Genomic DNA, 57671 nt, shown 5'->3' on the forward strand with positions numbered 1-57671 from the left:
CGAGGCTGTCCTTCGAGTGAATGTACACACTGCCGAGCTCGCCGCGCATAAGGGCTTTGGCCAGCTTTTTTGAATCCACCGGGTCTGACTTCGAGACCTTTTCCTTCTGGGTGGTCGGAACGTCAGCAGCATGTACCACGGTGCATTTTATACCAAGCTCAGTCAGGGCATAATAGGTCGAGAAGCCAGAAAACCCCGTCTCGTAGGCTGCATGGTAGCTACCGTTAGGATAATGCTTGTTCAAATGTTCAAAGAGCTCTTTGGCCGAAGCCTTTTGAGTATGAGTGCGCATAAACCCAGAGGGGGTGAGCACCGTGACACTCCATGTTCTCAGATGGACGTCAATACCAATAGAGATATTTTGTCCGCTGAAATCTTTTTTGTTACTTTGTACCATAGACGTATCGGTTTTGCTGTTAATGTATTTTGCTTTTACAAATTTACATGCAATTGCCCTTACGTCTATCTTTTCTCCTCACTCCTCTCGGGGGAAAGCCTTAGCGGCAAGGGGGCAGACAGCCCCCGTTGAGCGCCCCGTCAGCTAATCTGATGCAAACATAGTGACTTTCTATTATGGTCGATAATGATATATCCATAAGGCTTGTCCTTTCGCCCGAAGAAAACAAGGTCGATGCCAAAGTTCTTCTTCAAGTCTGCCTGTAGTCCCTTTACATCGGTATTGACGTTACGATACTTCAACAGTAGAGCCTTTATCTCCCACTGTCGCTGACGGTTTCGTCTGCGCTCCGGGAAGGAATCTTCAATCTCAGAGACAGCAACCTTCATCTGGACGGTTCCCTGCCTCTTTATATATAATGTGTCGTCCTTGACATAGCTCTCATACCCGAGGGAGGAGAGGAGAGCCTTGAACTGTGCCATCGAGGTGTAGCAGTAACCCTTGGCTTTTTCCAAATCCTTCTCTGTTTTCTTCCGTGCGTCCTGGCCGAGAATCCTGTCGATTGCCCTTTGAGAGCGTATCCGCTCCTGACTGTCGTTAATCTTGGTTCCGTCCGGCGCGACCCTTGATGTGACGATGTGAATGTGATTGTTTTCCGTATCGCGGTGGGCATATACGAGCAACGGCTGACCCTCCTGACCATACCCCATCTCTTTGAGATAGGCGTGGGCGAAGTCGAGCAACTCGTCTTCTGTCATTTCCTTCCCTTTGCAGGATATTGCAAGATGAAATTGGGTCTGACGGATCCGCCCGTTCCGTTCTGAATAGGTCTGGAGATAAGAGCGCAGCTCTTCAGGAGCAGGCTTACCGAAGCTGTCTATGTCTTCGAGAATCCCGAAGTTCTTTATCTCGATAAGACGAGCCGTGCCTTTGGCAACCTTGCGCTCGTTGTAAAGAACGGCATGGAAGTTGGGACTGCCGGGAAGGATTGTTGCAATCATGGTTCGTGAAATGTTGTACTTTGATTTATTACCCTTTGAATTATGGGGTATGAATCATATATTTCTTCATTACGACTGATGTGTTTTGGTTCCACGTCTTGTGGCGATATGGCTCTATGGGCTATAACTCATAAAATCATGTTGCACGATTTTTCAAGCATGAAGCCTGAATTTATAAATGAATATCTCTTGTGCCATGAAGTTTATACCCTTGAATAATACTTCATGCAATGCAGCGACAAGAATCATATTTCACAAAATTCTACATCACGTCCCGGAACATCATAATTTATGGACTATGGTGCGATATTATTTGCCCCGATGAAGTAATGTGGCTTGTTTCGTTACGTCAAGAAGTGCGCTTCTGATGGCTGAAACTGTGCCCTCGATACCGCGTACCGCAGGAATGACTGTTTTCTCCAGATACGACTTACTCAGCAGACCTGCAACGGCAAGTTCGTTGGCTCTCTTGACCACCTGATTGAGATTGGCGGACAGATGGAACAGCTCGTTGTGATACTCGCGATATAGCTTGCCAAGCTCATTGATCAGCTCCAGCCGTCGTTTGGCATCTGTGTCTGAAAACTCTGCTACGGCATCCCGTATATACTGACTGACAGAGCGGTAGCCCTTTGATTTCTCCCTGATAAACTGCGCCTCGGCTTCCGTAAGGCGTAGTTCGATTCTCTTGATTCTACGGTTCATTTTGACTGTGATTGCTGTTTACAGTGGGCCATATCCATCGGATTCTCGCCGGAGGCGAAACAGAGGCGGCAGCCTCCACCGCCGCGTAGCGGTCGGCAAGTGGCTTTTCAGAGGGCGAAATCCGGCAGGATTTTGTACGGCGAAAAGCACAACTTGCTTCCCAAAAACTGTAGAAAACGGCATATGCCCACAAGGTTCTCAGGAGCAAATCTACCGATTCCGGCCTGCTCCCATGGAAATGCACAACACTTTTCTCAAAAGACCGCGAGGCATGATTTATACTTCATACATAATGCCTTGTCGCAATATGAACATTCACATAATGTTTCAAGTGTCACCGGGATATAACCCAATACCACGAAACTTTATGCGATATGATACGATGGACTTTGAATCATATCCCATAGGATAATACATCATTTTGCATATATCAAAATCTCACATATTATCGTATGGAATTTAGCGATGCGCAAAATCACGTTTCATGGAACATGAGTTAATGTGGTAATGTCGCATGAGCCTTGATTCGATGATTTATAACTTAAATGACGGGGATTTGAAAATCATAATCTTTAAAGCATGGTGTTTTATGTATCAATTCATGGCATTTGTTTTGACGGTGCATAAGGGAATAAAAGAGCTTTCGTAAGCCTCTAAATTCACTCAATAGGATGCAATATCATTGTTGAAACGAGAATGTCAGCGCCAATAAATTAATCACTTGATTTCGTGTGATTTATTGACTTGAAAATTTGTTCAACTCGCTGATTTTTAGTATATTTGCATGAGGGATACTCCCTCGGAAACCATAAAGAATACGATTATGCCCGAGCTTCTATTATTCATATATCTCACTCTTTTCAACCTGCTGTTCAAGGGTGTCTGCTGGATAGTATTGACGCTGTTCCGCATTGCGCTCTTCATATTCCGTTGGACGATAGAAATTATAATCTATGCCATCCGCTTCCTTTATCGTCAGCTTTCCAAGGTGGCTGCATGGGGATGGAGAAAGGGATTTACGCACTATCGCACCCGGTATTCTCGGCAGTTGACACCGTAAGACTACGACTTTAGGGAAATAAAAAAACCATGCCAGTCAATACGACCGGCACGGCAGGCAAGGAGATGTTTTGGGTCTGTTCCCTAATGTGGAGTTTTGAAGCTCGCTCTCACTCGGGCTTGGCAGGTTCAGAAGCCTTTTCCTTTGGTTCGCTCGTAAACCACCTCTTTCTGTGAATCGCAGTTGGTGATTCGGAACTGTACGGCGCAGCCTTCCGGAATATCGTCAGGGAACTGGGCTGCGAGAGCCTTGATTATTGAATCGACTGTGCCGAAGCCTATGTCTGTAAGTTCAGCGATGACTTTGCCTTTGAAGTAGGCACGTCCATATATCATCATCTTCTTTGATATACGGAAGAGCTTGTCTTCTGTTTCCTCAAAGTCCTTGGCTTTTCCCTGCTTGCTCTTTTGGTCACTGAAGAAAACGAACTCGATGACCTTGGCGTTGAGCCGCCATGCAGGAGAATAGTCGAGTTTGACGTAGCCTCGGGTCACTCTGAAACCGTGGCTATGGTTCATGCCGAACGCTACCTCGAACAGATTCGCGTCACAGTCGTTCTGGGCTATGGTAGCCCATGTGTGACGGAACGTATAGCCGCTGTATTTCTTGTCCTTGTCGGTTATGCCCATATCCGTACAAATCTTCTTTATTCCGGAATTGACGTTGGCATTGAAGCTGTCGGAATCGCAGTATCGCTGATGGAAGATGAAGAGATATTCGTCATCTTCTCCGGCGAGATACTTGTCGAATATAGGCTGGATGAACGGTTCGACGCGCATTTCCATATACGCCTCGTCGGAACGACTGTGGCGGGTCTTTGCTCGCTTGTAATGAAGGATGCCGTTGTAGTAGTCGACCTTCTTCATGTTGTAGAGATCAACTGTGTTGATGCCGCCGAGGCAAAGTACAAGTTTCGCCACGTCACGTCCGAACTCCGGCAGAGGGGACAGCATTTTTGATTTTGGCAGAGGACGGTTGAAGAACTCTCGACATTCCTCGGCACTGATTGCCTTTTGTTCAGCCTTGTCAGCCTTTGGGATGGAGACTTTCAACCATGGATTGAACTTGATACGGATTATCCCTTTCTCCTCATCGTTCAGTTCAAGGATAGCCGCCTTGAATATTTGACGGATGCAGACGGGGTACATTTCCTTGCAACGCGCCTTGTTCATGAGCGACTTTATCCACTTCTGGAGTACTGTTGAAGAAAGGAACGAAAACATGATTTGGTTGGTGCCGAGGTATCGTTCCAGACTCTGCACAGCCATCTTGTAGTTCTTGGCGTTGCGCTCGTGACCTGAATTGATCATTCGGTTGATGTGGAGCTTCGCGTAGTCTGTGAAACTCGCATCGCTCTCTTTCGTCTGTAGGAATGACACAACTTCCTGAACAGTCCAGATAGACGTATCCTGAAGATTGAGACGACGTGTATAGTCGGAGATGAGCTGAGTACAGTAGCGTAGTACTTCGTTGTCGCGAATTTCCTTGGTCTTGGTCACCGAGGAGGGTGCGACTAGTTTGTCGGTTTTGATATACCCGGGTTTTCTGTTTTGTATGACCCGGATGTAGACGGGATAGTACCCGTCTGAGCGTTGCTTCTGAACGCATGGTCTTAGGGTTGCCATAACTCTCTTGTTTGATATATGATTAATATTTGATGCCTGTGGGCTTTTTTTTATTAATCAGAGATTTACGGCTGATTAAACGCTCTAAACACCGCTCTAAACACGCTCTAAGCAGAGGGGGTAAAAAGTCTAAGCAATTTCTAAACATTTACGTTCAAACTGCTCGGAAAGCGTGTCGGAATGAGCTGGAGGTCTAAGAGTAAATTAGGCCGTAACCCCTGCAAAGCAAGGTGTTACGACCTAATTGTCTGGTTTCAGTTACTAAGGATTAATCCTCGATAGCAGCCTGCGCCGCAGCTACGCGGGCGATGGGCACGCGGAAGGGCGAGCAGCTGACGTAGTCCATGCCGAGCTTGGCACAGAACTTCACCGAAGAGGGTTCGCCACCATGCTCTCCGCAAATACCTACCTTGAGCTCGGGCTTCACCGAACGGCCTTTCTCTACGCCCATGCGGACGAGCTGTCCTACGCCTTCCTGATCGAGCACTTCGAAGGGATCGGTCTTGATGATGCCGTGCTCTTTGTAGAATTTGAGGAACTTGGGAGCGTCGTCGCGCGAGAATCCGAATGTCATCTGAGTGAGGTCGTTGGTACCGAACGAGAAGAAGTCGGCCACTGTGGCGATGTCGTTTGCGCACAGAGCTGCGCGGGGCACCTCGATCATTGTTCCTACCTTGTAGGGAACGCTCTGACCTTTTTCTTCAAACACCTTGGCTGCGGTGATGTTGATCACGTCGGCCTGATTCTGGATCTCCTTGAGCGAGCCTACCAGCGGGATCATGATTTCAGGATGAACGTCGATACCACGTGCCTTCACGGCGAGAGCGGCCTCTATGATGGCGCGGGTCTGCATTTCGGTGATCTCGGGATAGGTGATACCCAGACGGCAGCCGCGGTGACCGAGCATGGGGTTGAATTCCTCAAGCGAATCTACCTTGGCCTTGACCTCTTCGAGAGTCAGACCCATCTCTTCGGCCATGACTTTCTGGGTAGCGGTCTGATGAGGTACGAACTCGTGCAGCGGTGGATCAAGCAGACGGATGGTGACTCCATATCCGTCCATGGCTTCGAAGATACCCTCGAAGTCGCCACGCTGCATCGGGAGCAGCTTTGCGAGAGCCTGACGGCGTCCTTCGACATCGCTCGAAAGGATCATTTCGCGCACAGCCTTGATGCGGTCGCCTTCGAAGAACATGTGCTCCGTACGGCAGAGACCGATGCCCTGAGCGCCGAAGTGGCGTGCCTGCTTGGCATCGCGGGGCGAGTCGGCGTTGGTGCGCACGAGAGTCTTGGTATATTTAGCCGCGAGATTCATGATAGCGCCGAAGTCACCGTCGAGTTCGGGATCGGTGGTGGGCACCTGACCGTCATAGACGTCACCGGTCGATCCGTTGAGCGAGATCCAGTCGCCCTCGGCATAGGTCTTGCCGCCCATTTCCACAGTTTTTGCCTTATAGTCTATGCGGATCTCACCGGCACCGCTGACGCAGCACTTGCCCATGCCGCGTGCAACTACGGCCGCGTGCGATGTCATGCCGCCGCGCATGGTGAGAATGCCCTGAGCCACGGCCATGCCGCGGAGGTCTTCGGGCGATGTCTCGATACGCACGAGCACCACTTTCTTTTTCTTTTCAGCCCATGCCTCGGCATCGTCGGCAGAGAATACGATCTGGCCGGTAGCGGCACCCGGAGAAGCGGGCAGACCCTTTGCGGCCACTTTGGCTTTCTTAAGCGAAGTCTTGTCGAAGACGGGGTGGAGAAGCTCGTCGAGCTTCTGCGGCTCCATGCGGTTCAGCACGGTCTTTTCGTCGATCTCGCCTGCGCGGAGCAGATCCATGGCTATCTTCACCATGGCGGCGCCGGTGCGCTTGCCGTTGCGGGTCTGGAGCATCCAGAGCTTGCCGTCCTGAATGGTAAACTCCATGTCCTGCATGTCCTTGTAGTGGTCTTCGAGCTTATGTGCTATGTTGATGAGCTCGGCAGCGCATGCGGGCATCGACTCTTCGAGCGAAGGATATTTGGATGCGCGCTCCTCCTCGGATATGCCCTGCAGGGCAGCCCAGCGGCGCGAACCCTCGACGGTGATCTGCTGGGGAGTGCGTATGCCGGCGACGACATCCTCGCCCTGTGCGTTGATCAGATATTCGCCGTTGAACATATTCTCGCCGGTGGCTGCGTCGCGCGAGAATGCAACGCCAGTAGCCGAGTTGTTGCCCATATTGCCGTAGACCATAGCCTGTACGTTGACGGCTGTGCCCCACTCTTCGGGGATCTGGTTCATGCGGCGGTAGAGAATAGCACGCTCGTTCATCCAGCTGTCGAACACGGCGCAGATGCCGCCCCAGAGCTGATCCCACGCGCTATCGGGGAAGTCCTTGCCGGTGAATTCCTTCACCGCGCCCTTGAAGAGCTTTACCAGGCGCTGCAGATCGGCCACGTCGAGATCCGTGTCGAGCTTCACGCCCTTCTCTTCCTTCACCTTGTCCATGATCTCCTCGAAGGGATCGATATCGTTCTTGCTCTTGGGCTTCATGCCGAGCACCACGTCGCCGTACATCTGCACGAAACGACGGTAGCTGTCCCATGCGAAACGAGGGTTGCCGCTACGGGTGGCGAGCGACTCCACTGTCGCGTCGTTCATGCCCAGATTGAGCACGGTGTCCATCATACCGGGCATCGAGGCGCGTGCGCCCGAGCGTACCGACACGAGGAGAGGGTTGGAGGGATCGTCGAATTTCTTTCCTGTCAGCGTTTCGACATGTGCTATGGCGTCGCGTACTTCCTTGTCAAGGCGCTTCACCACTTCAGCCTTTCCATACTGAGTGTATTCGGTGCAGACTTCCGTCGTGATGGTGAAGCCCGGAGGCACGGGCATACCCAGCAGATTCATTTCGGCCAGATTGGCGCCTTTGCCGCCCAGGAGATTGCGCATCGAGGCTTCGCCTTCAGCTTTGCCGTCTCCAAACGTGTAGACTCTTTTCATTGGGTTGGGTTTTAAGATTAAATTGTTATTTTGCAATTTGAATTTTGATATTCTATCCGGTTTACAGACGACCCCGACATACTTCGGCGCCGTCCTGTGTTTGACATGGGAGAGTATGCAAATTTAGGAAAATTCCTTTATCCACGAAATATTTTTTTTGTCTTTTTATGGAAATATCCCTCTCCATCGGCCGCAGAGTCTGTTTTTTAGAGAATTTATGAGTAGCTTTGCAGAAATTTTAATTTATAATGGGACGCAAGAAAAAAGACCTGCCTCTGCTTGAGGGGGTGGAGATAACCGATGTGGCCGCCGAAGGCAATGCCTTGGCACGCATCGACGAGATGGTGGTTTTTGTGCCGTTCGGCGCTCCGGGCGATATCGCCGACATCAAGATCGACCGACGTAAACGCCACTATGCCGAAGGCCATATAGAACGCATAGTCAAGCCATCTCCCATACGTGAGGAGCCGCGATGCGAGCACTTCGGCGTGTGCGGGGGATGCCGTTGGCAACATCTGCCCTATTCCTATCAGCTCGAATGCAAACAGCGGCAGGTCAGTGACGCTCTGCAGCGTATCGCCAAAGTGAAACTGCCTGAGATCTCCCCGATACTCGGATCGGCGTGCCGCTGGGAATACCGCAACAAGATGGAATACACTTTTTCCAACCGCAAATGGCTGACATTCGACCAGCTGCGCAGCGGCGAAGAGGTACCCGACCGCGACGCGGCCGGATTCCACATACCGGGAGCGTTCGACAAGGTGCTCGACATCAACCGGTGTCATCTGCAGGACGATTTCACCAACCGACTTCGACTTTTTGTCAAGGACTACGGCAAACGCCATTCACTCCCCTTCTACGACCTCAGGGCACAGAACGGACTGCTGCGTACACTGATGGTGCGCATCGCATCCACAGGCCAGATCATGGCCGTGATGGTGACCGGAGCCGACGATCCGGAGCCGACGGCCGCGCTGATGGATGCCATTGCCGCGGAATTCCCTGAAATCACGTCGCTGATGCTCTGCGTCAACACCAAGCTCAACGACTCCATTGCCGACCAGGAGATACGCCTGTGGCGCGGCACTCCGTATATAGAGGAAGAGATGGAAGGACTGCGGTTCAGAGTCGGCCCCAAATCATTCTATCAGACCAACTCGCTTCAGGCCTACGAACTTTACAAAGTGGCCCGTGATTTTGCAGGGCTGACCGGCAGCGAGCTGGTTTATGATCTGTACACCGGCACCGGCACCATTGCCAACTTCGTCGCCCGACAGGCATCGAAAGTGGTAGGAATAGAATACGTGGCCGACGCAATAGCCGATGCCCAGCTCAACTCGCAGGTCAACGGCATAGACAACACGCTATTCTTCGCCGGCGACATGAAAGATGTGCTCACCGACACCTTCATCGCCGAGCACGGGCGTCCCGACGTGATGATAGTGGATCCGCCCCGCGCCGGAATGCACGCCGATGTGGTCGACGTCATACTGCGGGCCGAACCACGACGCATCGTCTATGTCAGCTGCAATCCTGCCACACAGGCCCGCGATCTGGCTCTGCTCGACACCAAATACGAGGTCACAGCCGTTCAGCCGGTCGACATGTTCCCCCACACGCATCACGTGGAGAACGTTGTGCGCCTCGATCTGCGTCAATCGATCGGGTCGACCTTGCCAAGCGAAGCTGCGAGCGAGGAATTGTAATAATACGGATCGCCCGTCACTTCGCGTCCGATGAAAGCGGGCAGATCCACCTCCTCGTCCACGCTGTCGAGTTCTATCTCGGCCACCGTCAGCGGAGCAAGCGCCCCATGATACTCGTCGATCTCCCATCGGCCCACACGCCAGCGGGTCTTCTGCAGAGGCACAGTCAGCGCACAACACTCTATCATGGCCTCGGCATCGGCCACCGGCACCTGGTATTCCCATTCATCGCGCTCCGCGCCATGATTGATACCCTTGACCGTCAGCCACGCACGATCGCCCGCCGTCCGGACTCTCACTGTCGATTCAGGCCTGACCGACAGATAAGCCTGCGAGATCAGTTCGCTCGAATCGGCCAAAACCTTGTAGTCATCCGACACCACCAGAAATTTCCGCTCTATTTCCTTCGCCATAATCTGAATATTTATGGTTTATAAACAACGACAAAATTATATAAAATGATCAACATAGGAAAAACCAATACCCTAAAGGTGAGCCGCCTTGTAGAGTTCGGCGCATATCTCACCGACGACACGGCTGCCGATACGGAAATTCTGCTGCCACGGCGTTACGTCGACGAAAATCTACGCCCCGGCGACGAGATAGAGGTGTTTGTCTACAATGATTCGGAGGACCGCCCTGTGGCCACCACCGAGCGCCCTATAGCTCAGGTCGGAGAAGTGGCTGTGCTTGAAGTGGTGGGCACATGCCGCTATGGTGCGTTTCTCGACTGGGGGCTTCCGAAGGATCTGCTTGTGCCGTTCGGCGAACAGCGGGCACGCATGAAGATTGGCGGACATTATCCGGTGTTCATATATCTCGATGACGCATCCAAACGAATCGTCGCCTCAGCCCGTCTGGGCAAATTCTTAGGCAACCTGCTCCCCTCTTTTTCTCCCGGACAGGAAGTGGACGCGGTAGTCTACGAACGCACCGAGATCGGCTTCCGTTGTGCGGTCGACTCGCTTCATCAGGGAATGCTTTATTCCGACGAACTGTTCCGTCCGGTCAGCGTTGGCCAGAAACTTAAGGCTTACGTGAAGAATGTGCGTCCCGACGGACGCATCGATCTTTCGGCCGCACCCGATGCCAAGCATCGCACACGCCAGCTTGCCGACCGCATTGCAGCCACGATAGAGGCAGCCGGAGGACATATCGCTATCTCCGACGCATCATCGCCTGAATCGATACAAGCCGCATTCGAATGCAGCAAAAAAGATTTCAAGAAAGCTGTAGGCCATCTTCTGAAAACAGGCCGGGTCACCCGAGACATGTTCGGCGAATAAACCGGTCAGAAAGGCTTACGGTATTTGTCAGGGGCGGAGTCAGCCAAAATGCTCAGATATGAAGCATAACGGCTCTGGGATATAGTGCTATCTTCGAGAGCTTCCCTGACCGCGCAACCTGGTTCATGGGTATGGGTACAGTCGCCATATCTGCACCCCGACGAAGCCTTGAACATCTCGGGGAAATAATGCCCCACCTCGGCAGCGTCGAAATCAATAGTTCCGAAACCTTTGACCCCCGGAGTATCGATAATCGCACCGCCTCCAGGCAATGCGAACATTTCCGAGAAAGTGGTGGTGTGCATGCCGGTGTCATGCGTGGTCGAAATCTCCGCCGTCCGTAATTCCATGCCGGGAATCAGACAATTGATCAGCGAACTCTTGCCTACGCCTGAATTGCCCGAAAATAGCGAAGTCTTTCCGGCCATTGCCTCACGCAAGGCGTCAACACCCTCTCCCGTCAGAGTGGATGTATGCATCACCCTGTAGCCTATCGACCTGTACAGATAGCTCACGGCTTCGAGATACTCCTCGCGCTCAGCGTCATAGTGACACAGGTCGACTTTATTGATGACAAGAGTGGCCGGCACGGCATAAGCCTCGGCTGTGGCCAGAAATCGATCGATAAATGTTGTAGATGTGACTGGATGATACAATGTGGCCACCAGAAACGCCTCATCGACATTGGCCGCGATGATATGAGCCTCCTTCGAAAGGTTGCTCGCACGCCTTATTATGTAATTTTTCCGAGGCATGATAGCCGTGATAAACGGCATTGCGCCCGCATCGCCGTCAAGCTCCACGCGGTCACCGACAGCCACAGGATTTGTGGTGCGAATCCCCTTGAGCCTGAAATTGCCCTTTATCTTCGCCTGCACCTCGCAACCATCGTCGGTAGCCACGGTATAGAAGCTTCCCGTATTTCGTATTACGGTTCCTGTCATAATCAAAACATCTACAAAGAAGCTGCAGCGCCGGGCTTCAGTATGAGAAGACAGCGCTGCAGCCTCTTGTGTGGTTGATATCAATCACTCTGTCGATATAGCTCAATGAGCCAGAGTGATCAGAATCTCTTTATTGTCTTCGCTCTCCTCGAATTTGATTTTGTCCTCGCGGGCGAGCCATCCGAGAGCCGCGCAGATCTCCTTCTCCTTCAGTTTGGTGATCTTTTTGATCTGCTTGATGTCGAGTATGTCGGCCTCATTGAGTGCATTCCAGACCAGACCGGCCCAACATCCGATGGTTTCAGTGTTCATCTTTCTTAAATTTTTGTTATGGTAAAAAGTGCATCATAAGCAGTTATGCGCTGCAAAGTTACAAAAAATGTCTGAAATATTGTCTTTTACACACAACAAATATGCATTGCGAAAGGTTCGCACGCCATTCGCACGCCATTCCGGCTGTCGATTGTTCCGTCTATGGAACTTACCTATCCGGTCAACACCACTGCTCTGCCTGTCAGCTGCCATCCTACATCAGAGGCTCGGCTCTGCGCATCGGAATGCCAAGGCTGACGGCACGGCGCGCATCAGCTCTGGCATCTTCCGGCCTGTAACGCAGTCTGTTGAGCAGCGCCCGATAGAGATACAGCTCTCCATAGGCCGGATCAATCTCCAGCCCCTGCGCAATATCGTCGGCCGCCTCCAACAGGCTGCCGCTCATCATGTGGGCTATAGCCAGCGACGCATAATGCTCGGCTCGCGGACTCGCCTCCACTACCTTGCGCAGAGGGCTTACCGCCTGAGCGTAAAGCCCTCTGCTGGTCAGAAACGTCGCCTTGGCAAAATTGGTGCGGACATCATCCGGCGCCAGCAGTTCCAGACGCTGCAGTTCCGCAACAGAAGCCACCGAATCGCCAGCGCCTATCGTTGCCAGCACATGAAAATACAACGCGTCAACGTTCAAAGAATCAATCTCCAGCACACGTTCCCAGTCAGCAAGAGCATCGCTCTGACGTCCCATGGCCGAAAGCACTTTGGCACGGTTGGATATCAGCACCGTGGCATTCGGAGCCATCCGCAACGCGTCGTCGAGCGTCGACAGAGCCATAGAGTCATTGCCCTGATAAAACCTCACCATGCCGAGATTTGACATAAGCAGCACGTTGGACACATTGGCGGGTTCGAGTCTCATGGCTTTGAGAAACAGACTCTCGGCCAACGGCCAATCGGCCTTCGCGCAGGCGCTGTCGGCCTGCTCTACAATACGCAGATATGGTCCGTGGATATCGGCTGCGCCCTGAGCCAGAGCACCCATGACCATACAACCCGCGACGACAATAAAACATAACAGACGTTTCATGACGCGAATATAGCCACTCGTTGCATAACTACACACCGATACATCCGTAAAGATTGTTAAGAGCCGGACAATAAAAGGCGCTGTGCCAAATTCTAGGATTTGACACAGCGCCTGATTATGCGGATTGATACCTCCGGAAGGCGATTATTCTGCCTTGTAGAGGTCGATCTGTGCGGGATTGAAAGCGGCTATGAAGTCGGCGTGGCGAGCCACCTCGCTCTGCGCGAGCTTGCAGTAAACACCTGCCGAACGGCTGAAACCTTCGTTGCGGTTGGCATCGGAGAGCATCAGGTATCCCATGATGATATTGCCGGCCATCTCCACCATGCGGCGAGCCATGAAATCAGTATAAGTCGTATCGTTGACCGCTGTCACGGCAGACACAGCAGTTTCATACTGCGCTGTCAGACCGATCAGCACATCCTTGATCCACTGCAGATCCTCGCGCACGGCCTGAGCCTCATATTCGCGGATCATGGCAAGATAGTTGCCGGTGGTGACGTGGCGGATAGCTGCCACGACCTGAAGCTGCGTGGTGCCTTCGTAAATGGATGTGATGCGTGCGTCGCGATATACGCGCTCACAGGCATAGTCCTTCATGAAGCCCGAGCCGCCATGTATCTGGATGCAGTCGTAGGCATTCTGGTTGCAATACTCGCTGCCCATACCCTTCACAAGCGGAGTGCATGCGTCGGCAAGCTTGCTGTAATGCTTCATTTCCTTGCGCTCGTCGGCTGTGAGCGAACGCTCTTTTGCGATATCCTCATAGATCTTGTAGATATCCACGAAGCGGGCTGTCTCGTAAAGCAGCGCGCGCGACGCATCGAGCTTGGCCTTCATCACCGAAAGCATCTCTGCCACAGCGGGGAACTCGATGATAGCCTTGCCGAACTGCTTGCGGTCCTTGGCATACGCCAGAGCCTCGCGATAGGCACGTTCGCTGACGCCCACCGACTGAGCGGCGATACCCAGACGGGCGCCGTTCATCAGAGCCATCACATATTTGATCAGACCCATACGGCGTGAGCCAACGAGCTCGGCCGGAGCGTTCTTATAGGTAAGCTCGCATGTCGGCGAACCCTTGATACCCATCTTGTTCTCGATACGGCGCACATCCACGCCACCGTTGCGCTTGTCGTAGATAAACATCGACAGGCCGCGGCCGTCGCGGGTGCCCTCTTCCGAACGGGCAAGCACGAGGTGTATATCGCTGTCGCCATTGGTGATGAAACGCTTAACACCATTGAGCACCCAGCTGCCGTCGGGCTTCTGCGTGGCCTTGAGCATCACCGACTGGAGGTCGGATCCGGCATCAGGCTCGGTGAGGTCCATCGACATGGTTTCGCCCTGACATACGCGCGGTATATAGCGCTGCTTCTGATCCTCATCGGCAAATTCATAGATTGTTTCGGCGCAGTCCTGCAGTCCCCAGAGATTCTCGAAGCCTGTATCGGCACGGCTTACAATGTCAGCGGCCATGATATACGGAGTGATCGGGAAATTGAGTCCGCCCAGACGACGGGGCATAGCCATGCCCATCAGGCCGGCCTTGCGGCAGAGATCAAGATTCTCCTGTGTGCCGGGCGCATATATCACTCGTCCGTTCTCCACTTTCGGTCCGTCGTGATCCACTCCCTCGGCGTTGTCGGCGATAGTGCCGCCACAGATGTCGCCCACGATTTCCAGCACCTTGTCGTATGAATCCATCGCATCGGCGAAGTCCATCGGCGCATAGTCATATTTGGCGGCATCGGAATAGTTGCGTTCCTTGAGTTCGACGATCTTCTCCATCAACGGATGGTTGAGATGATGTCTGAGATCAGGATTATCGGTATAAAAATTAGCCATTTTGTTTACTTCGAGTTCTTTTTGTAGTACTTGATGAGTTTGGGCACGATCTCCTCGGCGTTGCCGGTTATCACATAGTCGGCGATAGTGTTGATGGGAGCCTCCGGATCGTTATTGATGGAGATGACCATAGCACTGTCCTGCATGCCGGCTATATGCTGTATCTGTCCGGATATACCGCAGGCGATATAGAGTTTCGGACGGACGGTGACACCGGTCTGTCCGATCTGACGGTCGTGGTCGACAAAGCCGGCGTCGACAGCCGCACGCGATGCACCGACCTCTCCGCCGAGAGTGTTGGCGAGATCGAAGAGAAGATCGAAGTTTTCCTTCGAACCCATGCCGTAACCTCCGGCAACGATGATGGGCGAATTCTTGATGTTGACCTTCGACTTTTCGATATGACGGTCGATGATCTCCACCACGTAGTCCTCGGGGCGGACATATTTCTTCACGTCGAGATTAACCACCTTGCCCCTATGGTTCTCATCATGGATCTGCTTCTTCATGACGCCCTCGCGCACTGTGGCCATCTGCGGACGGCAATCAGGATTGACGATCGTTGCCACGATGTTGCCGCCGAATGCCGGACGTATCTGGTATAGCAGGTTTTCGTAAGCCTTTCCGGTCTTGGGATCGGTGTGCGGGCCGATCTCAAGCGCTGTGCAGTCGGCGGTCAGACCGCTGTGGAGGCACGAGCTCACACGCGGACCCAGATCGCGGCCTATACAGGTGGCGCCCATGAGGCATACCTGAGGCTTGATCTCCTTGAACAGGTTGATGAGAGCCGAAGCGTGAGGATTGGAGGTATAGGGATAAAGCTTCTTATCCTCGAACTTATAGACCGTGTCGGCGCCATATTTGAAGATCTCTTTCTCCACATCGTGAAGCTTGTCGCCGATTACCACTGCCTCAAGCTTCACGCCGAGGTTGTTGGCGAGCTGTCGTCCCTTGGTCAGCAGCTCAAGGCTGACGTCGGCCACCTTGCCGTCGTCGTACTCGCAATATACTATGAGATTGTTGGTGTCTGCCATATTGTTTTCTTTGACATTTAGAGGTTAACGACCGGCATCAGCCTATCGTGTGATTGGCTAAAAGTTCCTTTATCAGACCTTCGAGCGACTCGTCGTCGTTGTCGAGCTTGCGGCTCTCCTTGGCTGTGAACACCACGTTGACGATATTCTTCACCTTGGTCGGAGAGCCGGGCATACCGATCTGCTCCGGATCAGCGTCGACGTCGGCTGCACTCCACTCGCGGATGGTCAGTTCCGGACGTTTGGCCACTATCTCCTTTATCTGTTCGGGCAGTTTGGACTGCTCCGACTGCGATGTAGCATATTTGAACCGCATCAGACGCATGGCGTTGCGCGGACGGCAGTCGGGCGCCGATCCGTTGACAGTCACCACGCATGGCAGCGGAGCCTTGACGGTTTCAACGCCGTTTTCCAGACGTCGCTTTACTATGATATGGCCATTGGCCACTTCGAGAATATCCTCGGCATATGTCACCTGAGGCAGACCGAGCTTCTCGGCTATCTGGGGGCCAACCTGAGCGGTGTCGCCGTCGATTGCCTGACGGCCGCCGAGGATCAGGTCGTAATTGCCGATCTTTTTCACAGCCTGGGCGAGCGAATAGGATGTGGCTAGAGTATCGGCGCCACCAAGCACACGGTCGGTCAGAACAATGCCGCCGTCGGCTCCGCGCATCATGGCCTCGCGGATTATCTCCGAGGCACGGGGAAGACCCATGGTAAGAAGAGTGACTGTGGTCCCGGGGTTGGCGTCCTTTATGCGGAGCGCCTGCTCAAGCGCGTTGAGATCCTCAGGGTTGAAGATGGCGGGGAGAGCGGCGCGGTTGATGGTGCCGTCCTCCTTCATTGCATCTTTGCCCACGTTGCGGGTGTCAGGCACCTGCTTTGCGAGCACAACGATGTTAAGGCTCATACTTTTTCTTATTATTGATAATTTCTAATTCAGGCTACAAAGATACTAATTTCAGCCGACAACGGCAAACCGCCGGAGCGTATCGGCTCAGTCGTGGCTGCTGCCGTCGAAACAATGGGTACAGATCTTGCACTTTGGCAATCCGATCGAGCTGACCACATTCTCTATCGAACTGAACTGAAGAGAATCTATGCCGAGCTGCTCGCGGATTGTCTCCACCATGCGACGGTATTTCTCGCTGCCGGTGGCTGCATATTCTTCGAGGTTACGATCGTGATCCCCCTCAAGCTCCTTGATCACACGACGGGTGATCAGCTCCAGTTCGCTTTTCGACGCAGTGAAGTTGAGGAAGCGGCAGGGATATATCAGGGGCGGACAGCTGATGCGCATGTGCACCTCGCGGGCGCCCGACTCATATAGATCGCTGACGTTGTCGCGGAGCTGCGTTCCCCTGACGATCGAGTCGTCGCAGAATATCACTTTGCGGTCGCGCAAAAGCGATTTGTTGGGGATAAGCTTCATCTTGGCCACCAGCTCGCGGCGCTCCTGTGTGCTCGGAGTGAAACTGCGTGGCCAGGTCGGAGTGTACTTGACGATACCGCGCTTGTAAGGCACCTTCTTGCCCTCGGCATAACCGAGAGCCATTCCTATGCCGGAGTCGGGAATAGCGCTGACGAAATCGGCATCGGTGTCATCGTCGCTGCCCATATTCTTGCCGCATTCGTAGCGCATTTCGTCTACGTTGCGTCCCTCATACTGGCACACCGGATAACCGTAATAGGTCCAGAGAAAGGCGCACACCTGCATCTCTTCTCCAGGAGCTTTGAGCTGCCGCATGCCTTCGGAGTCGAACTCCACGATCTCGCCTGGGCCGAGATCGCGCTCTATCCGGAAACCGAGATTGGGGAACGCGCAGCTTTCGGATGTAGCGGCAAAAGCCCCGTCCTTACGGCCGATGATTATAGGAGTACGGCCAAGACGGTCGCGGGCCGCTATTATACGGTCCTCAAGCAGCAGAAGCATGCTGCACGATCCCTTGACGCGGTTATATACGTTTTCTATACCGCTCACATAGTCGCTGCCCTCGCTTATGAGAGCCGCGATCATCTCAGTGGGATTGATTATATCGTAGCTGTGCTCGCAGAAGTGATGGCCTTTTTCAAGCAGTTCGCTCTCAAGCTCGCGGATATTGTTGATGCGGCCTACGGTCACGATGGCGAACTTGCCCAGATGACAGTTGACGATTATAGGCTGTGCATCCGTATCGCTTATCACGCCGATACCCTGACGGCCAGAAAATTCGTGCAGATCGCCTTCGAACTTCGTGCGGAAATATGAATTCTCTATATTGTGTATGGAGCGGCTGAACACACCATTGTTCACCGTCGCCATGCCGGCACGTTTGGTGCCCATGTGACTGTTGTAGTCAACGCCGTAAAAAAGCTCGCTGACACAGTCCGAACGTTTTGAGATTCCGAAAAAACCTCCCATATTCAATTTTTTAAGCAGGTGGTCCTGTGATCGGAATGATCATCGTATGGACTCACCTGCTGTAGGTTGTGATTCGATAATTTATTTATGGTTTTCAATCCACTTGCGCGCATTGACGAAGGCATCGATCCAGGGCGTCACTTCGTCCGACCGTCGCGCGGCGGGATAGTAGCCACACTGCCACGGGAATATCGCTCTTTCGAGGTGAGGCATCATGGCCAGATGACGTCCGTCGGCCGAGCAGATTCCTGCCACAGCGCCACGCGAGCCGTTGGGATTGCCCGGATATGAGGCATAGCTGTAGCGGGCCACGACATTATAGTTTTCAAGCGGCATCGGCAAGACAAATTTTCCTTCGCCATGAGCCACCCATATACCGGTCTTCATGCCTGACAGCGGACCGAACATCACGGAGTTGTTTTCGGGCACTGTCACTCCCAGGAACTGCGATTCGAACTTGTGGCTGTCGTTGTGTTCCATCCTCGCGCGCTTCGGATGCTCCGGGTTTATGAGGTTGAGTTCGACCATCAGCTGACATCCGTTACAGATGCCGAGGCTAAGTGTGTCGGAGCGCTTGTAGAAGCGTTCGAGAGCTGTGCGGGCGTTGTCATTCCACAGGAAGCCGCCGGCCCATCCTTTGGCCGAACCGAGCACATCGGAATTGGAGAAGCCTCCGCAGAACACGATCATGTTGACATCCTCAAGCGTTTCACGTCCGCTCATCAGGTCGGTCATGTGCACGTCTTTCACATCGAATCCGGCCAGATAGAGCGAATAAGCCATCTCGCGATCGCCATTGACGCCCTTCTCCCTTATTATTGCAGCGCGCACGCCCGACTTGGCATGGCGTCCGAGCGTCAGGCCACGCGAGGCAAGCTTGCCGTCGAAGCCTTTGGGCAGACGATAGCGGATAGGCTGCTTCTTGTAGTTCTCAAAACGGCTTGCAGCCTGCTTTTCGCCGCTCTGGCAGCGGTCAAGCAGATACGACGGACGCATCCACACGTCGCGCAGCCAATCGATGCCGAGCATCGTTTCCTCTCCGCGATGATTTATCATAAGCATGCGCTCCTCGGCAGGACGGCCGATGACGATGTGCTTCACACCTGCCTTGTCAAGAAGTTCCATAGCCTTGTCGGCTTTGTCGTCGGCCACCTGGAGCACTACGGCCGGATTCTCTGCAAACAATATCTTGACGAGATCGTCCTCGCCGGCGGCGACAAAGCCATCGGTCGACATCTCGATACCACCCTTGGTGTTGGCGAAAGCCATTTCGAGGAGCGTAGTCACCAGACCGCCGGCCGAGACATCGTGGGCGGCCATCACCGAACCACGCGCCACAAGCCGCTGCACGGCATTGAACGCCGCCGCAAACCGTCCGGCATCGGCTACTGTCGGAGCCTCAGCGCCAAGACGGTTCATGGTCTGTCCCAGAGCCGAACCGCCGAGCTTGAGCGAATCGGACGAGAAGTCGACATATATAAACTGCGACTTCTTGGGCTGCATCACCGGGCTTACCGTACGTTTCACGTCGGTCACCTCACCGGCAGCCGAAATGATCACAGTGCCGGGAGCGAACACCTTGTCATCGCCATATTTCTGAGTCATCGAAAGACTGTCCTTGCCGGTTGGGATATTGATACCGAGAGCGCAGGCAAAGTCACTGCAGGCCTCCACTGCACGGTAGAGCGCCGCATCCTCGCCCTCGTTACGGCAGGGCCACATCCAGTTGGCCGACAGCGACACCGCTTTGAGCCCACCCTTCAGAGGCGCGCCGACGATATTGGTCAGCGACTCGGCCACAGCCATCACCGAACCACGGGCGGCATCAACCAGAGCCACCTGGGGAGCATGGCCGATAGAAGTGGCTATGCCCTCCTTGCCGCGGTAGTCGAGAGCCACTACTCCACAGTCGCTGAGCGGGAGCTGTATCTCGCCCTGACACTGCTGACGGGCCACCTTGCCGGTCACCGAACGGTCAACCTTGTTTGTGAGCCAGTCCTTGGATGCCACAGCCTCCAGGCTGAGCACATCGCGCACATAATCCTCGATCTTATCGGACGAATATTCAAGGTCGGCATACGTATTCACCACAGTGTTGTCGGTCATGACAGTCTTGGGCGAATTGCCAAACATGTCGGCCATAGCAAGATCGATCGGCTTTACGCCGTCGGCCTGCTCGAACACGAAGCGGTCGTCGGCAGTGGTCTCACCCACCACATACAGCGGGCTGCGTTCGCGCTCTGCGATGCGTGCCACCCGCTCTATATCGTCGGCGTGGAGCACCATGCCCATGCGTTCCTGACTCTCATTACCAACGATCTCCTTGGCCGACAGAGTCTTGTCACCTACAGGAAGAGCATTGAGATCGATATGGCCGCCGGTAGCCTCAACCAGTTCCGACAAAGCGTTGAGATGTCCGCCTGCGCCGTGGTCGTGGATCGACACGATCGGATTGCTGTCGCTCTCGGCAAGAGCACGTATGACATTGCTGACGCGCTTCTGCATCTCAGGATTGGCTCGCTGCACAGCGTTCAGCTCGATAGCGTTGGCATACTGGCCTGTCGCCACCGACGAAACGGCGCCGCCACCCATACCGATACGGTAGTTGTCGCCACCCATCACCACTACTTTCTCACCCGGCTCTGGAGTGCCTTTGATAGCGTCGCGCGCTGCGGCGAAGCCTACGCCTCCGGCAAGCATGATCACCTTGTCATAAGCATAGAGCTTGCCGTTCTCATCGTGTTCAAACGTAAGCAGCGATCCGCAGATCAGCGGCTGACCGAATTTATTTCCGAAATCCGACGCTCCGTTAGAAGCCTTGATGAGTATGTCGCATGGTGTCTGATAAAGCCACACACGCGGATTCATCATCAGCTCCCAGCGATGCCCGGGACTCATGCGCGGATATGATGTCATATACACAGCCGTACCGGCTATGGGCAGACTGGCGCGGCCTCCTCCGAGTCGGTCGCGGATCTCGCCGCCCGAACCGGTAGCCGCACCGTTGAAAGGCTCTACGGTTGTGGGGAAATTGTGAGTTTCGGCTTTAAGCGATATCACGGTCGGTATCTCCTTGACGTCGAAATAATCAGGCTGTTCGGGATTGACCGGATAGAACTGCTCTACTTTCGGGCCCTTGACAAAGGCCACATTGTCCTTGTAAGCCGACACAAGAGCGTTGGGATTGGTCTGGGATGTCTTTTTGATCAGCTTGAACAGCGACATAGGTTTCTCCTGACCATCGATCACGAATGTGCCGTTGAATATCTTGTGACGGCAATGCTCGGAATTGACCTGCGAGAATCCGAACACCTCGCTGTCGGTCAGCGGACGGCCGAGCCTCCGCGACAGATCGCACAGATAGTTCTCCTCATCGGCGCTGAGCGCCAGACCCTCCGCACGGTTGTATTCGGCTATATCCTCGATATAAACTATCGGTTCGGGCTTGCGGTCGGTGGTGAACACCCGTGAGTTGAGTCCCTCGTAGACACGTTCGAGCATCTTGTCGAACTTTGGCGGATTCTCACGCGCCACCACAAACTGCTCTATGCGCGTGATTCCTGTCAGTCCCATGTTCTGGGTTATCTCTACGGCATTTGTGCTCCACGGGGTTATCATCTCCTTGCGGGGACCCACAAATGTGCCTTTCACTGAAGTTGACGAGAGAGGTTTGGCACCTCCGAACAGCCACGTGAGTTTCTCCTTCTCCTGATCAGAGAAACGGTGGTCAGTTTCCACAGCTGTCACTGTGTCGGCGCCTTTCTTGAAGAATACGACCATGCTTGGTTTATTGTTGGTGATGTTTATGGGTGCAAATTTAAGCATTATTGGCGAAAATTCAACCCCTCCGCATCGATTTTGACACATACTATTAACACACCGGCCGCTCTGCCCTCACCAGCCCCTGACCGACCCGGATGTCAGCCGTACACCACATTACAACACTGTTCTACGACGCAACACTTGGCAGTTTGACGCATTTTTCTTAAATTTGCGCCCGGAAAATCAAATCATCATAATTATATGATCAACGCTCAAGACATCAAAAACGGCACCTGCATACGCATGGACGGCCGCCTCTACTTCTGTGTAGAATTCCTTCACGTGAAGCCCGGCAAAGGCAACACCTTTATGCGCACCAAGCTCAAGGACGTTGTCGACGGCCGCGTACTCGAGCGCCGCTTCAACATCGGCGAGAAGCTTGAGGACGTGAGAGTCGAGCGCCGCCCGTTCCAGTACCTCTACACCGATGGCGACGACGATATCTTCATGAACAACGAGACATTCGAGCAGATTCCCATCAACAAAGAACTCGTCACCGGCGCGGCATACATGAAAGAGGGCGACACAGTGGAAGTCGTGACTGACGCATCCACCGAAACCGTGCTCTTCGCCGAGATGCCCATCAAGACCGTACTCAAAATCACATATACCGAACCGGGACTTAAAGGCGACACAGCCACCAACACCCTCAAACCCGCCACAGTCGAAACCGGCGCGGAAGTACGAGTGCCGCTCTTCATCAACGAAGGCGAGCTCATCGAGGTTGACACCCGCGACGGATCCTACATCGGCCGCGTAAAGGCATAACCCCCGGCCGCACGACAAACAACATTGAGAAATGCACCCTCCAAAGGGGTGCATTTTTTCTTTATACCAAGCGAGAAATAAACGTCTATCCGCTGCAAAAAGCTATACTTGAGGCAAAATTTCGAAAAAAGTGGACTTAATACACTATTTTTCACCAAAAAATTTGCCCGACCCGACTATTGATATTATATTTGCGCCCAAACAACCGATTAACGTAATAATGAAAACCGTATTTCCCCGAATTCTGCTTGCTTTGGCCGCCCTCGGAGCATGGGCTGCGTATGAAAGCACACAAAAAAGCAACACTATCCAGACACCGCAGGTCGAAACTGCCGAACGGTGGACCGATAGCGAGGCTATGCTCAACGCGCATATTAACGCAGAAAATGACACGCAGCAAGTCAGACACCTCTCGCAAGCAAGAGTCAGAATCGTCAGAAACCACTGACACAAGGTCTGGCTCTGCGATTTCAGCACCCACATCCTCACTCCCCATAGAAGAGCACCCCTGGGAACCGTTTATTCCCGAGGGCGCACGACTCATATTCATGGGAACCTTTCCGCCACAGCCCAAAAGGTGGCAGATGCCGTTTTTCTACCCCAACCGCATCAATGACTTCTGGCGCATAATGGGAATCGCCGTCTACGGCGACCGGCAGCATCTGATCGATCCAGCCACAGAAACATTCCGGCTCGACGACATACGGCGTATGCTCAAGGATCTGCATATAGCCATGTGGGATACCGCAGCTAAAGTGCGCCGGCTGCGCGAAAACGCATCCGACAAATACCTTGACATCGTAGAACCAGTCGACCTTCAGTCATTACTCGTCCGCATGCCTGACTGTACCGAAATAGCCACTACAGGACAGAAAGCCGCAGAAGTCATCGCTACGCTTACATCATCAGCAGTGCCACAGATGGGGCATTTTGTCGAAACGGACTTCGCCGGACGCAAGATCCGCCACTGGCGCATGCCTTCTACCTCACGGGCCTACCCTATGTCGATCACCTCTAAAGCCGCCTACTACTCCGACATGCTGCACACCATCGGACTTATATGACCGGACACGCCGGCCAGCCGACCGCGCATATCACACGACAACAAATTCTTCCACATAAGCCTGCCCTTCAATACCCCACCCCACCACGACAGAAGCTATCTATATACACTTGCCGACAGCGTGCCACGACAACACCGACACGAGTCAGCCCAAGAAACAAAAAAAACGAAGACGCATCAGAGATATCTCCAATGCGTCTTATTGTTTTTTACGCCTCTGGACGTCAGAGCGTCATGAACACGCCGCCATACAGCGACACGTCACCCCACACATCACTCTGCGGCGGGAGCTTCTGCAGCAGGTGCCTCCTCAGCGGGAGCAGCCTCTTCGGCGGGAGCCTCGGCAGCAGCGGCAGCGGCTTCAGCCTCAGCCTTTGCAGCAGCGATCTCAGCCTTTTTCTTGGCTACGATCTCAGCCTTTGCCTTGTTCTTGGCCTGCTCGGCTTCGAAACGCTCTTTGGCGGCGAGTTCTTTCTTGTCGGCCATGGATGCGACAAGAGCGTCGGTCTGACCCTGCTTCATCTTTTTCCATGCCTCGAAACGACGCTGTGCTTCAGCCTCGTCGAAAGCGCCTTTCTTCACACCGCCCTGAAGGTGCTTCATAAGCATCACACCCTCTGAAGAGAGGATCGTGCGCACGGTGTCGGTAGGCTCTGCGCCTACATTTACCCAATACAAAGCCCGTTCGAAGTTCAATGTTATTGTAGCAGGATTAGTGTTCGGATTATAAGAACCTATCCTTTCAATAAATTTACCATCTCGTGGTGCCCTGCTATCGGCGATAACAATAGGATAGAACGCATAGTTCTTACGACCATGACGTTGCAGTCTGATTTTGGTTGCCATTAGAAAATGTCGGTTAAAATTTGGTTTTGTATTGATTGCAGGTGCAAAGTTACACATAATTTCGCACACGGCAATGCCCTTGCACGTTTTATTCAGGACTTTTATTTGGCTTTCCTCATCTTTTGAGGAATTTTGGGAAAGTTCGTGGAATAGTCAACCGAAATCCACATATAACATCAGCGAGCGTCACACCTGACGGCGAAGCTGTCTGCGCCATTTCAGAAGACGGCCGCTACGGTCAAGCATGAACAGCACCGCCAACACTGCAAGCACTACGAGAGTGATCTGCCACAGCCGCGCCACCCCTTCAAGAGCCAGGCTGTCGAGCACTGTGTCGTCTGCCTCCGATGCCTCTACATAATCAGCATCGATTGACGCCGCCGTGCGCTTCCACTGTATCACGCCGTCGCGCAGCCACACGAGCGATATCGCGCCACGCACAAGTACCTTCAGCTGAGTCGGATCGGCCGAATACACCGGATAATCAGCCATTGAAAGATCAGTCCATTCGGCAGCTTGACGACCGCCGGCACCAATTATGGCGACAACCGAGCCACCGCTGTTCTTCACCCTGTCGGCAAGTTCATTGACAAGATAGGTAAACGACACATCGGCACGGTCATACTCCGGAATCACAACGAGGAGCGTACCGCCTTCAGGCTCTACGACATATGCGCTCACATCCTCATCATGATCAGTCACCACCAGCTCCGGACGGTTATCGACCTTACCGGCGACCACCCGACGCTCAACAAACGTCCATGTAGAGTCGGGCAAAGAACCGATATCATACGCATGTCGGACACCATCCTTTTCATACACGAATTCAAATTCAGCGACAGCCTCATCCTCCTCAGCAAGCAGACCGCCCAGATCTGTTCCGACAGGAAACGGCCGGAAATCCACCATCGGCTGCACGGTATAGCCAATAAAAGCCACCACCGACACATAGACCGACACAACCAGCAGCACAAGCCACTGTATATACGGTCCGAACAGACACCCCACACGGCGATTATATATCAGTAACACGACAAGAGCCGCCATCAGCGCCACATTCTTGAAAAAAGTGGCGGCATTAGACAGCCGAAGCATCTCACCGAAGCATCCGCAGTCGCTCACCGGATCGGCAGCCCATATATACGCCGTGAGAGGAAGCATCACTCCCATCATAAGAGTCAGAAGCCACACCACCGTGCGTCGATAACAACCGGCAGCAAGCATCACTCCTGCGATAAATTCAAAAGAAGCGATAAACATCGCAGCTGCAATCACAAGCGAGCGCGGCTGCACGATCCCCCACACTTGCAGATACTCCTCTATCTTGAATACGAATCCCCATAAATCATCGGCTTTGGCAAACCCAGAAAGCACAAATACCGCACCGACCGTCAGCCGAAGCGCCCACACACCCGCCTGCGACAGCGGTGACAACTGTTTCAGTCCACTCATTCGGTTAGCTTTATTATGCCGAACACGGCATAATTGACCATATCCATATAATTGGCATCGATTCCTTCCGACACCTCAGTCATTCCGCTATGATCCTCGATCTGCTTGGTGCGCTGCAGTTTGGTCAGAATCAGGTCTGTGTACGAATTGATCCGCATACCGCGCCAAGCCTCGTCATAATCATGATTCTTGGCCTTCATCAGTCGGCGCGCCTGATCGGCATACTTGTCGTAAAGCTCCAGAGCGCGCTCCGCGGTGATATCAATATCGTCGGCAAATCCACAGTCGAGCTGTATCAGCCCCACCAGACCATAATTGACAATAGCGATGAATTCCGGCAGAATGCCCTCGTCTACCATCGCCTCCTTCTTTATCTCCAAAGAACGTATGCGCTTAGCCTTGATATATATCTGGTCAGTTATTGATTCCGGCCTCATCATGCGCCATGACGGCCCGTAATCGTTGAGCTTACGGGCGAAAATATCGCGACAGAGCGCCATTGCTCCGTCAAACTGCCGGTTGGTTTCGTCGTATCTGGTCATATATTACCATACCTGTTAGCCCGACGGGCACCATGCCGCGTCGCTCTGCAAAATTAAGCCAAATATTCATAACGTGCAATACGCAAGCACGGCGGCCCGCCTCTTCAGACATAGCCGCCGCACGATAGCGTGTCCGACAGACGGCTGGCATCGCATCATGCCGCGCCGACTCTGCCGTGAATGTCATTTCACTGCCTTGTTGGCATATCCGACCAACACCAGTATAAATGCTGCGAGAGCAAGACCGCCTCCTATCGAAAGAAGCACCAGAGCATTGCCCGAAGTGAACAGGGTTGCGATCATAAACCCCACACCTACCAGAGCAAAAATAATAGCGAGAGCAATCAGACCTTTCATAATAGTATGTGTTTTTAACGTTAGTTTTACTCTATAACACTCACTATGACCAAAAAGTAGATACGGTTAATGTTTTTTAATACACCACACACCACAACCATGGCATATCCACGACCGGCTCCCCTATCAGCCCACGGCGACAGTCAGTCTTCGCGTATAATGAGTAACACATCGGACGGCTGCAGACGACGACGTCCGTTCGGGACGATATACCGCCCGCCTCTGCGTATCATTATCACCAGCGACCCCTGCGGCAATTCGAGATCACGCAGAAGATCACTGTTTGCGAGATGAGCCTCCGTAAGTGTCAGCGTGTGGAGCGATGTAGGCAGTTCGTCGGGGATCTCGACTCCAAAATGATCGTCGGACACCTCCTGACGCTCCACCAGGCCAAGACGACGGGCTGCAGCCATGACAGTGGTCCCCTGCACGAGCAGCGAAAGGATCGTGACGAAAAACACTATATTGAAAATCTGCGAAGCACCCTCCACATGAGCCGCCACAGGATAAGTGGCAAATATTATCGGCACCGCCCCGCGCAGTCCCACCCACGACACAAACAGCTTCGAACGTCGCCCTACGCTCCTGAAAGGCATTAGCGAACAGAACACACTGAGCGGGCGTCCGACCACGATCATAAACACACCGATGAGCAGCGACACGGCCGCTACCGACAGCATCTCATGCGGATTGACAAGCAGGCCGAGCATGAGAAACACCACAATCTGCGCAAGCCACGTGATGCCGTCGATAAACTTCGCTATGCCCCGATGCCCGACCACACGTCCGTTACCCACCGTTATGCCGCAAAGATATACCGCCAGATAACCATTGCCGCCGAGCGCCGTAGTGGCAGCAAACGAGAAAAAGACGCAACCCACAATCAGAATGGCCGTCATGGCCACCGCCTGGGCAGGATCTTCGCTATCTGACGCCGCACCGCCCAAACGCCGATAGACCGACGCAAGCCATACCGTCAGCCGCCCGGTCAGAAAACCTCCGGCAATTCCCACACCAAACTGCATCAACAACTCGCCGACAACGTGCCCCACCGACAGCGACGTATCGGTCGTGGCCGCTTCGATCAGCACTATCGTCAGCATATAAGCCATAGGATCATTGGATCCGCTCTCAAGCTCAAGCATCGGCCGTAGATGATGACGAAGACCTGTCTTATGCGCTCCGAGAATGCCGAACACCGACGCCGAATCAGTCGACGACATAGTGGCGGCCAACAACAGCGAAACGACAAGAGGAAAATGAATATTGGTCCAGCTCATCCCCGACAGCCACCAGATGAAAAGTCCGGTAAAAAGCGCTGTAAGCAACACTCCCACAGTCGACAGCACCAACCCCGGAGCCACAACAAGCCTTATCGACGAAATCTTCGTGCCCATGCCTCCCGAGAACAGAATGACACACAGCGCCACCATACCGATAGACTGGGCCGTATGTATGTCGCTGAACTGCATTCCCAGACCATCCGTACCAAACGCCATACCTGTCAGCAGAAAGATCAGCAGCAGCGGCAGACCGACACGATGGCTCGACTTGCCCGCGAGCACACCGGCCACGAGCAACGTCGATCCCGCGAGCAAAAGATTTTCAGTCGACACCTGTTCCATATCACCTGCAAAGTTAACACTATTTTTTTAATAATATATTAGGTGAAACAGACTCGCTTTCATGTAAATTTCGTAACTTTGCACCTCTGAAACTAAAAACCGTATCACATATTATGTCAGACGTAAGGAAAATCAAGACAGCACTCATTTCCGTCTACCACAAGGACGGCCTCGACGATATTTTGTCAATGCTCCATGCCCAGGGCGTGAAGTTTCTCTCGACAGGCGGCACCCAGACCTTCATCGAACAGCTCGGCTACCCCTGCTCGGCCGTAGAGGATCTGACTTCGTACCCGTCGATCCTTGGCGGACGCGTAAAGACACTTCACCCCAAAGTGTTCGGCGGCATTCTCAACCGTCGCGACAACGAGGGTGACCGTCAGCAGATCGCGCAATATGAGATTCCTGAAATCGACCTCGTGATAGTCGACCTCTATCCTTTCGCCGACACCGTATGCAGCGGAGCAGACCATGCCGCCATCATCGAGAAGATCGACATAGGCGGCATATCGCTCATCCGCGCCGGAGCGAAAAACTACAAGGATGTCGTGATCGTGGCATCCAAAGCACAGTACGCCCCTCTGGCCGAGATGATCGGCCGCAACGGCGCACAGTCGACACTCGAAGAACGTGAGTTCTTCGCCGCCGAAGCATTCGCCGTCTCATCGGGCTACGACACCGACATCTACAACTATTTCGCAGGCCGCAGCAGCCAGAATTATCTGCGCATAGCTGTCGACGGAGAGAAACACATGCGCTACGGCGAAAACCCCCACCAGAACGGCACATTCTACGGCCGTCTCAGCGAAGTTTTCGATCAGGTTCACGGCAAAGAGATCTCCTACAACAACCTGCTTGACATCGACGCGGCGATCAACCTCATGGCCGAATTCACCGAACCGACATTCGCCATCCTCAAACACAACAACGCCTGCGGACTGGCCACCCGTTCCACCATGCTCGAAGCATGGGAAGCAGCCCTCGCGGGAGATCCCGTATCGGCATTCGGAGGCGTGCTTATCGCTAACCGCATCATAGATCTGGCCACAGCCGAGGCCATCAACAAGATATTCTTTGAGGTAGTCATCGCACCCGCCTACGACGACGCCGCGCTCGAAGTGCTCTGCCAGAAGAAGAACCGCATTGTGCTCAAGCAGCACTCACAGCTCAAGGCCACCCGCCAGTATCGCTCGATACTCAACGGCGCTCTCGTGCAAGACAAAGATCTCAAGGTCGAGACGCCCGACGATCTCCGTCAGGCCACAGAGAAAGCCGTCACCCCTTCGCAGATCGACGACCTGCTGTTTGCCAACAAGATCGTCAAGCACAGCAAGAGCAACGCCATCGTACTGGCCAAGAACCGCCAGCTGCTTGCAAGCGGCATCGGACAGACATCGCGCGTCGACGCCCTCAAGCAGGCCATCGCCAAAGCAGGCTCGTTCGGCTTCGACCTTCACGGAGCTGTCATGGCCTCCGACGCCTTCTTCCCCTTCGCCGACTGCGTCGAGATAGCCCATCAGGCCGGAGTAGACGCCGTGATACAGCCAGGAGGATCCATCCGCGACCAGGACACCATTGACTACTGCAACGCCAACGGCATAGCCATGGTCATCACCGGCATCCGCCACTTCAAGCACTAATCACCACCATCTTTTCTCACCACACAATTTCACAGAATTCAATCTCTCATGGGTATATTCTCACTCACTAAAGAAATAGCCATCGACCTCGGCACGGCCAATACCATCATCATCCACAACGACAAGATTGTGGTCGACGAGCCGTCGATCGTAGCCATTGAAGTGTCTACCGGCAAGATGATCACCGTGGGCAAGGAAGCTCAGATGATGCAGGGACGCGAGCCCGAAGGGATCCGCACCATACGCCCGCTGCGCAAAGGCGTCATAGCCGACTTCCGGGCGGCCGAAATGATGATTCGCGGACTCGTCGAGAAAGCGAGCCAAAAGAGCCGCTGGTTCAGCCCCTCGATGCGCATGGTGGTAGGCATCCCCTCCGGATCGACCGAAGTGGAGATCCGCGCCGTGCGCGACTCCTCGGAACATGCCGGCGGACGCGACGTCTACATGCTCTACGAGCCTATGGCCGCAGCCCTCGGAATCGGACTTGACGTTGTGGCTCCCGAAGGCAACATGATCGTAGACATAGGCGGCGGCACAACCGAAATCGCCGTGATATCGCTCGGCGGCATCGTCAGCAACAAGAGCATCACCATAGCCGGCGACGACCTCACTGATGACATACAGGAACACATGCGGCGCGTACACAACGTCAAGGTAGGCGAACGCACCGCCGAACTTATCAAAATGAACGTCGGATCGGCTCTCATGGAACTCGAAAACCCGCCTGAAGACTACATCGTCCACGGCCCCAACCAGATGACAGCACTGCCGATGGAAGTCGCCGTCAGCTATCAGGAGATCTCCCACAGCATAGAGAAGAGCATCTCGAAGATAGAGGCCGCCGTGCTCAGCGCTCTGGAGCAGACACCGCCGGAGCTGTATGCCGACATAGTCAAAAACGGCATATATCTCGCCGGAGGAGGCGCGCTTATCCGTGGCCTCGACAAGCGTCTGACCGACAAGATCGGCATCCAGTTCCATATCGCCGAGGATCCCCTGCTCGCTGTAGCGAAAGGTACCGGAGTGGCACTGAAAAACATCGACAAATTTTCATTCCTTATCCGCTGACCTGTGCCGGCGCCGTTTATGCGGCGCCGCACAAGTATGGCTACAGCCAGTGAATATCAACCCGACCAATAACGACGCAACAACCACCGGGACGCAATGAGAAACCTCATTGAATTCTTCTTGCGCTACAGTTCATGGATGCTTTTCGTCGCCTACATGGCGGCGGGATGCTTCATGCTTTTTCACAGCAATCCGTGGCAGCACCATGTGATGCTGACATCGGCCAATGCTGTATCGGCCGTCGTCTACAAGGGAGCGAGCAATCTCACCGCCTACTTCCATCTGCGCGACATCAACGAAGACCTGCAGCGACGTAACTCGGCTTTGGAACTCGAAGTGATCAACCTGAAGCAACAGCTCGAACGCACACGCGAACTGGTCTATGCCGACACAATGACCACCGACTCTGCGCTGCAGCGCTACAGTTTCATCCTCGCAAGGGTGATCAACAACACCACCCACCGTACGCACAATTACATCACCATCGACAAGGGCTCGGCCGACGGCATCCGTCCGGAAATGGGTGTCATGGATCAGAACGGCGTGGTTGGCATCGTCAATGTGACCGGCCCGCACTCAGCCAGAGTCATATCGCTGCTCAACAACCACCTGCGGCTGTCGTGCAAAGTCAAGGGACATGACCATGTAGGATCACTCGTGTGGGACGGGACAGATCCTGAGGAAGCCATACTCGAAGAGCTTCCACGACACGCAGTGTTTGAGATCGGCGACACCATAGTCACCAGTGGCTTCTCTACCGTATTCCCCGAAGGAGTGCCCATCGGCACCATCGTAAAGGGGCTGCGCGACCACGACGAAAACTTCTTCGCACTCCGCGTCAGACTCTTCACCGACTTCACCACCCTTGGCACCGTGCGGATCATATCCGACTCGATGACCGACGAAATCCGCGAGGTAGAACGCGACATAATCGACAAGAAATGAGCAAGACGACCATAAAATTCATTTTTCTCGCCATCATGCTTATAGCCGTGCAGGTAGTGGTGTTCAACCATATTGCACTGCTCGGATATGCCGTCGGATTCATATTCATCTATACATTGCTCCATCTGCCTCTGACCCTGTCGGCCAACTGGACGCTGACTATAGGATTCTTCATGGGTCTCGCCGTCGACATCTTCGCCGACACACAGGGAATGAATGCCATTGCATGCACCATTCTCGCCGCACTGCGCCGCCCGGTGGTAAAACTCTATTTTCCGCGCGAGGAGGACATCACCGACCCCTGCCCGTCGGCCCGCTCGCTCGGCTTCCCGGTATTCGCGAAATACGCCATAACACTCTCGGCGATCTATTGCCTGGTCATATTTCTTGTAGAGTCGATGAGCTTCTTCCGGCCTTTATCGCTCATGCTGCGCATCGCCTCAAGCACCCTGCTCACATTTCTCCTCATGATAGCCACCGACAGCCTCACCAGCAGCCACAATGAGAAAAGATTATAGACTCGAACGCCGGAAATATGTAGTCGGAGGCTTCATTCTGCTTATTGTAGCCATATATATCGTTCGCCTCTTCAATCTTCAGGTGGTCGACGACCGCTACAAGGACTATGCCGACTCCAACGCATTCTTGAAAAAAGCAATATATCCGTCACGAGGCATAATCTACGACCGTCAGGGGCGGGTCGTGGTATTCAACCAGCCGGCCTACGACATCATGATGATACCGCGCGACGTGCAGCCGTTCGACACACTCGACTTCTGCAACACGCTCGGACTCACCACCGAACAGTTCACCCGCCGCATAGCCGACATGAAGGACCGACGCCTCAACCCCGGCTACTCGTCATATTCGCCACAGGTGTTCATGACACATCTTTCGGCCGAGGACTACGGACGTCTTCAGGAGAAGATGTACCGCTATCCGGGATTTTTCATACAGAAACGCATACTGCGTGAATACGGCTACAAGGCCGCAGCCAACGTGCTCGGCAACATACGCGAGGTGTCGCAGGCCGACATCGACGCCGACCCGTATTATTCGTCGGGCGACTACACCGGCGACCTCGGAGTGGAGAAGAGCTACGAGAAATATCTGCGCGGCGAGAAGGGAGTGGAGATACTCATACGCGACGCCAAGGGACAGATACAGGGCAAATTCGAGAATGGCGCTCGCGACCGCGGAGCCATATCGGGCCGCAACCTCAAGCTCAGCATCGACATTGAGTTGCAGCAATACGCCGAATCGCTGATGGTCAACAAGATCGGAGCGCTCGTGGCCATCGAGCCATCCACCGGAGAGATACTGGCCATGGTGTCATCGCCCACCTACGATCCATCGCTGCTCGTTGGCCGCAAACGCGGAGCCAACTACAAGGCTCTCGTGGCCGATTTCTACAAGCCGCTGTTCGACCGTGCCCTGATGGGTGCATATCCTCCCGGCTCGACATTCAAACCCGCCAACGGACTTATCCTACTGCAGGAAAATATCATCACACCCTCCACCGCCTATCCGTGCTATCACGGATTTGTCAGCGGAGGCCTCAAGGTAGGATGCCACAGCCACGGCTCGCCGCTGCCGCTCAAACCTGCACTACAGACATCATGCAATGCATATTTCTGCTACGGCTTCAAGGCCATGGTGGACCGGCGCTCGAAGTACGGCACATCGGCCGAAGCATTCGAAACATGGAAGAAACATCTCGTGTCGCTCGGCTACGGCTACCGGCTCGGCACCGACCTGCCCGGAGAGAGCCGCGGATTCATACCCAACGCCAAATTCTACAACAAGATCTACGGTGAGAGCCGGTGGAGTGCCAACACCATCATATCCGTATCCATCGGTCAGGGCGAAATCCTCGCCACTCCCATGCAGATTGCCAATCTGTGCGCCACTATAGCCAACCGTGGATGGTTCATCACACCCCACGTGGTCAAGGAGATCGAAGACACTGTGATGCCCCAGGATCTTATCGCCCGACACTATCCGACTATCGACGCCCGGCATTTCGCCGACGTAGCCGAAGGAATGCGCATGGCCGTCACCGGCGGTACATGCCGACTCGCGGCACTCCCCGACATAGAGGTGGCCGGCAAGACCGGCACCGCACAGAATCCACACGGCAAGGACCACTCGGCATTCATAGGTTTCGCACCCTACGACAACCCCAAAATAGCCGTCTGCGCCTACGTGGAGAATGCCGGATTCGGTGCCACCTACGGAGTTCCCATCGGCAGCCTTGTCATTGAGAAATATCTCACAGGAAAGATATCCGACCAACGCAAATATCTCGAGCAGCGCATGCTTGAGTCCAACACCATAATCTACAGTGGAGTCAAGAAGCATTAATCATAAAGCCGTGCCGACATCCTACGTGCGCTACATCGACTGGATGAGTGTCGGACTGTATCTGGTGCTTGTCGTGGCAGGAGTGTTCAGCGTATATGCCGCAAGCTACGACTTCGACAACGCATCGATTTTCGACTTCAACGAATTTTCAGGCAAACAGGTGCGCTGGATATTTCTCGCACTCGGCCTGGCTCTGATGATAATGCTCATAGACAGGCGCATGTATGAAACCTACGCCTATCCGATCTATCTCACGCTGCTGGCCATAATGGTTGTGACCATTTTCGTGGCTCCGGACATCAAGGGATCACGCTCATGGCTCGTGTTCGGCCCTGTCAGCTTCCAGCCTGCCGAATTCGGCAAGTTTGCCACCGCCCTGGCTCTGGCCAAACTGTTCAGCGGCTATCAGTTCAGGCTCAACGACTCACACACCAATTATCTGAGAGCCATTGCGATAATATTCGTGCCGATAGCGCTCATTCTCGCCCAGAGAGAAACCGGGTCGGCACTGGCCTATCTCTCACTGTTTTTCGTGCTCTACCGCGAAGGCATGAGCGGTCTGGTGCTCCTTGCGGCGGCAGGCGCAGTCATCATCTTTGTCGTGGCGGTGAAATACGCCGGCACGATGTTCATGGACATGCCGCTTGGCGAAGCCGCCGTCATAATAATGCTCGGACTGCTTCTGCTCGGCATGCTTGCCGTCTATTGCCACCGCGTCAAAGCCGCCCGCAATGTCGTACTTTTCTATCTCGGAGCGGCAGCCGTGGCATGGGGACTGCATCTTCTGGCAATTGACATCCCAGGAAGATACTTCCTTCCGCCAGTGCTTGCCGCCTCATGCGTATATTGCCTCATACTATGCCTGCGCGGCGACAGCAAACCACTCCTTGTGACTGTAGGAGCCGTCATGGCCGGAGTGATATTCCTCTACTCTGTCAACTATGCATTCACCTCCGTGCTTCAGCCACATCACCAGCAGCGCATAAAGGTGACACTCGGACTTGAAGAGGACCGCCTCGGTGCAGGCTACAACGTGAATCAGAGCAAGATTGCCATAGGATCTGGCGGACTCACCGGCAAAGGATTTCTCAACGGCACCCAGACCAAACTGAAGTATGTTCCCGAACAGCACACCGACTTCATCTACTGCACCATCGGCGAGGAAGAAGGATTCATAGGCTCCACCGCCGTGCTGCTCCTGTTTCTGGCGCTGATACTACGGGTGATACACATAGCCGAACGGCAACCTACCGTATTCGGGCGCGTCTACGCCTATTGCGTGGCCTCCTACTTCATATTTCATCTCGCCGTCAACGTCGGCATGGTCATAGGCCTATGCCCTGTCATCGGTATCCCGCTCCCCTTCTTCAGCTATGGAGGCTCATCGCTATGGAGCTTCACCATACTGCTCTTCATACTGCTCCGCATCGACGCCTCACGACGCGAACATCTCACCTACTGACCTGTGCCGCCGCCGTGCGCATAGCTACAAAAAGATTTGTGATTTCAGGCGGAGAATTGTAATTTTGTAAATGTGTTTCGAGGCAGTGCGGTATATCGCATAAACGACACTGTCACACTTACCCTACAACCCCACAATGGAGAGCGCAGCAAACATAATAATCACCGGCATACTCATCGGAGCACTGATTTCAGCTCCCATGGGACCGATCGGCATGCTTGTGATACAACGCACGCTCAACAAGGGGCGTATGCCAGCCTTCGTCACCGGCATCGGGGCCGCATTGTCCGACCTCATCTACTGTCTGCTCACCGGACTGGGACTCTCGTTTGTCACCGACTTCATCGAATCCAACCAGAATGTGCTGCAAGTCATAGGCAGTCTTGTATTGATCATCTACGGCATATATCTCTTCCGCAACAATCCATCGCGGCAGCTACGCACCCCCGCCCCGCAGGCCTCGAACTACTGGCGCGATTTCGCCACCGGCTTCCTCTTCACATTCTCCAATCCGCTGATACTGTTCTTCATCATCGGACTCTTCGCACGCTTCAACTTTCTTGACACACAATACAGATTTTATCACTACATCGCCGGCTATACCGGCATCATAGCCGGAGCCGTGATATGGTGGTTTCTCATCACGTATTTCGTCAACAAGGTCAGAGCCCACTTCAACGTCCGCTCCATGTGGCTTGTCAACCGTATCATCGCCGTGATATTGCTCGTCATGGCATCGGTGGGATTTATCCTCGGCCTAAAAGAACTCTTTGAATAACCCATTCCAATACCAGACCATATATGCAGAACCAACGACAACATCTCGACATTCCCTATCTGCCGGAACTCGACTCCATGACTCTCGATCAGGCAGTGAAATATCTCGACGAGAAAGGCGAGCACCAGACCATCGACCATCTCAACTGGAAAGAACAGTATCCCTACCGACCGCTGACAGCCTTCACCATCGCACACTCCGACACACAGATCTACATCGACTTCTTCACACGGTGCAACTATCTGCGCGCGGTCAACTACAAGAACAACTCCGACGTATATCAGGATTCGTGCGTAGAGTTCTTCGTGGCTCCCCACGGAGAAGCCCCCTACTACAACTTTGAGTTTAACTGCATCGGCACTATCCACGCAGCCCGCCGCATGGATCGCCATTCTGGCGAGAAACTCACCGACGAGCAACTTGACAGCGTAAGACGTCTGGCAAGCTGCGGCACACGCCCCTTCGAGGAACTGCAGGGAATCTTCTCATGGAATCTTCTCGCCGCTATACCGCTGTCGCTTATCGGAGTCAGCTACGAGCCGGGCAACCCTGTCGATATGCGCGCCAACTTCTACAAGTGCGCCGACGCCACCTCCGAACCCCACTATCTGAGCTGGGCGCCTATCACCACCCCACAGCCCGATTTTCACCGGCCGGAATTCTTCGGCGATATAACCCTACTATAAAGGAGATTACAAATCCCCATCGCAAGACAACGCATTTTTTTCAAAAAAAACGTCCGAAAAATTTGCACAATTCAAAAAGGGGTTGTAATTTTGCAGTGTCAATCGAGAGAGACTGACAACAAAATGGTGATTTAGTGTAGTGGCCTAGCACGCCACCCTCTCACGGTGGAGACCCGGGTTCGATTCCCGGATTCACTACTCACCCCTTCAGAAGCCGGCCTTCTTCACGAAGACCGGCTTCATTTATTTCACACCCTACCCAACCATCGCCACCGATCCAAGACATGATTTCCATACAGAACCTCAGCGTAGAATTCAGCGCAAAGACGCTGCTCGACAACATAAGCTATGTCATAAACCGCCGCGACCGTATAGCCCTTGTCGGCAAAAACGGAGCCGGCAAATCAACCATGCTTAAAATCATAGCCGGACTGCAACGCCCTACATCGGGCACCGTTGCGGTAGCTCAGGATGTCACCATCGGTTATCTTCCGCAGCAGATGGAGATTTCCGACTCTCTGACCGTTGTAGAAGAGGTCAGGAAAGCCTTCGCCGCCATTGACGATCTGCACCGGAAGCTCGACGATCTCAACCAACAGCTCGCATCGCGCACGGACTACGAGTCAGCCGAATACCACCGTCTGATCGATGACATGACCTCGCTCTCCGAACGCATAGCCATGGAGGAGAGCGAAAACATGGAAGCCGAGATGGAAAAGACACTGACCGGACTCGGATTTGACCGGAGCGACTTCTGCCGCCCCACTTCGGAATTCAGCGGCGGATGGCGTATGCGTATCGAACTGGCGAAACTGCTGCTGCGCCGCCCCGACGTGCTGCTGCTCGACGAGCCGACCAACCACCTTGATATAGAATCGATACAGTGGCTTGAACAGTTTATGGTCACCAAGGCCAAGGCTGTGGTGCTTGTCAGCCACGACCGCGCGTTTATCGACAATGTCACCAACCGCACCATTGAGATATCGCTCGGACACATCTACGACTATGCTGTCAGCTACTCGCACTTCGTAGAGCTTCGCCGCGAGCGCATGGAGCAGCAGATGCGCGCTTATCAGAACCAACAGAAACAGATACAGGACACCGAAGAATTCATCGAACGCTTCCGCTACAAGGCCACAAAGAGCGTGCAGGTGCAGAGTCGCATCAAGCAACTGGCCAAAATAGAGCGCATCGAGGTGGACGAAGTCGACACATCGCGTCTCAATCTGAAATTTCCACCCGCTCCGCGATCGGGCGACTACCCGGTGACAGCCGACAATGTCGGCAAATCCTACGGAAACCATAAAGTGTTTTCCGGAGCAAGCTTCACACTGAAACGCGGCGACAAAGTGGCATTCGTAGGCAAGAACGGCGAAGGCAAGTCCACCCTCGTGAAATGCATTATGGGTGAGATCCCTTTTGACGGATCGCTGAAGATCGGCCACAACGTCAAGATAGGATATTTCGCGCAGAACCAGGCGCAGCTGCTCGACGGCGAACTGACCGTGTTTGACACTATCGACCGTGTGGCCACCGGCGACATTCGCACAAAGATACGCGACATACTCGGTGCGTTCATGTTTGGCGGAGAAGCATCCGACAAAAAGGTCAAGGTGTTGAGCGGTGGCGAAAAGACACGCCTGGCCATGATACGCCTCCTGCTCGAACCGGTCAATCTGCTTATACTCGACGAGCCTACCAACCACCTCGACATGCAGACCAAGGATGTGCTCAAACAGGCCATTCAGCAGTTTGACGGCACAGTGATAGTGGTTTCGCACGACCGTGAATTTCTCGACGGCCTCGTCGAGAAGGTCTACGAGTTTGGCGGCGGAAAGGTAAGGGAATGCCTCGGCGGCATATACGAATTCCTTGAAAAGAAAAAAATCAGCCGTCTGCAGGAACTTGAGCTGTCGAAATCACCATCGGCCTCATCGGTCGCTGCCGCTGCTGAAAAGCACCGGCAATCGCAAAAGCCCACACAGCCGGCTACCGCTCCCGACAGCTCCGCCGACAAGCAGACCGCTCCACAGCGCAAAAGCTATCAGGAAATGAAAGAGATGGAAAAGCTCGCACGCAAGGCCAGAAAGAAGATATCGGAGGCCGAGGCGGCTGTGGCCGACGTCGAACAGCGTATAGCCGACATCGAGTCGCGCTTCGCCGCAGGCGAAAGCACCGAAGAGCTCATCCGTCAGCACGCCTCTCTGAAAAAAGAGCAGGAAAATGCCATGAGCCTGTGGGAGCTTGCCGTGATGGAGGGTGAACAGTTCGGTGTGTGACCGCCGCTGAGCCGTCACTCATCGACAATACACACCCGCGCATGCTCCACATATAGCTGCGCGTTCTCGTAGCGCACTATCCTGACGGCAGTGCCACTGTCGATAAATCCGTCATCGGAAACCGCATCGAGCCTCTCGCCATCAACCATCACCTTGCCAGAAGGTCGCATATCGGTCAGAGCCACAGCGTCCATCCCCACATATCGTGACGGACGCATATCAACCCCAATATATCCATCGGCCACAAGCTGCTCCTTGACAAGCATATTGCGTCCGCCCATCAGCCGGGTGCCGTAGCGCGACGTCAGCAGCCATATCGCACCGATGGCAAGCGCCACACCGGCCATCATGGTTCCCAGCGAATACCACATCGCAATCGAGCTGACACCGCCAAGACTGAAGCTGAAATTCTCGAAAAGCCCGAAAAACAGCGAGGCCGACATCATCACACCTCCGGCTATGCCGGCGATACCGAAACCGGGTATAACGAAAAGCTCAAGCAACATCAGCAGCAGGCCTACGACAAACACCACGACAATCCAGCTCGAAACCACTCCCGATATATAGAGCGGCAGGAAATACAACACCGCCGCGCCGAGAGCGGCCATCGACGGAAATCCCATGCCGGGAGTCTGGAGTTCGAAATATATGCCGCCGACAATGATCATGATAAGGATCGCCTGCACTCCGGGACTGCCGAAAAACCCAGTCAGCCTATCGACCCATGTAGGCTGATAGCGCTGTATCTCGAACGACTCCACCCCTATATGAGCAAGAGCCTCAGCCACATTGTCGGCCTTACCGTCGGCATATCCCCACCTGACCGCCTCGTCGGGAGTGAATGTGAGCACTCTCGTATCGTCGATCAGACCGTCGACCTCCACCCTCGGATCCACCATCGCCTCAGCGATCACCGGATCGCGGCGCCAACGCCATCGGCCGTCTGCGTCGAGCACCTTGCCATGACTCTCGGCCGTAGCCCGCATTATGCCGCGCATATATGACTGATATTTGTCGGGCATAGCCTGTCCGTCGGTGCCGTTAACCACCGTAGCCGCACCCATCGTGGCGTCAGGACGCATGATGACCGTATCGCAGGCAAGCGCTATCAGCGCTCCCGCCGAAGCCGCATTGTTGTCGACAAACGCCATTGTAGGAATGCCGCAGTGGAGAAGCGCCGTGCGTATGGAGTCGGCTGCTCCCACTTCGCCACCGTAAGTATTGAGATGCACAAGCACCAGATCGGCGCCACGTTCGCGGGCCGCCTGCAGTCCGGCTCTCGTGAATTGCCACGTCGTGGCGCCTATCTCTTCATCGAGATCAATCCGATAGACCTTCACGGCGGCCTCGCACGTGGCCGCAAGGGCAAGCATAAGAGCTGCCAGCATAGGGATAAAACCCTTCATTGCAAATTTCGCTTACGCGACCACGCCGGTATGACCACAGCACCGGCCGCAAGGTAAATATAATATGTCAATATACGCCACATCACTGCCACGACAAGCGTCATTGATCGATCACCGACAAGATCGCCGTAGTATGTGGTGAAAAGCCATTCGCTGATGCCGCTGCCGCCCGGCGTAGGGCTGACCGTCAGCAGCAGCCACACAATAGCCTGACGGCCGAGGACAAGCATCTGGGGAGCCTCGGGCACAAACGCAGCAAACAGAGCGTTGACCACGAGGAAGCGTGAGATCCAGCTCAACGCTGTGGCTACGGCCGCCTTCGTCCACCATCGCCATCCCATGCCGCGTAACCGGCGGCTTGCCTCCGACAGATCGGCCGCCACGCCATCCATCTTTTTCTGCCAACGGCGAAGCCAACGGCAGGAAAACAGACGCCTGATGACCGCGCTCATTGCCGCCGGCTTCAGAATTATTGCCACAAACAGCAACGCAGTCCATACCACAGTCACTCCCCATACCGCCCAGAAAGCGGCACGTATCCCCTGATCCACCGCCGCTCCACTGCCGTCACTAAACCCAAAAAGAGCATCAGACCCCAGCAAAACAAAAACGAGCGGACCGGCCAAAGCCATAAAACCCTCGTCGAGCAACAAAGTGACCAGCATCACCGAGCCGGCCCGACCTCCGCTGATACCCTCACGGTGCATGAACCACACGCTCATGGCGCTTCCACCGGCTGTGGTGGGTGTGATGGCCGACGTAAACTCACACATCATGGTGACTCTCAACGCCGCCATAGCCGACAGACGGCCGTCGGTCAGCACCCTGAATCGCCACGCAAGACCAAATTCACGTCCGGCCACGGCAAGAAGTGCCAGAGACAGCGCCCAGACCGTCCGCCCGCTCCATGGCACCCGAGCGAGATCCGACAGGCTGAATTCGCGGCCGAACAGCCATACTACCACCGCTATGCCTATGGCAAGCGGCAACAATATCTTCAGTGTCAGATTACGGCCTGTCTGCATGGGATTAATACTTACGGTTGCAGTTTAGCTTTCAGGTAACGCCCTGTATATGAAGCCTCGCATGCAGCCACCTCTTCGGGCGTGCCGCTGACCACCACCCTGCCGCCGGCATCACCCCCCTCCGGACCTATGTCGATCAAATGATCGGCGGTCTTGATGACATCCATATTGTGCTCAATGATGATCACCGTATGCCCGGCCTTTATAAGGCGCGAGAACGAATCCATCAGCGTATTTATATCGTGGAAATGCAGTCCGGTGGTAGGCTCGTCGAATATGAATACCGTTGGGCGCGGTTTCTCCATCGAAAGATAATATGCCAGCTTGACACGCTGGTTTTCGCCACCCGACAGAGTCGACGAACTCTGCCCCAGACGTATGTATCCGAGCCCCACATCGGCCAGCGGCCTCAGGCGCTTAACAATCTTCTTTTCGGTCAGCCCGTCAGCGCCACCGAAGAACTCTATAGCCTCGTCGACCGTCATTTCAAGCACATCGTAGATCGACTTGCCGCGATAGGTGATATCAAGCACATCGCGCTTGAAACGTTTGCCATGACACTCCTCACACTCCACTGTAATGTCAGCCATAAACTGCATCTCGATAGTGATCGTGCCCTCGCCCTTGCACTCCTCGCAGCGTCCGCCCTCGGCATTGAACGAGAAATATCCCGGACCGAAGCCCATCTGCTTCGCCCCCTGCTGGTCGGCAAACAGACGGCGTATCTCATCGTAGGCCTTGAGATAAGTAGCCGGATTGCTGCGTGTCGACCGTCCTATCGGATTCTGGTCGACAAATTCCACGGCCTCCACCCTGTGCAGATCGCCTCCGAGCGAATCGAATGCTCCAGGAGCATCCACAGCTATATCGAAACGCCGTGCAAGCGCTCGATAAAGCACATCGCGCACCAGAGTCGACTTGCCGCTTCCGCTCACTCCGGTCACTACAGTGACGACTCCGAGCGGAAATTTCACATCGATATTCTTCAGATTGTGTTCTCTGGCGCCCTTTACCTCTATAAAATCGCGCCACGGGCGTCGGTGCGCCGGCACCGGTATCGACATCCGGCCGTTGAGATAGGCGGCCGTATAACTGCCCTCGACATCGGGCAAAGACGCCGGCGAGCCCTCGTTCACGATGCGTCCGCCATTGCGTCCGGCTTCCGGCCCGACGTCGATCAGATGGTCGGCCTCGCGTATTATCTCTTCGTCGTGCTCCACTATCACTACGGTATTGCCAATGTCGCGCAAACGCTTGAGCACGCTGATAAGCCGGTCGGTGTCGCGCGAGTGAAGTCCGATACTCGGCTCGTCAAGTATATACAACGACCCGACAAGACTGCTGCCAAGCTGCGTGGCCAGATTGATGCGCTGGCTCTCGCCGCCCGACAGGGTCGCCGACAGACGGTCGAGTGTGAGATATCCCAGACCGACGTCCGACAGAAACCGCAGTCTGACAGTGATCTCCGTCAGCAGCCTGCGGGCTATCTCACGGTCAGCCGCAGGCAGATCTATATTCTCGAAAAAGGAGTGAAGCGCATCGACCGGCATCTTCACCATTTCGGTGATTGTCTTGCCGGCGACACTGACATAGGACGCATCGGAGCGCAACCGGGACCCGTGACATTCCGGACACTCCGTCTTGCCACGATAGCGGGCCTGAAGCACACGATACTGTATCTTGTAGAGATTTTCCTCCACCATGCGGAAGAAACCGTCGATCCCCTCAAATCCTCCTGCACCGCCATGCCACAGCCATGAGCGTTCCTGCTCGGTCAGCTGACAATAAGGCTTATGAACCGGGAATGATGCAGCACCGGAGGCTGCGATGGCCATCTGTTTCCACTGGCCCATCTTCTCGCCCTTCCAGCATGCCACGGCGTCGTCATAGACCGACAGGTTACGGTCGGGCACCACCAGATCCTCACTTATGCCTATCACACGGCCGAAGCCCTCGCAACGCGGACATGCGCCGTAGGGATTGTTGAAATTAAACATCAGGTCGTTCGGCTCGACAAACTGCCTGCGGCTCGATTCGAAACGTTTTGAAAACTCCAGCCGTCGCGGCACGTCAGCATCATACAACGTCAGCACCAGACTGCCATGCCCCTCGAAAAATGCGGTTTCAGCCGAGTCGGCCAGACGGCTCTTCTCGTCGCTGTCGTCACTGACCGACAGACGGTCGACAAGCAATTCAAACCCTTCGGCCGAAACAGGAATCGTTTCAGGCGAGGCTAGCATTTCGGCAATATCAAGAAACTCGCCGTCATGCAATAGCCGCGAATATCCGCCCTTCAGAAGCACCTCAAGCTGTGTGGCCATAGACCTTCCTTCGGGCAATGTGATCGGCGAACTGACTGTCATACGTGTGCCCGCAGGACAACTCCATGCCACGTTCACAACATCGTCTACCGTATGTTTCTTCACCGTTTCGCCGGTCACCGGATCACGGGTCACGCCGATGCGTCCGAACAACAGACGCAGATATTCGTATATCTCCGTCGAAGTGCCGACGGTGCTGCGCGGATTGCGGGTGCTCACTTTCTGCTCTATGGCTATGGCCGGAGGCAGACCTTTGATGAAATCGGCTTCAGGCTTCTGCATCCGTCCGAGAAACTGACGGGCATAGGCCGACAGTGACTCCACATAGCGGCGCTGCCCCTCGGCATACAACGTATCGAAAGCCAGCGACGATTTGCCCGATCCCGAAAGGCCGGTTATCACCGTCATGCGGTTGCGGGGGATCTCCACGTCAATATTTTTCAAATTGTTGACGCGCACACCCCGGGCTATTATATTCTGTTTTTGTTCGTCTGATGTCTGCTTGTGCATAGTATGCAAAATTACAAATTTCCCTCCAACATTCGACTATATCCCCGCCCCGGTTTAACAATATTAACGGCCATGAATCTATGCTTTGGTGCGTTATCGCCATATCCTGAACGGACCGGATCAGGAGTGACCTGTATAAAATAAAATAAGCTCGGAAGACTTTACGCTTCCAAGCTTATCTCTTATGTCGGGGTGAGAAGACTCGAACTTCCGACCTCCACGTCCCGAACGTGGCGCGCTAACCAACTGTGCTACACCCCGGACATCAGTGCTTCCTTTACGTTAGCGGCTGCAAAGTTACAAACTCTTTTTCTCACAAGCAACAATTTTCATAAAAATTTCTTCACAAAAAAATATTCATCGCATCACAACGTTTTATTTTCAACAGAAATCCATGATATAACCGCTATGAAAAGGGTTATAAAAATATCCTATCACCGGCGTCTGTTTATCGGGCTGGTGGCCTACTCACTGCTTATGGCGGTTTGTTTCGCTGTGTTTCAATACCATCGTGAACGGCAGTTCAAGGTGCAGGAACTTGACTCGCGTCTTCAGGATCTGAATGCCATGATACTGGAAAAACTTGCCTACGGTGTACCGGTTGATTCACTGCACACACCGCTGCTTCGTTCCATTCCGGAACTACGGCTGAGTGTGATAGACCATTCAGGTGACGTCATATACGACAACACTGTCGACACACTCCCAGGCACGCCACACCTCGACCGAGAGGAAATTGCCGAGGCGCTGCGCACCGGCAAGGGCTATTCGCTCCGACGCCACAGCGACAGCACGGGACAGACCTACTTCTATTCGGCCACTGCCGACGGACTGTATGTCGTGCGCACTGCCGTGCCTTACGACGTGACCCTCCACCAGCTCCTATCGGCCGACTACGGTTTCATGTGGACACTGCTCGTCATCATGGTTTCGATGTGTATGCTGGGATACCTGGCCACAAGAAGAGTCGGCGAACACGTAAGCCGGCTCAACCGGTTTGCCGAGCAAGCCGAACGCGGAGAACGGATCCACGATACCGGACCGCTGCCTCACGATGAGCTTGGCGAAATTTCCGGCCACATTGTCAGACTCTACTCCAGAATGCAGCAGGCCGTGGCTCAGCGCGACCGCGAGCATCAGACCGTCATACGCCAGCAGCAGGAGAAGGACGAGATGAAACGACGCCTCACCAATAACATAAATCATGAACTGAAAACACCGGTGGCATCCATGCAGCTGTGTCTTGACACCCTTTTGGCACACCCCGACATGGAATCATCGAAACGCACTGAAATACTGACCCGATGCGAAAAAGCCAACCAGAGGCTCGGCCGCCTGCTTGACGATGTGGCGGCCATAACCAGGCTCGACGACGGCAGCACGCAGATAGCGGTTGAAGAGATCAACATCGCACACATCATAGCGGAAACCATAGAGCGGCACATCATGCAGGCAGAGGCCAAGAACATCAGTATTGTCAACATGGTAACGTTCAGCGATCCGATTCCAGGCAACCGCTCGCTTATGGAATCCGTGATCGGCAACCTGCTCTCAAACGCCATAGAGTATTCCGGCGGATCCACCATTGAAATCAGTCAGTTTGTCGGCGGCAGATACATTGAAATCAACGTGGCCGACAACGGCTGCGGAATAGATCCGCAACATCTGCCGCACATTTTTGAGCGTTTCTACCGCATCGACAAGGGTCGCTCGCGGAGAGCCGGAGGCACCGGCCTGGGACTTGCCATAGTCAAAAACGCCACAGCATGGCACGGCGGCTCTGTAAGTGCCACCCTGCGCTCCGAAGGCGGAATGCTGTTCACTGTCACCCTTCCACTCATTCGCTGATATTTACCCGCGTTTTGACGGCTTTTTGCACATTAAAAGCAAATTTAAGCAATGTGCAACATTTATGAAACATTCTGTGTTTTACTTTGCAGAAGAACTAAATAAACGTACTACATGGAATTACTTTTTCTATGCGTCGTGGTATTCCTGTTTCTGCTGGCAGTGTTTGATCTGTCGGTAGGTGTCAGCAACGACGCGGTCAACTTTCTCAACTCTGCGATGGGGTCGAAGGCTGCCCCATTCAAACGCATCATCATCGTAGCCTCTATCGGAGTTTTTCTCGGAGCAGCCATGAGCAACGGCATGATGGACATAGCACGTCACGGCATCTTCAGGCCTGAACACTTCTCGTTCTACGATCTTATGTGTATTTTTATGGCCGTGATAGTGACCGACGTCATATTGCTTGATATATTCAATTCGCTCGGAATGCCTACATCCACTACCGTGTCGATGGTATTCGAGCTGCTGGGAGCCACATTCGTCGTGTCGCTCATCAAGATGGCCACAGATACTCCCGATCTGGGCTTCAACGATCTGCTCAACACCGAAAAAGCACTATCCGTCATACTCGGCATATTCCTATCCGTAGCGATAGCGTTTTTCTTCGGCACTATAGTGCAGTTCATAGCCCGTCTGGTATTCTCCTTCAACTACCGCAGCCATCTTAAATGGAAAATCGGCATATTCGGCGGAATATGCGCCACTGCCATAGTCTATTTCCTGCTAATCAAGGGCACCAAGGATCTCGCATTCATGACGCCCGAACTCAAAGTCTGGATAAACGGCCACACGATGGTCATAATACTTTGCTGTCTGGCCGGATTCACACTCCTCATGCAATTGCTCCACGCGCTGCGTGTCAATGTGTTGAAAGTAATCGTCATGATGGGCACTTTCGCTCTCGCCATGGCATTTGCAGGCAACGACCTCGTCAACTTTATCGGAGTGCCGCTGTCGGGTCTTTCAGCCTTCACCGACTATGCCGCCAATGGCAATGGCGATCCACACACATATCTCATGGGGGCACTCAACGGCCCGTCGGACACATCCGTGTGGTTTCTGATCGGAGCCGGAGTGATCATGGTCGTATCTCTGGCCACATCGCGAAAGGCACGAAAAGTCTCTCAGACCGAAATCGGACTGGGATCACAGGAGGCAGGCGATGAGATGTTCGGATCGTCGCGCATCGGACGCCGGTTTGTGCGCTGGGCCATACATCTGGTCAACTGGGCGAGAAACGCCACTCCGCCTTCGGTACGCCGCTGGATCAACCGACGCTTCAACATTGACGAAACCATAATGGATCAAGGCGCGGCATTCGACCTTGTCAGAGGATCGGTCAATCTCGTTCTCGCCGGGGCGCTCATCGCACTGGGCACATCGATGAAACTCCCGCTGTCCACCACATTCGTCACCTTCATGGTGGCCATGGGATCGTCGCTTGCCGACCGCGCATGGGGTCGCGAGAGCGCGGTGTTCCGCATCACAGGAGTCATTTCCGTCATCGGCGGATGGTTTATCACCGCCGGAGCAGCGTTCCTCGGCGCCGGAATACTCGTGCTGGCAATGCATCTGGGAGGCATCACGGTGATGATTATTCTCGCCCTGCTGACGGTAGCCATAATCATCCGCAGCAATCTGCGTTTCAAACGCGCGCAAAAAGAATCGGCCGAGGGTGGCGACACACTGTTCCGCACCATCATATCCACCTCCGACCAGACACAGATATGGCCTATGCTTCTGATGTATATCACCGGCAATCAGGAACAGTTCATCGCCTATGCAAGGGACACATACACAGGCATCACTCATGCATTTGTCAACGACGACGTCAAGCCCCTTTACAAAGCCGAACGAACCCTCGCCGACGGCAAAAAGAAACTCAAGAACGCACGACGCAAAGAAACTCTCTGTCTGCGCAAGCTATCGCAGTCGATGGCGCTTGAAAAGAGCGCATGGTTCTACACCAGCAACAACTGCTGCATGTCGATACTCTACAATCTCCACCGCATCAACGAGGTGTGCAAAGAACATGTTGAAAACAACTTTCTGCCGCTGCCCGTGCAGTATGCCGCCGACTTCGCAGTAATACGGACGCGCATCGAAACACTCTTCAACGACACACTGGCGCTGACACAAAGCGGCGATATCGACACCGTGGCAACCCTGCGACGCCACTGCGACGAGATCAAGGACACGCTATCGGCCACATACCATCGCCTGCAGGGACGCATACACCGCGATGACCCGAAGACAATGGCGGTGCTCTACGTCTACCTCAACCTCCTGCAGGAGAGTCAGGAAATGATATCGGGCATTAGAAAATACCTGCGTGCGTTCGCCAAACTGATCGACAGCAACTACTCCACGCGAAGCCAGATCAGGGAACAGCGTCAGGAGTGAAACCACACTCACGTACACACGCACACGACAGACTGAAGAACGATGTGCCGCCGGCCACGACCCCATGAGGTCACGCCGGCGGCATATCGCCTTTTCTCATCTATGCTCAGTCTCTTTTTTGCCGATATCAGCTATCGGCACCGGATACATATTGTCTAAAGTTTTGTGCTGAGATTTCCCGTAATCAAAGAATCACTCAACGTTTTTATCCGCTCCATAGGATGCCCGTTGGCTCTCCAATAGCTATAAATGCCGGACAGACTTGGATGTATGAGATTTTTTTCGCAGCTTTGCGCACATGAACCCGATAATCACCCTCGAAAGCCCGCGCCTGCAATGGATAGGAGTATCGCTATCCAATCCTACGACTACTGCCATCCCCTTTGGGACTACAGTAGTGATCGGCCGCAACGGCGCCGGCAAATCTACGCTCGGACGCATAATAGAGCGGGGGCGAAACCTCGCCACCAACCGCGTGCGCACTTCCGCCACCGATATGAAAGTAACACGACTGGAATTTAACGACATACATTCGCTGTCGGAGGGCAAGGTCACTTACATGCAACAGCGCTTCGAATCATCGATGAACGATGAAGTGCCGACGGTCAGCGATCTGCTGCCTCGCCTCGACAGCACCGGGATGGCAACCATGCCTTTTGACATGACCGCTATGTCAGACAAACGCATCAACTACCTGTCGAGTGGCGAAACGCGTAAATTGCTCATCTGCCGTGCACTTTGCGGACAACTGCCCGACCTGCTGATACTCGACAATCCCTATATCGGGCTCGACACCCATTCGAAGGCCGAGCTTGACGGTGCGCTCCGGCATCTCGCCTCACAAGGAGTGTCGGTGATGCTGCTTGTATGCGATCCGGCCGACATACCCGACTATGCCACAGCTATGCTTCCTCTTGAGAATATGACTGTCGGCGCCCTCGTGACAGGAACGGCGTCTGAACTCCGACGCGCGGCCTCACACCTGTTTGAACCGACGGCGGAGGCATACGCCCCGCAACGGATCATACCGCCGACGGTCAATGCTAATGTTCCGGTCGTAGAGATGCACGCCTGCACAGTCAGATATGGATCACGCACACTGCTGGAATCAGTCGACTGGCGGATCATGCCCGGCGAACGCTGGGTTCTTTCAGGACCGAACGGTTCGGGCAAATCGACACTTCTGAGTCTTATCTGTGCCGACGGTCCGCAAGCCTACTCCAACGACATCAGCATTTTCGGCCGCCGGCGCGGCACCGGCGAGAGTATCTGGGAAGTGAAGCGCCGCATCGGGTACATCTCCCCGGAGATGCAGCTTTATTTCGGCGGAGGAAGCGCTACGGTGCGCGATGTCGTGGCACGCGGCCTCAACGACACCGTAGGCTGCTATACACGTCTTTCAGACGAACAGATCGAGACCGCCGGCCAATGGATCGACGCTCTCGGCATGACACATCTGTCCGACCGCACATTTTCTACGTTATCCACAGGCCAACAGCGGCTCGCGCTGCTCGCCCGCACATTTATCAAAGAGGCACCGCTTATGCTGCTCGACGAGCCGTTTCACGGTCTTGACGCAACGCAGAAAAACACCGTGCGACGCATCATTGACACTATAGCCGCACGAAGCGGAGCCGCCATTGTATTCGTCACCCACTTCCCGGAAGAAGTGCCCGAGGGCTTCACCCGATCGCTCCGGCTGCCCTCACGCTGAAGCGGGGCCGTCAGCGATACATCGCTTGCTCCACTACAATACACTGCTCCCCGGATAGCGGTCGCTATCCGGGGAGCAGACATATAATAGGGGTTGAAACGTCAGTCAGGGACGCATCAGAAACTCATGATCGTACCTTCAAGGAGAGTATTGTAGACGAAGCTGACAATACCGAGGAACACGATGCCCGCCACACATACCCACAGAGCGAAACGCTCGCTGCAGGCACTGCGGAAGGGAGCTATCACGCAATCGTCCTGCGAGATGAACATCGCCTTTACCACCAGCAGATAGTAGTAGAGCGAAATGATGGTGTTGATAAGCGCTATCAGCACCAGAACGTAGATAGCTACCGTTCCCTGGGCTATCGCACCGGTGAAGATGAAGAACTTCGAGAAGAAGCCTGCGAACGGAGGGATACCGGCCAGAGAGAACATGGCCAGCATCATTGTGAAGGCCAGACGCGGATTGGTGCGGTAAAGACCCCTGTAGTCGTCCATCCATACCTTGCCCGAAGCATTCTCTATAGCTCCGATCACACCGAAAGCAGCGAGATTGGAGAAGATGTACACCAGCACGTAGAACATCAGAGCCGCCAGTCCCATGGGATTGAAGGCGATAATGCCGAGCATGATATATCCGGCCTGCGATATTGACGAGAAAGCGAGGAAACGCTTCATGTTTTTCTGCCGCATCGCAAACAGGTTGCCCACAGTGATGGTGAGAATGATCAGAGCATAGAGCATCCATTCCCACGCCTGGGGATATACTGTGCCGAACGCCTGCCACAGCACTGCGAGGAAAGCGAACGCAGCGGCGCCCTTGGAGATCACCGACAGATATGAGGTGACCGGAGTGGGAGCGCCCTGATATACGTCGGCAGTCCAGAGGTGGAACGGCACAAGCGAAAGCTTGAAACCGATACCGGCGATCACGAAAGCCAGAGCGCAAACGAGCAGAGCGCTATGCGACTCCGACCATACAGCGATAGCGATATCGGAGAAGTAGAGCGAGCCCGAGAGAGCGTAGACGTAGGATATGCCCATCATGAAGATGGCCGAGGAGAACACGGCTGTCAGTATATACTTGACGGCCGCCTCACGCGATTCGTAGCGGTGCTTGTCGAAAGCCACCATTGCGGCCAGAGGCAGCGAAGCTGTTTCCAGACCGATCACGAACATCAGGAAGTGACGGGCCGAAATCATGAAATACATGCCGAGCAGAGTCACCAGCAGCAGCTCGTAGAACTCGCCGCGACGGATTCTCACCATATCCTGGTCGGCCCAGCGGAGAGCCTGTATCATGACTATGAGCACACCCACATTGAGGATGTTCTTGATATTGATCACAGGCCATGTAGCCTCATACATGCCGGAGAAGGCCACTCCTTCACCTGCGACACCGGGGACAAAGCCGAGCACCGTGAAAGCGGCGAAGAATATGCAGCTGATTACGCCGATCGAACCCTGCTCGCGGCGCGGCAGGAAGGTGTCGGCGAGGAAGACGATCAGAAATACGGCGAGAAGGCCGATTTCCTGCTTCATTATGAGAAACTGTGAATAGTCCATTTTCTATCTATGCAAAATTACTGGCCGATTACGGCGAAGATCGACGGGCTGAATGTAAACTTGATAAGGTCAGCGAAGAAGTTGGGGAAACAGCCTATGGCCGCTACGCTGATAATGAGTGTGACTGTCGACACACGCTCCCACCATGTGGCGTCGGTGAGCTGCAGATGATGCTCGTCCTGCACGGGGCCGAAGAGCAGCTTGCCTACCACGCGGAGGATATACACGGCGGTTATCACGATCGAGCAGCAAGCTACGATGGTGAACACACGGTGGAACATATCGGCGTGCTCGAACGAACCCACGAAGATGGTCATCTCGGCCACGAAACCGCTAAGACCCGGCAGACCGAGCGAAGCGAAACCGGCTATGACGTAGCACACTGCCAGGAACGGCATTATCTTCATCAGTCCGCCCATCAGGCGTATGTCACGGGTATGTGTGCGTCCGTATATCATACCTATCAGAGCGAAGAAGAGCGCTGTCATCAGACCGTGGGAGAGCATCTGCATGATGGCACCGGTCATTGCGGTGGTGTTGAGCATCAGGATAGCGAACAGCACCAGTCCGCAGTGGCTCACCGACGAATAGGCGTTGATATATTTAAGGTCGGTCTGCACGCAAGCCGAGAAGGCTCCGTAGACAACCGAAATGCCGGTCAGCACCAGGAATATCCATGCCAGATCGTTGGCAGCCTGAGGCATCAGGTAGATCGCCACACGGAAGCATCCGTAGCCGCCGAGTTTCATCAGCACGCCCGCATGGAGCATCGACACAGCCGTCGGAGCCGAAGCATGACCGTCGGGACTCCATGTATGGAAGGGGAACATGGCGCCAAGCACGCCGAATCCCACAAACGTCATCGGGAAGAGGAAATACTGCCAGCCTTCGGAGATGCTCTCGTTGGCGCGGATCTCAAGCAGATTCCACGTAAGAGGCATGCCCTCGGGAGCCGAGTGATAGAAGATGCCGATAAGGCCGAGCATCAGGAACGCCGAACCGCCCATAAGCATCAGGGTAAGCTTCATGGCCGAATAGTTCTTGTTGCCGCTGCCCCACACACCGATGAGAAGATACATCGGGATCAGAGCCACCTCATAAAACATGAACATCGTGAATAGATCGATCGAGATGAAGAATCCGAACACACCTGTCGACAGAAGTATCAGCCACAGGAAGAAGTCCTTGGTGTTGGGTTCCACCTTCCATGAGGCGAAGCTGCCGGTCAGAAGGATTATCGACGAAAGGATGAGCATGGCTATCGAAATGCCGTCGACACCAACAGCAAGATGGATGTTGAGCGGTTCAAACCAACTCCATGAGTCGCAATAAAGCATCGGGGCGTCGGCGCCTGCCGCACGAAGTCCCAGATAGTCTACCAAAAGCCATATCGAAAGGGCTGTGAGCGCAAGTGATCCGGTTACGGCCACGGCGCGTATCTGCCCTATGCTCCGGCAGATGGCGAGTCCGGCCAGCATCACCAGCGGAATCACCACGAAATAGATCAGAGGATTGGAAAACATAATTACTTTTTCTTTTTCTTATTGCACCGTGATTGATATTACATGAGGCAGAAAGCCGTTACGGCTGCCAGCAAAAGCACACCTATAAGGTAGATCCACACATACATCTGTATCTTGCCGCTCTGAAGGCCGCGGATGGCGTAGGAAGCCTTGTTGGTGACAATTGCCAGACCGTCCATTGCACCGTCGATGATATGGCGGTCAAACCATGCGATCGGACGCGATATGCAGCCGAATATTATCTTGTGGGTTATAAACTGATACAGTTCGTCCCAGTAGAAACGGTGGTGACACCAGTCCCACAGACGGGGCATCATGTCGGCCATGCGGTCGGGCAGAGGATTCTCCTTGCGATACATCACTGTCGCGATCACGATAGCGACGATGGCTACTGCGAGCGATACGAGAGCCACGCTCCAGTCAAGGTGAGCGAGATTGGTGAGGAAATTGGCATGCTCAAACATCGGCACACCGTTCCATGTAACAAGATTGCCCATCGGAACGAAACCGGCCAGACATGACACCACGGCCAGAATCACCAGCGGAAGAGTCATCGTCCAGGGCTGGTCGGAAGGCTTGTGATGGCCTTCGTGCACCCTATGTTCCTTCCACCAGAAGATCAGGTAGTAGATGCGGAACATATAGAACGCCGTCAGACCGGCCACGGCCGACATCCATATATACCAGAATATCGAATGACCGAAGCAAGCCACAAGGATCTCATCCTTGGAGAAGAAACCAGCGAACGGAATGATACCCGCAATGGCAAGGCAACCGATAAGGAAGCAGACATTGGTTATGGGCATATACTTGCGCAGACCGTGCATGTCGGTATAGTCGTTGGAGCCGACAGCATGAATGATCGCACCGGCGCAGAGGAAGAGCAGAGCCTTGAACATGGCGTGTGTGAACAGATGGAACATGCCGGCCATGTAGCCGATGCCATCGTGGAACTCCGGACGCGAAACGCCCAGCGACACCATCATGAAGGCGATCTGCGAGATGGTAGAGAACGCAAGCACGCGCTTGATATCGATCTGAGCGCATGCCACCAAAGCCGCATAGAGAGCGGTCAGGGCACCTACCACCACCACGATGTCGAGCGATGCGGTTTCCATCAGATAGAGCGGGTAGAGGCGCGCTACGAGATACACACCGGCCACAACCATCGTTGCAGCATGGATAAGAGCCGAAACAGGAGTGGGGCCTTCCATAGCATCGGGCAGCCAGATATGGAGCGGCATCATCGCCGACTTACCCATGCCACCCATGAATATCAGCACGAGAGCCCATGTGAGCACCGAAGCACCCATAAACACGGGGGCTGCGCTCTGTGTGAAAATGCTCTTGACTCCCATCGCAGTCTGCTCGCTGATCTGATAAACGCCCTCCATTCCCCCGACAGGAGCCGAAGTGAGCTGCATGAAGTCGAAGGTGCCGGTGTAGTACGACAGCACCAGAATACCGATCAGGAAGCCGAGGTCGGCGAAACGGGTGACGATGAATGCCTTCTTCGAAGCCGACACCGCCGACGGTTTTTTATAGTAGAAGCCGATAAGCAGGTAAGACGAAGCGCCCACGAGCTCCCAGAAGATATACATCTGGAAGATATTGGTCGCAACCACAAGGCCGAGCATAGAGAAGCTGAAGAGCGACAGGAAAGCGTAGAAACGCTGGAAACCGTGCTCATACACTCCGTGATGGTCGCGCATGTAGCCCATGCTGTAGAGATGCACCATGAAAGAGATCGTGGGGATCACTATCAGCATAAGCGCCGAGATGGGATCGAGGAGGAATCCGAGTTTGATCACCAGGCTGGGAGTAAACTGCAGCCAGGTGCAGTTGAATATGACAGCCTGCAGACGTTCGCCGTTTTCGGCTATGAACTGCGGCGAGCCGCCAAAGAAATAAGTCAATGCCGTGATATAGCTCAACACCAGCACGGTGCCCATTCCTGCCGTGCCGAGCGTGCCGGCAAGCCAATGGGGCATTTTCATGCCGGTCAGTCCCAGCAGAAGGAACATGAAGAGCGGTATGGCCAGAATAAGTATAGGTATCGTAATGTCCATGACGCGGAATGGGTTAATGTTTCATTTTGTTGAGATCGTCGACATCGACGTTGCGCGCAGCGCGGAACACGTTGATGATTATGGCAATGGCAAGCGCTGTCTCGGCCGCCGCGATAGCGATGGCGAAGAGAGTGAAGAACATGCCCTCCATCTGTCCCGGGAAAAGATAGCGGTTGAACACCACGAAGTTGATATCGACAGCGTTGAGCATCAGCTCAAGCGATATCAGCATCGCTATCATGTTTTTGCGTGTGACGAAGCCATATACGCCGCAGCAGAACATCAGCAGCGACGGTATGAGATAATATATCATCGTAATTTCCATAACAGCTTATCTTTTGCGGGCGACTGTGACGCCACCGATTATACATGCCAGAAGCAGGACGCTGACAGCCTCGAACGGAAGCAGATATTCGCCCTTGCCGGTGCCCATGAGAGTTTCGCCGATACGGTGCATGGACGGATTGTCCATGATCGGCAGACGGGATGCCATTTCGGCGCAGCGGCTCAGAAGAGCCCATCCGGCCACTACCAGAGTGGCTATACCCGCTACAAGGCCAAGCACGCGCTTCTTCGACACCAGACGCGCTGTGTTGTCGCCCGGATGTGAAGTCAGCAGAATAGAGAACACGAACAACACCACTATGCCTCCGGCGTAGACTGCGATCTGCACGGCGCCCAGAAACTCATAGTCGAGCTTGAAGTAAAGAGCAGCCGTGGCGAAGAGTACGAACAGAAGATATGTGGCCGAACGCAAGATTTTGCGTGTGGTGACAGTCAGCACCGAGAATATGACGATCGCCAGAGCGATCACCCAGTACATGATTATACCTCCAAGTGATTCCATATCTAATAATTATTGTTTGTCAACAGGTTTTGCAGGCTCTTCGGTCACAGGCTTCTCACCCTGCGCCTTCTCGGCAGCCTCGATGCCCTCGGCTGCTGCTGCGGCTGCCTTTTTGGCAGCGGCAGCGGCCTTGGCGGCTGCTATCTTGGCCTCACGTTCGGCCTGGATACGTGCAAGTTCCTCAGGCGAAGGAGCCGGTTCCTCTTTCTCAGGAAGATAGTTGAGCTGCTTGACAAGCTTCTCTCTTGTAAACACAGCCTGCTCGAAATCATTGCAGAATTCGATTGCATCCTGCGGACACGAGCTGACACACAGCTGACAGAACGTGCAGCTGCCCAGATCATACATATACTTGTCGAGCTTACGCTTCTTCTTTCCGTCGGCCGTATC

The 57671-nt window shown here is 54.1% G+C and carries 46 protein-coding genes and 2 tRNA genes (1 of these 48 running past the window's edge); 19 read left to right on the top strand and 29 right to left on the bottom strand.

The window, feature by feature from the left end:
* The 3 genes from C5O24_RS00005 to C5O24_RS00015 all read right to left on the bottom strand — a co-directional run.
* Positions 1-397: IS110 family transposase (locus C5O24_RS00005; RefSeq protein ID WP_153061364.1), on the bottom strand; the 397-nt coding region annotated here is incomplete at its 3' end.
* A 140-nt stretch (positions 398-537) separates the two neighbouring features.
* Complete coding sequence (locus C5O24_RS00010; protein ID WP_107036137.1) at positions 538-1398, bottom strand: relaxase/mobilization nuclease domain-containing protein; 861 nt, start codon at positions 1396-1398, stop codon at positions 538-540.
* 309 nt (positions 1399-1707) lie between these two features.
* Positions 1708-2103: a hypothetical protein gene (locus C5O24_RS00015; protein WP_107036138.1), complete on the bottom strand. Its 396-nt coding sequence runs from the start codon at positions 2101-2103 to the stop codon at positions 1708-1710.
* Positions 2104-2926: 823 nt separating this feature from the next.
* Between C5O24_RS00015 and C5O24_RS00020 the strand changes: the two genes are divergently transcribed.
* Entirely contained in the window at positions 2927-3163 is a 237-nt protein-coding gene (locus tag C5O24_RS00020) for a hypothetical protein (protein ID WP_133165414.1), read from the top strand.
* Between the two features lie 128 nt (positions 3164-3291).
* Here C5O24_RS00020 and C5O24_RS00025 read toward each other — a convergent pair whose 3' ends face one another.
* Both C5O24_RS00025 and ppdK read right to left on the bottom strand, forming a co-directional pair.
* The gene (locus C5O24_RS00025; RefSeq protein ID WP_107036140.1) at positions 3292-4788 is read right to left on the bottom strand and encodes a tyrosine-type recombinase/integrase; all 1497 of its coding nucleotides are present in this window, start codon (positions 4786-4788) and stop codon (positions 3292-3294) included.
* Positions 4789-5056: 268 nt separating this feature from the next.
* Positions 5057-7771 carry a pyruvate, phosphate dikinase gene (gene ppdK / locus C5O24_RS00030; RefSeq protein WP_107036141.1) on the bottom strand — a complete coding sequence of 905 codons (2715 nt, stop codon included), beginning with the start codon at positions 7769-7771 and terminating at the stop codon, positions 5057-5059.
* Positions 7772-8019: 248 nt separating this feature from the next.
* Between ppdK and rlmD the strand changes: the two genes are divergently transcribed.
* Positions 8020-9477 carry a 23S rRNA (uracil(1939)-C(5))-methyltransferase RlmD gene (gene rlmD / locus C5O24_RS00035; RefSeq protein ID WP_107036142.1) on the top strand — a complete coding sequence of 486 codons (1458 nt, stop codon included), beginning with the start codon at positions 8020-8022 and terminating at the stop codon, positions 9475-9477.
* Here rlmD and C5O24_RS00040 read toward each other — a convergent pair.
* Positions 9426-9890, bottom strand: coding sequence for a CYTH domain-containing protein (locus tag C5O24_RS00040; RefSeq protein ID WP_107681305.1), 465 nt, complete (start codon positions 9888-9890; stop codon positions 9426-9428). The two genes, rlmD and C5O24_RS00040, sit on opposite strands and share 52 nt — an antisense overlap.
* A 45-nt stretch (positions 9891-9935) precedes the next feature.
* Here C5O24_RS00040 and C5O24_RS00045 point away from each other — a divergent pair, with 45 nt between their 5' ends.
* Positions 9936-10763, top strand: coding sequence for a CvfB family protein (locus tag C5O24_RS00045; protein ID WP_107681306.1), 828 nt, complete (start codon positions 9936-9938; stop codon positions 10761-10763).
* A gap of 5 nt (positions 10764-10768) precedes the next feature.
* Here the strand turns inward: C5O24_RS00045 and rsgA are convergent, their stop codons facing one another.
* The 8 genes from rsgA to purL all read right to left on the bottom strand — a co-directional run bounded on the left by rsgA (position 10769) and on the right by purL (position 22127).
* Positions 10769-11707 (bottom strand): ribosome small subunit-dependent GTPase A, encoded by a 939-nt coding sequence (gene rsgA / locus C5O24_RS00050; RefSeq protein ID WP_107036145.1) that lies wholly within the window; start codon positions 11705-11707, stop codon positions 10769-10771.
* Positions 11708-11809: 102 nt separating this feature from the next.
* Positions 11810-12019, bottom strand: a complete 210-nt coding sequence (locus C5O24_RS00055) for a winged helix-turn-helix domain-containing protein (RefSeq protein WP_107036146.1) — start codon at positions 12017-12019, stop codon at positions 11810-11812.
* 214 nt (positions 12020-12233) lie between these two features.
* On the bottom strand, positions 12234-13064 hold the full coding sequence (locus tag C5O24_RS00060) for a tetratricopeptide repeat protein (protein WP_133165415.1): 831 nt from the start codon (positions 13062-13064) through the stop codon (positions 12234-12236).
* Positions 13065-13208: 144 nt separating this feature from the next.
* Positions 13209-14912: an acyl-CoA dehydrogenase family protein gene (locus tag C5O24_RS00065; RefSeq protein WP_107036148.1), complete on the bottom strand. Its 1704-nt coding sequence runs from the start codon at positions 14910-14912 to the stop codon at positions 13209-13211.
* A 5-nt stretch (positions 14913-14917) separates the two neighbouring features.
* Positions 14918-15946 carry an electron transfer flavoprotein subunit alpha/FixB family protein gene (locus tag C5O24_RS00070; RefSeq protein WP_107036149.1) on the bottom strand — a complete coding sequence of 343 codons (1029 nt, stop codon included), beginning with the start codon at positions 15944-15946 and terminating at the stop codon, positions 14918-14920.
* 37 nt (positions 15947-15983) lie between these two features.
* Entirely contained in the window at positions 15984-16856 is an 873-nt protein-coding gene (locus C5O24_RS00075; RefSeq protein WP_107036150.1) for an electron transfer flavoprotein subunit beta/FixA family protein, read from the bottom strand.
* Between the two features lie 87 nt (positions 16857-16943).
* Positions 16944-18347, bottom strand: a complete 1404-nt coding sequence (locus C5O24_RS00080; RefSeq protein WP_107036151.1) for an amidophosphoribosyltransferase — start codon at positions 18345-18347, stop codon at positions 16944-16946.
* An 81-nt stretch (positions 18348-18428) separates the two neighbouring features.
* On the bottom strand, positions 18429-22127 hold the full coding sequence (gene purL, locus C5O24_RS00085; protein ID WP_107036193.1) for a phosphoribosylformylglycinamidine synthase: 3699 nt from the start codon (positions 22125-22127) through the stop codon (positions 18429-18431).
* 243 nt (positions 22128-22370) lie between these two features.
* Between purL and efp the strand changes: the two genes are divergently transcribed.
* From efp to C5O24_RS00100, 3 genes are all read left to right on the top strand, one after another.
* The gene (gene efp / locus C5O24_RS00090) at positions 22371-22937 is read left to right on the top strand and encodes an elongation factor P (protein ID WP_107036152.1); all 567 of its coding nucleotides are present in this window, start codon (positions 22371-22373) and stop codon (positions 22935-22937) included.
* Positions 22938-23157: 220 nt separating this feature from the next.
* Positions 23158-23385, top strand: coding sequence for a hypothetical protein (locus C5O24_RS00095; protein ID WP_107681307.1), 228 nt, complete (start codon positions 23158-23160; stop codon positions 23383-23385).
* Between the two features lie 100 nt (positions 23386-23485).
* Positions 23486-24001 (top strand): uracil-DNA glycosylase family protein, encoded by a 516-nt coding sequence (locus C5O24_RS00100; RefSeq protein WP_107681308.1) that lies wholly within the window; start codon positions 23486-23488, stop codon positions 23999-24001.
* Positions 24002-24273: 272 nt separating this feature from the next.
* Here C5O24_RS00100 and C5O24_RS00105 read toward each other — a convergent pair whose 3' ends face one another.
* From C5O24_RS00105 to C5O24_RS00120, 5 genes are all read right to left on the bottom strand, one after another.
* Positions 24274-24846, bottom strand: a complete 573-nt coding sequence (locus tag C5O24_RS00105) for a 30S ribosomal protein S16 (protein WP_107036155.1) — start codon at positions 24844-24846, stop codon at positions 24274-24276.
* 186 nt (positions 24847-25032) lie between these two features.
* Complete coding sequence (locus tag C5O24_RS00110) at positions 25033-26298, bottom strand: BT_3928 family protein (protein WP_107036156.1); 1266 nt, start codon at positions 26296-26298, stop codon at positions 25033-25035.
* Positions 26295-26840: a DUF1599 domain-containing protein gene (locus C5O24_RS00115; RefSeq protein WP_107036157.1), complete on the bottom strand. Its 546-nt coding sequence runs from the start codon at positions 26838-26840 to the stop codon at positions 26295-26297. Before C5O24_RS00115 ends, C5O24_RS00110 begins: the two co-directional genes overlap by 4 nt.
* Before the next feature lie 183 nt (positions 26841-27023).
* Positions 27024-27197 (bottom strand): hypothetical protein, encoded by a 174-nt coding sequence (locus C5O24_RS13905; RefSeq protein ID WP_161553745.1) that lies wholly within the window; start codon positions 27195-27197, stop codon positions 27024-27026.
* 143 nt (positions 27198-27340) lie between these two features.
* Positions 27341-28822, bottom strand: coding sequence for a potassium/proton antiporter (locus C5O24_RS00120; protein WP_107036158.1), 1482 nt, complete (start codon positions 28820-28822; stop codon positions 27341-27343).
* 113 nt (positions 28823-28935) lie between these two features.
* Here C5O24_RS00120 and purH point away from each other — a divergent pair, with 113 nt between their 5' ends.
* The 10 genes from purH (at position 28936) to C5O24_RS00170 (ending at position 40044) form a co-directional block, all read left to right on the top strand.
* A complete protein-coding gene (gene purH, locus C5O24_RS00125) occupies positions 28936-30462 on the top strand; it encodes a bifunctional phosphoribosylaminoimidazolecarboxamide formyltransferase/IMP cyclohydrolase (protein WP_107036159.1) in 1527 nt (508 codons plus the stop codon).
* 48 nt (positions 30463-30510) lie between these two features.
* Positions 30511-31530 (top strand): rod shape-determining protein, encoded by a 1020-nt coding sequence (locus tag C5O24_RS00130; protein ID WP_107036160.1) that lies wholly within the window; start codon positions 30511-30513, stop codon positions 31528-31530.
* Positions 31531-31626: 96 nt separating this feature from the next.
* Entirely contained in the window at positions 31627-32475 is an 849-nt protein-coding gene (mreC, locus tag C5O24_RS00135) for a rod shape-determining protein MreC (RefSeq protein WP_107036161.1), read from the top strand.
* On the top strand, positions 32472-32993 hold the full coding sequence (locus C5O24_RS00140) for a rod shape-determining protein MreD (RefSeq protein WP_107036162.1): 522 nt from the start codon (positions 32472-32474) through the stop codon (positions 32991-32993). Before mreC ends, C5O24_RS00140 begins: the two co-directional genes overlap by 4 nt.
* Entirely contained in the window at positions 32977-34839 is a 1863-nt protein-coding gene (gene mrdA, locus C5O24_RS00145; protein ID WP_107036163.1) for a penicillin-binding protein 2, read from the top strand. The genes C5O24_RS00140 and mrdA overlap by 17 nt, the downstream gene beginning before the upstream one ends.
* Positions 34840-34882: 43 nt before the next feature.
* A complete protein-coding gene (gene rodA, locus C5O24_RS00150; RefSeq protein WP_107036194.1) occupies positions 34883-36301 on the top strand; it encodes a rod shape-determining protein RodA in 1419 nt (472 codons plus the stop codon).
* 136 nt (positions 36302-36437) lie between these two features.
* Positions 36438-37079 (top strand): LysE family translocator, encoded by a 642-nt coding sequence (locus tag C5O24_RS00155; RefSeq protein WP_107036164.1) that lies wholly within the window; start codon positions 36438-36440, stop codon positions 37077-37079.
* A gap of 23 nt (positions 37080-37102) precedes the next feature.
* Positions 37103-37765, top strand: a complete 663-nt coding sequence (locus C5O24_RS00160) for a carbohydrate-binding family 9-like protein (protein WP_107036165.1) — start codon at positions 37103-37105, stop codon at positions 37763-37765.
* Positions 37766-37890: 125 nt separating this feature from the next.
* Positions 37891-37963: transfer RNA gene (locus C5O24_RS00165), tRNA-Glu, on the top strand.
* Positions 37964-38049: 86 nt separating this feature from the next.
* A complete protein-coding gene (locus tag C5O24_RS00170; RefSeq protein ID WP_107036166.1) occupies positions 38050-40044 on the top strand; it encodes an ABC-F family ATP-binding cassette domain-containing protein in 1995 nt (664 codons plus the stop codon).
* A 14-nt stretch (positions 40045-40058) separates the two neighbouring features.
* On the opposite strand, the gene C5O24_RS00175 is transcribed toward C5O24_RS00170, so the two are convergent.
* The 4 genes from C5O24_RS00175 to C5O24_RS00190 all read right to left on the bottom strand — a co-directional run bounded on the left by C5O24_RS00175 (position 40059) and on the right by C5O24_RS00190 (position 45567).
* Positions 40059-41450 (bottom strand): NfeD family protein, encoded by a 1392-nt coding sequence (locus C5O24_RS00175; RefSeq protein WP_107681309.1) that lies wholly within the window; start codon positions 41448-41450, stop codon positions 40059-40061.
* A complete protein-coding gene (locus C5O24_RS00180) occupies positions 41447-42475 on the bottom strand; it encodes a lysylphosphatidylglycerol synthase transmembrane domain-containing protein (protein ID WP_107681310.1) in 1029 nt (342 codons plus the stop codon). Before C5O24_RS00180 ends, C5O24_RS00175 begins: the two co-directional genes overlap by 4 nt.
* An 11-nt stretch (positions 42476-42486) precedes the next feature.
* Entirely contained in the window at positions 42487-45306 is a 2820-nt protein-coding gene (gene uvrA / locus C5O24_RS00185) for an excinuclease ABC subunit UvrA (protein WP_107681311.1), read from the bottom strand.
* 187 nt (positions 45307-45493) lie between these two features.
* Positions 45494-45567 (bottom strand) — tRNA-Pro (locus tag C5O24_RS00190).
* 147 nt (positions 45568-45714) lie between these two features.
* Here C5O24_RS00190 and C5O24_RS00195 point away from each other — a divergent pair.
* From C5O24_RS00195 to C5O24_RS00205, 3 genes are all read left to right on the top strand, one after another.
* A complete protein-coding gene (locus tag C5O24_RS00195; protein ID WP_107036170.1) occupies positions 45715-47154 on the top strand; it encodes a sensor histidine kinase in 1440 nt (479 codons plus the stop codon).
* Positions 47155-47268: 114 nt separating this feature from the next.
* Positions 47269-49560, top strand: a complete 2292-nt coding sequence (locus tag C5O24_RS00200) for an inorganic phosphate transporter (RefSeq protein WP_107036171.1) — start codon at positions 47269-47271, stop codon at positions 49558-49560.
* Positions 49561-49858: 298 nt separating this feature from the next.
* Positions 49859-51274 (top strand): ATP-binding cassette domain-containing protein, encoded by a 1416-nt coding sequence (locus tag C5O24_RS00205; protein WP_107681312.1) that lies wholly within the window; start codon positions 49859-49861, stop codon positions 51272-51274.
* Positions 51275-51390: 116 nt separating this feature from the next.
* Here the strand turns inward: C5O24_RS00205 and C5O24_RS00210 are convergent, their stop codons facing one another.
* The 6 genes in view from C5O24_RS00210 to C5O24_RS00235 are tightly spaced (at most 38 nt apart) and all read right to left on the bottom strand, a layout consistent with a single transcriptional unit that may run on beyond the window.
* Positions 51391-52842 carry an NADH-quinone oxidoreductase subunit N gene (locus C5O24_RS00210; RefSeq protein WP_107681313.1) on the bottom strand — a complete coding sequence of 484 codons (1452 nt, stop codon included), beginning with the start codon at positions 52840-52842 and terminating at the stop codon, positions 51391-51393.
* Between the two features lie 17 nt (positions 52843-52859).
* Entirely contained in the window at positions 52860-54365 is a 1506-nt protein-coding gene (locus tag C5O24_RS00215; RefSeq protein ID WP_107036174.1) for a complex I subunit 4 family protein, read from the bottom strand.
* Positions 54366-54403: 38 nt separating this feature from the next.
* Positions 54404-56434 carry an NADH-quinone oxidoreductase subunit L gene (gene nuoL / locus C5O24_RS00220; RefSeq protein ID WP_107681314.1) on the bottom strand — a complete coding sequence of 677 codons (2031 nt, stop codon included), beginning with the start codon at positions 56432-56434 and terminating at the stop codon, positions 54404-54406.
* 13 nt (positions 56435-56447) lie between these two features.
* Positions 56448-56759, bottom strand: coding sequence for an NADH-quinone oxidoreductase subunit NuoK (nuoK, locus tag C5O24_RS00225; RefSeq protein ID WP_107036176.1), 312 nt, complete (start codon positions 56757-56759; stop codon positions 56448-56450).
* Positions 56760-56765: 6 nt separating this feature from the next.
* Positions 56766-57281: an NADH-quinone oxidoreductase subunit J family protein gene (locus tag C5O24_RS00230; protein WP_107036177.1), complete on the bottom strand. Its 516-nt coding sequence runs from the start codon at positions 57279-57281 to the stop codon at positions 56766-56768.
* A gap of 9 nt (positions 57282-57290) precedes the next feature.
* Positions 57291-57671, bottom strand: the 3' portion of a protein-coding gene (locus C5O24_RS00235) for a 4Fe-4S binding protein (protein WP_107036178.1). It continues 267 nt past the right edge of the window; only the last 381 of its 648 coding nucleotides appear in the window; its start codon lies off the right edge, out of view; it ends in the stop codon at positions 57291-57293.

Source organism: Paramuribaculum intestinale, from assembly GCF_003024925.1.
Classification (GTDB): Bacteria; Bacteroidota; Bacteroidia; order Bacteroidales; family Muribaculaceae; genus Paramuribaculum; species Paramuribaculum intestinale.

What these genes read in the sequence shown, in the direction of transcription:
- C5O24_RS00010 (WP_107036137.1), bottom strand. Translation starts at nt 1,398, where the DNA reads ATGATTGCAACAATCCTTCCCGGCAGTCCCAACTTCCATGCCGTTCTT.
- C5O24_RS00015 (WP_107036138.1), bottom strand. Translation starts at nt 2,103, where the DNA reads ATGAACCGTAGAATCAAGAGAATCGAACTACGCCTTACGGAAGCCGAG.
- C5O24_RS00020 (WP_133165414.1), top strand. Translation starts at nt 2,927, where the DNA reads ATGCCCGAGCTTCTATTATTCATATATCTCACTCTTTTCAACCTGCTG.
- C5O24_RS00025 (WP_107036140.1), bottom strand. Translation starts at nt 4,788, where the DNA reads ATGGCAACCCTAAGACCATGCGTTCAGAAGCAACGCTCAGACGGGTAC.
- ppdK (WP_107036141.1), bottom strand. Translation starts at nt 7,771, where the DNA reads ATGAAAAGAGTCTACACGTTTGGAGACGGCAAAGCTGAAGGCGAAGCC.
- rlmD (WP_107036142.1), top strand. Translation starts at nt 8,020, where the DNA reads ATGGGACGCAAGAAAAAAGACCTGCCTCTGCTTGAGGGGGTGGAGATA.
- C5O24_RS00040 (WP_107681305.1), bottom strand. Translation starts at nt 9,890, where the DNA reads ATGGCGAAGGAAATAGAGCGGAAATTTCTGGTGGTGTCGGATGACTAC.
- C5O24_RS00045 (WP_107681306.1), top strand. Translation starts at nt 9,936, where the DNA reads ATGATCAACATAGGAAAAACCAATACCCTAAAGGTGAGCCGCCTTGTA.
- rsgA (WP_107036145.1), bottom strand. Translation starts at nt 11,707, where the DNA reads ATGACAGGAACCGTAATACGAAATACGGGAAGCTTCTATACCGTGGCT.
- C5O24_RS00055 (WP_107036146.1), bottom strand. Translation starts at nt 12,019, where the DNA reads ATGAACACTGAAACCATCGGATGTTGGGCCGGTCTGGTCTGGAATGCA.
- C5O24_RS00060 (WP_133165415.1), bottom strand. Translation starts at nt 13,064, where the DNA reads ATGAAACGTCTGTTATGTTTTATTGTCGTCGCGGGTTGTATGGTCATG.
- C5O24_RS00065 (WP_107036148.1), bottom strand. Translation starts at nt 14,912, where the DNA reads ATGGCTAATTTTTATACCGATAATCCTGATCTCAGACATCATCTCAAC.
- C5O24_RS00070 (WP_107036149.1), bottom strand. Translation starts at nt 15,946, where the DNA reads ATGGCAGACACCAACAATCTCATAGTATATTGCGAGTACGACGACGGC.
- C5O24_RS00075 (WP_107036150.1), bottom strand. Translation starts at nt 16,856, where the DNA reads ATGAGCCTTAACATCGTTGTGCTCGCAAAGCAGGTGCCTGACACCCGC.
- C5O24_RS00080 (WP_107036151.1), bottom strand. Translation starts at nt 18,347, where the DNA reads ATGGGAGGTTTTTTCGGAATCTCAAAACGTTCGGACTGTGTCAGCGAG.
- purL (WP_107036193.1), bottom strand. Translation starts at nt 22,127, where the DNA reads ATGGTCGTATTCTTCAAGAAAGGCGCCGACACAGTGACAGCTGTGGAA.
- efp (WP_107036152.1), top strand. Translation starts at nt 22,371, where the DNA reads ATGATCAACGCTCAAGACATCAAAAACGGCACCTGCATACGCATGGAC.
- C5O24_RS00095 (WP_107681307.1), top strand. Translation starts at nt 23,158, where the DNA reads ATGAAAACCGTATTTCCCCGAATTCTGCTTGCTTTGGCCGCCCTCGGA.
- C5O24_RS00100 (WP_107681308.1), top strand. Translation starts at nt 23,486, where the DNA reads ATGGGAACCTTTCCGCCACAGCCCAAAAGGTGGCAGATGCCGTTTTTC.
- C5O24_RS00105 (WP_107036155.1), bottom strand. Translation starts at nt 24,846, where the DNA reads ATGGCAACCAAAATCAGACTGCAACGTCATGGTCGTAAGAACTATGCG.
- C5O24_RS00110 (WP_107036156.1), bottom strand. Translation starts at nt 26,298, where the DNA reads ATGAGTGGACTGAAACAGTTGTCACCGCTGTCGCAGGCGGGTGTGTGG.
- C5O24_RS00115 (WP_107036157.1), bottom strand. Translation starts at nt 26,840, where the DNA reads ATGACCAGATACGACGAAACCAACCGGCAGTTTGACGGAGCAATGGCG.
- C5O24_RS13905 (WP_161553745.1), bottom strand. Translation starts at nt 27,197, where the DNA reads ATGAAAGGTCTGATTGCTCTCGCTATTATTTTTGCTCTGGTAGGTGTG.
- C5O24_RS00120 (WP_107036158.1), bottom strand. Translation starts at nt 28,822, where the DNA reads ATGGAACAGGTGTCGACTGAAAATCTTTTGCTCGCGGGATCGACGTTG.
- purH (WP_107036159.1), top strand. Translation starts at nt 28,936, where the DNA reads ATGTCAGACGTAAGGAAAATCAAGACAGCACTCATTTCCGTCTACCAC.
- C5O24_RS00130 (WP_107036160.1), top strand. Translation starts at nt 30,511, where the DNA reads ATGGGTATATTCTCACTCACTAAAGAAATAGCCATCGACCTCGGCACG.
- mreC (WP_107036161.1), top strand. Translation starts at nt 31,627, where the DNA reads ATGAGAAACCTCATTGAATTCTTCTTGCGCTACAGTTCATGGATGCTT.
- C5O24_RS00140 (WP_107036162.1), top strand. Translation starts at nt 32,472, where the DNA reads ATGAGCAAGACGACCATAAAATTCATTTTTCTCGCCATCATGCTTATA.
- mrdA (WP_107036163.1), top strand. Translation starts at nt 32,977, where the DNA reads ATGAGAAAAGATTATAGACTCGAACGCCGGAAATATGTAGTCGGAGGC.
- rodA (WP_107036194.1), top strand. Translation starts at nt 34,883, where the DNA reads ATGAGTGTCGGACTGTATCTGGTGCTTGTCGTGGCAGGAGTGTTCAGC.
- C5O24_RS00155 (WP_107036164.1), top strand. Translation starts at nt 36,438, where the DNA reads ATGGAGAGCGCAGCAAACATAATAATCACCGGCATACTCATCGGAGCA.
- C5O24_RS00160 (WP_107036165.1), top strand. Translation starts at nt 37,103, where the DNA reads ATGCAGAACCAACGACAACATCTCGACATTCCCTATCTGCCGGAACTC.
- C5O24_RS00170 (WP_107036166.1), top strand. Translation starts at nt 38,050, where the DNA reads ATGATTTCCATACAGAACCTCAGCGTAGAATTCAGCGCAAAGACGCTG.
- C5O24_RS00175 (WP_107681309.1), bottom strand. Translation starts at nt 41,450, where the DNA reads ATGAAGGGTTTTATCCCTATGCTGGCAGCTCTTATGCTTGCCCTTGCG.
- C5O24_RS00180 (WP_107681310.1), bottom strand. Translation starts at nt 42,475, where the DNA reads ATGCAGACAGGCCGTAATCTGACACTGAAGATATTGTTGCCGCTTGCC.
- uvrA (WP_107681311.1), bottom strand. Translation starts at nt 45,306, where the DNA reads ATGCACAAGCAGACATCAGACGAACAAAAACAGAATATAATAGCCCGG.
- C5O24_RS00195 (WP_107036170.1), top strand. Translation starts at nt 45,715, where the DNA reads ATGAAAAGGGTTATAAAAATATCCTATCACCGGCGTCTGTTTATCGGG.
- C5O24_RS00200 (WP_107036171.1), top strand. Translation starts at nt 47,269, where the DNA reads ATGGAATTACTTTTTCTATGCGTCGTGGTATTCCTGTTTCTGCTGGCA.
- C5O24_RS00205 (WP_107681312.1), top strand. Translation starts at nt 49,859, where the DNA reads ATGAACCCGATAATCACCCTCGAAAGCCCGCGCCTGCAATGGATAGGA.
- C5O24_RS00210 (WP_107681313.1), bottom strand. Translation starts at nt 52,842, where the DNA reads ATGGACTATTCACAGTTTCTCATAATGAAGCAGGAAATCGGCCTTCTC.
- C5O24_RS00215 (WP_107036174.1), bottom strand. Translation starts at nt 54,365, where the DNA reads ATGTTTTCCAATCCTCTGATCTATTTCGTGGTGATTCCGCTGGTGATG.
- nuoL (WP_107681314.1), bottom strand. Translation starts at nt 56,434, where the DNA reads ATGGACATTACGATACCTATACTTATTCTGGCCATACCGCTCTTCATG.
- nuoK (WP_107036176.1), bottom strand. Translation starts at nt 56,759, where the DNA reads ATGGAAATTACGATGATATATTATCTCATACCGTCGCTGCTGATGTTC.
- C5O24_RS00230 (WP_107036177.1), bottom strand. Translation starts at nt 57,281, where the DNA reads ATGGAATCACTTGGAGGTATAATCATGTACTGGGTGATCGCTCTGGCG.